Source organism: Candidatus Collinsella stercoripullorum (genome assembly GCF_027669965.1).
Lineage (GTDB): Bacteria > Actinomycetota > Coriobacteriia > Coriobacteriales > Coriobacteriaceae > Collinsella > Collinsella stercoripullorum.
The window spans coordinates 1-57,671 of record NZ_JAQECM010000004.1 but is presented as its reverse complement, the minus strand read 5'-3'; the positions used below and the strand labels follow the sequence as shown (position 1 = coordinate 57,671).

Below are 57,671 nucleotides of genomic sequence, written 5' to 3'. Positions count from 1 at the left end.
GGAAAGGGGTCTGCTCAGATGAAGGGCGAGCAGATAGCGCCCCGTGCGCCCGTTTCCGTCGTAGAACGGATGGATGTACCCGAACAGGAAGTGACATAGGAGCGCGCTGTACGTCTCGGGTATCTCCTCACTCCTCGACAGCGCAAGCCACTGCGTCAGCATCTCCTCGATGCGCGACTCCGGGGACACGCCGACGTGGACAACCCTACCGAACCCGTTCTCCACCACGACCTGACCGCTCCGAAACAGGGAATCCCCCAACCGATCCTCTTCGGCAAGTGCGTCCATCACGACGGAATCGTAGATATCCCTGATATCCTGAAGCGTCTCAGGGGGCTCCGGCCCATCGGTGAGGCCAAGGTACAGCTTCGCGAACTCGAAGAACGGGGTGTGCCTGCCCTCGCCGCCCGTTGTGGGCATGGTGCTTTTCGCCTCCTCGAGCGCGCGCTCTATATCCCGGCGAGTGCTGTGAACGCCCTCGATCTCGTTGCTGTAAACCACTTCATCCAAGATGAGCGTACGAATATACGCGCCGAGAGCCGCAGTCGGGAGACTGCGCCATAGCTTGGAGACACGGCGTTCACGGCGGAGCACCCGCTCATTCAGCAACGAGAGCTCCCGTGGAACGGCAAGGAACAGCTCGCCTGCATCCAGCTCGATGCCGGTGCGAAACGTCGACTCGCTTTCCAGCCGGCTTATCGCCAGCTCCCGATGATGCGCATACCTGTCGGAGCTGGCATCGGCATGGAAGATCTTCTCGAGCGTCGGATACGCCATAGAGTCCCCCTTATGAGCGGTTTCTTCCGATAGCGCTTCAGATTCATATTCTATCGGAAAAAAATCGAGATTTCTTTCCGATAGCTTATATCATTCACAACCTATCGGAAAAGAATCTCGGATTCTTTCCGATAGCTTCGAATCGCAGCGCCGAACGGAAAACGGCGTGCGCAGGCACCCGGCCCACCGCCAGGCCACGGCAGGCAGCGGCAGCCACCGCGAAAGCGGGTAACTTGGGACCGGGCACCCGGTTGCCGCCGCTTACCGCACGGTCACCGTCCCCGCTCCACCGCCGCCCGGCACCCGCCGCGGGCGGGGCCGCGGCTAGTCGTCGTCCCCGCTGGGGCCGAGCTGCTCCAGGATCCGCAGCGCGGCGGCGACCACGCCCGAGTTGTTCTCGCCCGCGTCCACGCCGCGGCCGAGCCCCGAGCCCGCTCCGGCGCCGGCACGGCAGGGGACCGTGAACTTGCGCGTCTTGGGGTAGTTGATCGCCCCCAGGCTCGTGCGCAGCTCGAACGCCACCGTCTTGGGCACGTCGACCCCCTGGTACACCAGGCGCCCCTGCGCGAGCGACACGCTCTCCAGGCCCAGGCGCTCCGCGCGGATGCGGATGCGCGCGCGGTCGAACAGGTTCAGCGCCGCCAGCGGCAGCTCGCCGTACGCCTCCTCGCAGGCGCGCTGCTCCTCGTCCACCGCCGCCAGCTGGTCGGCCGCCGCGAGCTTGCGGTACACGAGCACGCGGCGGTCCACCGCGGGCAGGTACTCCTCGGAGAGGAAGAAGTCCGCCGGCAGGTTGATGGCGACGCCCGGCTGCTCGAGGTCCTCCCCCGCCTCGCCGCGCGCCTCCGCGACGGCCTGGCCGAGCATCTGGGTGAACAGGTCGAAGCCCACGTTCGACAGGTTGCCGTGCTGCTCGGCGCCCACGAGCGAGCCCGCTCCGCGGATCTCCAGGTCGCGCATGGCGATGCGCATGCCGCTGCCGAGCTCCTGGAACTCGGACAGGGCGGTCAGGCGCTCGGTCGCCTCCTCGGTGAGGGGCACCTCCCCCGGGAACATGAAGTACGCGTACGCCTGCGTGGCGGAGCGCCCCACGCGCCCCTTGAGCTGGTAGAGCTGCGCCAAGCCGAGGCGCTGGGAGTCCTCGATGATGAGCGTGTTGGTCCGCGGGTTGTCGATGCCGCTCTCGATGATGGTGGTCGCCACGAGCACGTCGATCTTCCCGCTCGAGAACTGCACCATCACGTCCTCGACCTCGCGCGGGCTCATCTTGCCGTGCGCCACACCCACGCGCGCCTCGGGGACCACGTCGTGCACGCGCTCGACGGCGTCGTCGATGGTCTTCACGCGGTTCGACACGTAGTACACCTGCCCGTGGCGGTCGAGCTCCAGCCGGATCGCGGCGGAGACGACGTCCGGGTCGTACTCGCCCACATGCACCGCCACCGGGCGGCGGCCCGTGGGCGGGGTGGTGATGAGGCTCATGTCGCGCACGCCCGAGATGGCCATCTGCATGGTGCGCGGGATGGGCGTCGCGGACAGCGTCAGCACGTCGATCTGCTCGCGCAGGTTCTTGAGCTGCTCCTTGTGCTGCACGCCGAAGCGCTGCTCCTCGTCGATGATGACGAGGCCCAGGTCGTGCGGGTTCACATCGGCCGACAGCAGGCGGTGTGTGCCCACGAGCACGTCGACGCGCCCCTCGGCGAACGCGGCGAGCGCGCGCTTCTGCTGCGCGGGGGTGCGGAAGCGCGACAGCACCTCGACCTCGACGCCGAACGGCGCGAACCGCTCGAAGAAGGTCTCGAAGTGCTGCTGGGCGAGGATGGTGGTGGGGCACAGCACCATCACCTGGCGCCCGCCGTCCACGCACTTGAAGGCCGCGCGCAGCGCCACCTCGGTCTTGCCGAAGCCGACGTCGCCGCACAGCAGCCGATCCATGGGTTTGGGAGCCTCCATGTCGGCCTTGATGTCGGCGATGGCGTCGAGCTGGTCGCGCGTCGGCTCGTAGGGGAAGCTCTCCTCCATCTCGATCTGCTCGGGCGTGTCCGGCCCGAAGGCGAACCCCGTGATGGAGCTGCGGCGCGTGTAGAGGTCCACGAGATCGAACGCGAGCTTCTTGGCGCTCTTGCGCGCCTTGTTGGTGGCGCGGGTCCAGTCGGCGGTGTTCAGGCGCGTGAGGCGCGGGTTCTCCCCATCGGGGCCCACGTAGCGCGTGATGCGGTCGACCTGCTCCAGGGGGACGTACAGCTTGTCGCCGCCGGCGTACTCCAGAAGGAAGTAGTCGCGCTCGCGCCCGGCGACCTCCTGGCGGACGATCTCGGCGAACAGGGCGATGCCGTGCGTGGCGTGGACCACGTAGTCGCCCGGCTTGAAGGGGAAGGTCACCTCCGTGATGTCCACGCGACGGCGCGCGCGGGCGCGCTTGGCGTCCATGCGCGCGTTGAGGTCGGTGAGCGAGAACACGGCGAGGTGCGCCTCGGGCACCACCACGCCCGAGGGGATCGGCACGTCGACGAAGGTCACGCGGCCGCGGGTGATCGTGGGGACGGCGATCGCGCCGCCCTCCTCGAGGCCGCGCGCGTTCAGGCGGTCGATGTCGCGCTTGAGCAGGGCGACCTCCACGCGCGCGTCCCCCGCCACGGCGCCCGCGTTCTCAGGCGCCGCCTGCAGCGACTCCTCGAAGGGGATGGACGCGTCGGTGAACGACAGCTCCATGGACTCGCGCGCGCCGCGGTCCGGGATGGCGAAGACGCAGGCGTAGCGGTTGCTCACCACCTCCTGCACGCGCGAGATGAACCGGTTGTCGGAGCCCGCGAGCGAGGGCTGCTCGATCTTCAGCTCGGCGGTCACCGCGCCGCCCGCGCGGATGATGGACACGTAGTTCAGGCGCTGCTGCCGGCCGAAGTCGAGCTGCTGGGGACGCACGTAGAGGCCGTCGAGGCGGGACACCTTCGCCTCGCCCGCACGGCGCTCCAGGTCCTCGTAGGCGCGGGCGCAGTCGTCGAACAGGCTGCGGGGCTCGAAGAGCACCACGAGGGTGTCGGGGCTCACGTGGGCGAGCGGGCTGCCCGTCGATTCGTACATGAGCGGCATGAAGCGGTCGAGCTCGGGCGTGACGATGCGCGCCTTCACCATCTCGAGCATGGCGGCGAGCTCGGTGTCGTTCTGCGCGGGGGTGTAGAGCGCGGCGGAGATGCGGCGGACGGCGTCGTCGGTCAGCGCGAGCTCGCGGACGGGGAAGATCTCGACCGATTCGTCGTCGCCGATGGTCTGCCCGGTGGAGGCCACCATGCGGCGGATCCGGTCGATCTCGTCGCCGAAGAACTCGATGCGCACCGGCGCGGTCGCCTGCGCGGGGTAGACGTCGACCGTGTCGCCGTGCACGCGGAACAGCCCCGGGGCGTCGGCGGCGTCGGCGTTGGTGTACCCCATGCCGATGAGCCGCGCCGGCACCTCCTCGAACGGCACCCCCTCGCCGACGGAGAACACGGTCGAGGCCCAGTAACGGCTCTCGCGCGGCGGGACGCAGCGCAGCAGGGCGCGGGCGGACGAGACCACGATGCACACCTCGCCGCGCGCGAGGCGGCCGAGCGCGGCACAGCGGGCGGCGACCACGGCGTCGTCCGGCTGGGTGTCCTTCCAGGGGTAGTCGGCGCGCTCGGGGAAGCGCGCCACATGGGCGGCGCCGACATAGGCGGCCAGCGAGCGCGCGGCGCGGTCGGCGGCGTCCTCCCCCGAGACGATGTAGACCGTGGGGCGCGGGGCGCGCGCGAACTGCGCGGCGAGCATGAGCGTGCGGCCGGATTGCGACACGGCCAGCGTGGCGTCCTCCCCCGCCGTCAGCGCGGACTCGACGGTCTGGAAGGCGTCGGAGGTATGGAGCTGCGCGGCAATGCGGTGTATGAGCATGCATGTCTCCCGTCCGTGGGAAAAAAGTGACAGGCACCTTTTTCCCACGCCTGGTGATGCGAATCGTCTATCGCCCGCTATCGTACCTCACGAGGCTCCGGCGGACATCGCGCCCGGCCTCATTCCACATCAGGCGCGGCCGGTCGCGGCCAGATGGTAGCGGCGCTCGTAGCGGCGGGCGAACAGCAGCAGCAGCGCCACGGCCACCACCGAGAACGGCACGCCCGCCAGGCCGATCCAGTTGTAGGCGGCGCCGGTGTTCAGCACCATCTGCCCCACCTGGGCCCCGATCGCGTTCCCGCCGTTGAAGGCGATCTGCACGCACGCGCCGCCCAGAAGCTCGCCCCCGCCCTGGCCGACCTCGACCATGAGGATCTGCTGGGGGCTGGACACGAAGAACAGGCCGACGGAGACGACGAACATCAGCGCGGCGCACAGCACCGAGCCGCGGCCGAACAGGAAGACAAGCAGCAGCGCGACGCCCGCGAGGCTCTGGCCCGCCGCCGCGGCGACGCCGGGGCTCTTGAGGTCCGCGGCCCGCCCGCCGAGCGTGGAGCCCACGACCATGCCCGCACCTGCGAGCACCAGAAGCATCGGGACCGCAGCCTCGGCGAACCCGCCCATATGCTGCAGCCAGGGGGAGACGTAGCTCCACCAGCAGAAGATCCCCGTGTTGCCGAGCAGCACGGCGGCAAGGATGAGCCAGGGGCCGGGCGCCTTGAGGAAGGCGAACTGACCGGCGAGCCCCGCGTCGGGGATGGCGTCGAGCGCGGGCACGAACCGCCAGATGAGGACGGCGGCGAGCACGGCCCAGGCGGTCGCGAACACGAAGGGCGCGTGCCACGAGAAGGCGGTGGCGAGCAGGGTGCCCGCAGGCACGCCCACCATGTTCGCCACGGTCTGCCCGAGCACCATGGTCGCCACCGCCTGGCCCTCGCGGCCGGGGTCGGCGAGCATCTTGGATGCCAGGGTCGCGGTGCCGAAGAACGCCCCGTGCGGCAGGCCGGCGATGAAGCGGCCGGCGAGCAGCATCGCCGGATCGCCCGACAGCGCCGACACCGCGTTGCCCACGGCGCAGATGGCCATGAACCCGATGATGAGCGTGCGCGGCGGGACGCGGCGGCCCACGACGAGCATCGTCGCGCCGGCGCACACGCCCACCGCGTACGCCGTGATGAAGTTGCCGGCCCAGGCGACGCTCACGTCGACGCCCTGGGCGACGACGGGCAGGATGCCCATCATCACGAACTCGGCGAACCCCAGGACGAACGCCCCCATGGCGAGTGCGATCAGGCTCTTCTTCACAGGCCGACCCTTTCTCCGCAGCCGGGCCCGGCGCAGGCGCGCCGCGGGCCCTCCCCCGACACGGGCCGACGGCACCCCGAGGAGGCGCCGTCGGCCCGAGAACTTGAAACCAAGCGATAGTAGCACCGCGCCCGGCGCATGGGCCGGACGCGCGCGCGTTCATGAAAAGTTTGCCCCCCTGCGCGCGCCGGCGCCCGAGGGGCCGCGTCGCCGGGGGCCGCAACGCCCCCTACACGCACCGGCGCCCGGACCGCCTTCTCGGCGGCCGCGGCCCCTACGCCATCGAGATCCGCCAGGTGGCGAAGGCGCACAGCGCGCCGAGCGCGCACACCACGAGGGCGCCGGACAGGTCGGCGAGCATGCCGCCGAGGCGGCGCTCGGCCTTCCACGCCGTGAGCTCGCCGTTGACGCGGCCCCAGATGCGCCACAGCACGAGCGCGCACCCGACCACGCCAACGGCGTTCTGCAGCATCAGCTCGCCGCAGATGAGGCCGATGAGGTTCGCGGCGGCGTACCCGCCGTCCCCCGCGAGGTAGTGCTCGCGCACGAACTTGAGCAGCCAGGCGATGAGCGGCTGGCACATGGCCGAGATGAACGACACGGTGAGCGTGGGGTTCTGCGCCATGGCCTCGCGCAGGCCGTCCATGGTCCCGCCGCCGGCCAGCCATACGTACCCGATCATCGCCACGGGCACCACCACGAGGACGACCTGCACGGTCGTGAAGATCTTGCCCGTGCGGCGCTCGTACTTGGACTGGGGGCGCGCACGGCGCTCGGAGCGCGGCTCCGTCGCCTTCGCCACCGCCGTCACCTCGCGGTCGGCATCGAGCTTCGTCCCGCGTGCAGCCGCCTGAGCCCGACTCGTCTTCGCCATGGTGTCCCCTTTCGCGGGCGGTCCTTCGTCGTCTTGGGAAGATTCCCGTTCATTCTGCCAGATGCACGCCGTCCGTGACGCGCCCATCTGGCAGGGTGAACGGGATTCGCCCCTCGTTCCGCACGCGCCCGCAGCGGGCAAGCGCCGCGAGCGCGCGCGGAGGGGCGGAAAGGCGCCGGGGGATGCCGATCCGGTCATCCCCTGCGCGCCCTTCCGCGCAAAGGCTTAGTGCAGCTCGGGCCAGTACCCCTTGTTGGCCTCGATCAGGTCGTCGAGGATGAGCTTGGCGACCTTGGCGGACGGCACGGTCGCGGACAGCGACAGCGCCTGCCACAGCTTCTGGTAGCTGTGCTCGACCCAGGCCTGGACGACGAGCTTCTCGACGGAGACCTGCTGCTCGAGCATGCCCTTCTGCCACTGCGGCACCTGGCCCTGGCAGATCTTCTCATAGCCGTTCTTGCCCACGATGCAGGGCACCTCGACCATGGCGGTCGGGTCGAAGTTCGACACCGCGCCGTCGTTAGGGACGATGAGCAGGAAGCGCTCCATCGTGTTCTCCGCCAGCGCGCAGGCGAGGTCGACGATGTAGGTCGCGTGCGCGTCGGCCTCGAAGCCGCAGCCCTCGGCGGTGCCCTTCTCGATCACCTCGCGGCAGGCCCCGAACACGCGCTTCTCGCGGCCGTCCATTACCTCGTTGGCGCGGGTGTAGTTCGGGTCGCTCGTCTCCACCACATAATCGGGGAAGATGTAGTACTTGAGGTAGGTGTTGGGGATGGTGTCGGGGTCGAGGGCGTAGACGTCCTTGGCCTTGCCGAAGGTGTGGATCCAGGACTCGTCGATGTGCTGCTCCTGGCCCGGCTCATGGGTGATGCCGTCGAGGTAGCCGTTCTTGGCCATGTGCTTTTTGATCTCGGGCATAAGGTCGTTTCCGTCCTTATCGTAGATCTTGGTGAACCAGCCGTAGTGGTTCAGGCCGTAGTAGCTGTACTGCAGCTCGCGACGGTCCTTGATGCCGCACATGACGGCCATCTTGTCCATGAGGTCGATGGGCATGTCGCAGATGTTGATGATCTTGGAGTTCGGGCGCAGCACGCGGCAGGCCTCGGCGACGATGGCCGCCGGGTTGGAGTAGTTGAGCATCCACGCGTCGGGGCTCCACTTCTCCATGTAGTCAAGGATCTCGATGACGCCGCCGATGGAGCGCATGCCGTAGGCGATGCCGCCGGGGCCGCAGGTCTCCTGGCCGAGCACGCCGTACTTCAGCGGGATCTTCTCATCCTTCTCGCGCATGGCGTACTTGCCGACGCGGATGTGGGCGAGCACGAAGTCGATGCCGGTGAAGGCGGTCTCGGGATCGGTGGTGTAGTTGAACTCGATCTCGGGGGCGTTCTCGCGGAAGTAGATCTCGCAGGCCTTCGCCACGATCTCCTGGCGCTCGGCGTCGTTGTCGTAGAAGGTGATCTTGTTCACCGGGAAGCGGTCGTGCTCCTCGAGCAGCATGAGCGCGATGCCCGGCGTGAAGGTGGAGCCGCCGCCGGCGATGGTGACTGCATACGACTTCTTGGACATAGTGTCAGTCCTCCTTGGGTTCCGGTCGCTCGAAATGCCGTTGCTCGTCGATGCGACCGATTCGACGGGCCGGTTGCTTGCGTTGGGAGCGGACGGGACGGCCGGGGTTTTGCAGTTGACCGTCCCGTCCGACGGAGGGGCACGGGCCCCGGTTACAGGAGCTTCTCGAACTCGTCGCGGACCTTGGGCACCTTGAGGCCGATGATGACCTGGACGGACTTGCCCTTCTTCATGCATCCGCTCGTGCCGATGCTCTTGAAGTCGGCGTCCTCACCCACGCGGGTCTCGTCGATCACGTTGACGCGCAGGCGGGTCACGCAGTTGGTCACGTCGACGATGTTGTCGGAGCCGCCCAGCAGCTCCAGGCACGCGGCGGCGGTCACGGCATAGGGGTTCTCCTCGGCGACCGCGGTGTCACCGGCGGCCAGCGCCTCGGCGGCACCACCCTGCTTGGCGGCGCGGTACTCGGCCTTGCTGCGGAACTTGATCTCCTCCTCGTCGTCCTCGCGACCGGGGGTCTTGAAGTCGAACTTCAGGATGAGCGTACGGAACACGATGAACCAGATGCCGGTGAAGACCAGACCGACGACAAGGCCCATGAGGTAGGTCGTCCAGTGGTTGGCCCACAGAGGGATGAGGTTCAGCGAGCTGATCTCGATGAGGCCGCCGGAGAACACGCCCACCACGCCGACCGCGTTCATGGCCGTCGCCAGGGTCGCCGCGAGCACGCAGTGGACGATAAACAGCGCGGGTGCGATGAACAGGAACGTGAACTCGATGGGCTCGGTGACGCCGCAGAAGATGGCGGTGAGGGTGATCGGGATCAGCAGGCCCAGCAGCTCCTGGCGCTTCTCGGGCTTCGCGGTGGCGTAGAAGGCCAGCGCGATGCCGGGGCAGCCGAACATCTTGGACCACGTGGAGCACGTGAAGGCGGCATACGGAGCAAGCTCGGTAAGCGGCGCGGAGGAAGCGGCGATCTCGGGCAGCTGCTTGGCGAAGGCGGCGTAGATACCGCCGTTCACCACGGCGTTGTCATAGTAGAACGGGCTGTACAGCAGGTGGTGCAGGCCGAACGGGATGAGCGCGCGCTCCAGGAAGGCGAAGATCCACACACCGGGCAGGCCGACCGTGGCCACGAACCCCTGGAAGGCGCGGATGCCGTCCTGAACGTGCGGCCACACCAGGCAGGCGACGAGCGCGGTGGGCAGCATCACGAAGAACGCGATCATGTAGACGAACGTGGATCCCGAGAAGACGCCGAGCCATTCGGGCAACTCGAAATCGAAGAACTTGTTGTGCAGCGCGATGACGATACCGGAGATGGCGAGCGCGCCGATCATGCCCATATCGAGCGTCTTGATGCTCGCGACCATGGCAAGACCCGAGGAACCGCCGACCTCAGCGGAGAAGTCGACGCCGAAGGTCGGCCCCCACTGGGAGAGCATCGTGGAGACGAAATAGTTGAAGGTGAGGTAGGCCACGAGCACTTCCATGCAGCAGCGCGCGTTCTGCTTGTTGGCCAGACCGATGGGCAGCGAGACCGCGAACAGCAGCGGGAGCTGGTTGAACACCGTCCAACCGCCCTGCAGGATCACGTTCCAAACGCCGTACCACAACGTATCGGGAGCCGCCAGTGAGCCGAAGATGACCTCGGTGGTGAACAGCGTGCCGAGGCCGATCACCACGCCAGCGAACGCGAAGAGAAGCACCGGCGTGAACATCGCTCCGCCGAACTTCTGGATCTTTTGCATCATGAGCGGGCTTCCTCCTTTCCTGTACGAGTCGTCCGGACAGGCGAACCCGGACGTCTTCCTCTGACGATAACCTGCATCCCCCCTGCTCAGACACGCAGCCGGCTATAACGTGCCAAACATGTTCGTACAAGTTATGGCCATAGTATGCTTTTCTTGTTCGTACAAGTCTAGGCTCAACGGGGAACGCCCCGCGAACGGTCGGATTTCTCCGGTGAGCGTTTATCTTGTTCGTACAAGTTTGGTAGGTATTCGCGCTGCTCGATAGGGGCGCATCGCCGACGAGGGAGCGACGAACGGGGGCTCCGCCCGTTCATTTTCCAGATCATGGTAGAAAAACACCGTTTGGGGGAGGGTCGCTCGGCGCGCCGTCCCGACACATGCTGACGTCTTGTCTGCTTTGGATGATATGTCCGCTACAGACGCGCCGGTTCTCGATCCGGTACGCCCTCGGCGGCCCGATTCTGCCGTCCGGGAAGCCGGTTCGCGCCCGGGAAGCGGGAAAACCGCCTCCGACCGACGGATGCCCCTCCCCCAAACGGCGATTCTCTGCCTTGCTCGGAAAAACGAACGTACAGTCTCCGGAGATCCGGCGGAAACGACCCGGAGCTACCCCGCCTGACGCCGCAGCGCGGTCTCGTGATAGGCGAAGAAGCCCGGGCGCTGGCGCGACACGGTGTATTCGATCATGACGCCGTCCGCGTCGAAGGTATGCGACCGCATGACGCCCACGGCGTTGAACTCGCCGAGGTCGATGTACTTGTAGTCGCTCTCCGTCGCCGCCTCCACGGTTATGGTGCGCTTGCTCGTCCCGATCTTCATGCCGAGCTCGCCTTCCAGGTAGGCGTAGACCGAGTCGGAGATGATATCGAGCGTGAGCCCGGGCACCTCCTCGGACAGGTAGAAGCTCTCATCGGTCGAGATGCGCATGCCGTCCGCGCGGCGCGCGCGCATGATATGGGTGAGGCTGCTCCCCACGGCGAAACCCGTCATCTCCGCGAGCTCGTCGTCGGCGACGATCTCCTCGAGCAGCACGGCATCGGTATGGGGTGTGAACTTCAGACGGGCGGCGAGCTCGTTGAACGTCTCCAGGCCGTTGTAGCCGCTGATATCGTGCAGAACGGGGTTACGGATCACGCGGACGCCCTTACCCTGCTGGGACTGGACGTACCCGTCCTCCGCGAGCATGCGCAGCGCACGGCGCACGGAGCTGCGCGAGCATCCGAACCGGACGGTGAGCTCAGCCTCAGAGGGCAGGAACGATTGGTACGCGAAGGTCCCGTCCTCGATGTTCCCCTTGAGGGCGCGATAGATATCCTGAAATACAGACTTGGGCATGAATCCACCTATTCGAACAACTTGTTCTCCCCAGTATACCCCGTCGGCATATCGAACCGATCGCCCACCCTGCGGAACCAGTTGCGAAACGGCGCCTTCAACCCGATCGAACATGCAGCGGCAGCACGCCCCGGCATGATCGGGCCCCTGCAGACGACGCGCCGCCGAATCGGCAGGACGGCATGAGCCGGAGCGCCGCCGAATCGTCAGGGCGGCGCGAGCCGGAGCGCCGCCGACTCGGTGAAGCCCCTGGGCGGATGAGCCCTTTTCCGTTTCCCGGAAAGCGGCCGGACGAGTCGTCCGGGCACACCTATGCGGACTCGGCCCGCACGCTGGGGCAGATGTCCGCAAGCGGGCACTCCCCGCACCGCGGCCGGCGCGCGTCGCAAATCTCCCTGCCCAGCATGATCCACTGATGGTTGACGTCGTTCCAGTACTCGCGCGGCAGGATCTTGAGCAGATCCCGCTCGGTCTTAAGCGGCTCCTTCTCATGCGTCTTGGGCGAGAGCTTGAGCCGGTGCGCGATGCGGTTCACATGCGTGTCGACCGCGATGCCCTCCACGATGCCGTACCCGACGTTCAGCACGATGTTGGCGGTCTTGCGCCCGACGCCCGGAAGCTTCACGAGCTCCTTCATATCCGCGGGGACCTGCCCGCCGTAGTCCGCCGCGATCATCTGGGCGCACTCGACGCAGTGCTTCGCCTTGGTCTTGTAGAACCCCAGGGACTTGATGACCTCGGCGATCTCGGCCGGGGTCGCCCCCGCCATGGCCTCCGGCGTGGGCCAGCGGCGGAAGAGCTCCGGCGTCACCTTGTTCACCTGGGCATCCGTGGTCTGCGCGGACAGCAGGACCGAGATGACCAACCTGAACGGGTTCTCGTGGTCCAGGAAGCACTCGACCGGGCCGTAGCGCTCGTTCAGGCGCCGGCACACCTCGATCGCGCGCTCGCGCTTCGCGGCATTCGTCTCTCGTGGCATTATGCGTCCTCCCCGTTCAGATCATCTGCCGACCCGTCGCGGTCGGCGCCATCGACCTCCGCGCCGCCTCCCCGTGCGCCGGAAGCGGTTCCAGCGGATGCCGCACCCTCGGCCCCCGCGTGATGCCCGCGCGCGTCGTCAGGTGACGAGCCGTCCGCGCCGCCCGCTTCCCCGATGCCGAAAGCGTCGGCCGGCAACGGCAACGGGCCCTCGTCCAGCGCATCGACCTGCAGGGGCGCCGCGCCCTCGCCGAGGATGCGGGCGAGCTCGTCCTCGTCCCCCATCGCGGTCACGGAGCGCAGGCGCCGCTCGATCGCACGGGTGCGCGTGGTCATGAGGGTCTCCACCGTGTTCCCAGCGCGGTTGATCTGGTCGTAGGCCTTCTGCAGCGCGGCCTGGTACCGCGGGAGCTCGGCCTTGACCGCCGAGAGGACCTTCTGGATCTCGTCCGCCCGGCGCTGGAAGGCGAAGCTCTGGTAGCTCATCTGCAGGCTGCTCAGGATCGCCGCCATGGTGGACGGCCCCGCGACGCTCACCTGGTGGTCGCGCTGCAGGCCCTCGACGAGCCCCGGCATGTCCACCACCTCGGCGTACAGGCCCTCGAACGGCAGGAACATGATGGCGAAGTTCGTGGTCTGCGGTACCGAGAGGTACTTCTCGGAGATGTCCCTCGCCTCCGCCCTGATGCGCTGCTCGAGCTGCCTTCGCGCGGCGGCGACCGCATCGGCGTCCCCCGTGTCGATTGCGGCGCGCAGGTGCTCGTAGGCGTCCCCGGGGAACTTGGCGTCGATGGGCAGGAGGACCGGCTCGCCGCCCTCGACGGGGATCCTCACCGCGTACTCGACGCGCTCCGAGCTCCCCGGCTTGGTGACCGCGTTCTGCACGTACTGCTCGGGAGCGAGGATATCGGCCAGGATCGCGCCCAGCTGGACCTCGCCCAGGATGCCGCGCGTCTTGACGTTGCCGAGGACGCGCTTGAGGTCCCCCACGCCCGCGGCGATCCCCTGCATGTCGCCGAGGCCCTTGTAGACCGCCTCGAGCTGGTCGCTCACCTGCTTGAACGACTGCGACAGACGGCTGTCCAGGGTGCGCTGGAGCTTCTCGTCGACGGTGGCGCGCATGCGGTCGAGCTGCCGCTCGTTATCGGAGCGGATCGCCCCCAGCTGGCGCTCCACCGCGGTGCGCACCTCTCCCAGGCGCACGTCGGAGACCTCGCGGCTCTGCTCGAGCTGGGCGGCGAGCTCCCGGCGCAGCTCGTCCATCTTGGCGGAGGCGCGGCCGAACTCGCGGCCGAGCGCCTCGTGCCGCTCGCGGTCGAGCGCCGCCGCCCCGGACGCGTGCTGGGTCAGCGCCGCCACGGAGGCGCCCATCCGGGAGAGCGCCCCGCCGAGCGCATCGAGCGATGCGGAGGCGCGCGCCAGCTCCTCGCGCGCCTCGCGCAGCTCCGCCCCGTGCTCGCGCTGAGCGCGCAGGAGCCTGAGCATGAGCAGGAGGGCGGCGACGGAGCACCCTGCAGCGAGGGCGGCGATCGCGATGGCTGTCGTCAGCATGAGCTCCATGTGGCCCCTTCCGTACCGTTCGTCACGACGGCGCCGTCCACGGGGACGGCGCTCGGCGGCGCGCCGGGTCGCGCCGGACAGGACCCGCCGGTTTCCCTCGGTCCGGACCCGCCGGCCGTCGCACGCGCCCATGGCCGCCATTATAGTATGAAGCCCGACGCCATCCCCTGCAGCCAGCCGTGCACGCGCTCCCACATGGCGGCGAGAAGACCGGCGACCTCCTCGGGGGACGCCCCGCTCAGGATGCAGGTCAGCACGTAGGATGCCAGGAACGCAGCGACCAGGACGACCGGGACCAGCGCGGCGACGCCGAGGGCCCTCAGCGCGCCCAGCCGCCGGCGACGGCGCGCGCGGCGCCTTCCGTAGGCGATCTCCTCGCGGTACGCCTCGCGCCCGATCTCCCCGGCATCGTACCCGGAGCGCGCGGGGGACGCAGGCGATGGCACACGGGCCTCATCGACCGCGCCCGCCCCGCCGCCGAACGGCCCCCGCCGGACACGCGGGCGGCGCCGGAGCCCGAAGCCCGACGGCTCGTCCAGATCGTCGCCGAAGACGCGCATGAGGGAGGAGGGGCGCGGCGACCCCGCCGCGAGGCGGTCCCCCGGCGGACGCGAGAAGCGGTCCGGCGCGTGCTGGGCGGACTCGATAAACAGGTTCATGGTGCAAGCCTCCGTTCAGGGGCGTGCACGAAAGAGGGTGGGTCCATTCTGAAGGGCCGCCCCGCACCCGTCAAGGTCGGTGCGCGGCCGCGTGCCCCGCCGCGCGCTACGCGGCTCGCTGCGCGTCGAGCACGCGGCGGATCAGCTCGTCCGCCTCGAAATCGAACAGGCCGTCCGCCGGCAGCTGCGCGATGACGGCGCCCTCGGCCTCCGGATGCCCCCGGCGCGCGAGCTCGCCGCGCACATAGGCGGCGGGGTCGGCCAGGTGCGCCCGGGGATCGGCCGTGACCTGCCACAGGTCCGTCGCGTAGAGCCACCAGGCGCGGGCGAGGTGGTCGACCACCGCACGGGCGCACGGCGCCACCGCGGCGGCGACGGGATCGGTCAGGTCGCTCGCGACCGTGGTGCCCACCTGGACGCCGAAGCACTGGGCCCCCGCGCACGCGGTCCCCATGAAGCGGGCCCGCTCCCAGATGTCGATCAGTCGCTCCTCGTGGAGCGGCACGAGCCCCACCTGGGCGAGGTCCTCGACCGTGAGCGGCAGGAGGGCGCCCGCCTCCGCCCCCGTCCCGTCGACCGCGCCGACCATGACGGCGCCCTCGCACGCCATGAGGTCGCTCACCACCGTGAGGCCGAGTGCCATGCGGTCAACCACCTCGACGCCCGCGGGGAACATGTAGCGCTCCCGCAGATACCGCGCGACGGCGGGTCCGAACCCGTCGTCGCCGCGAAACCCGTTGCCCACGCAGATGATCGAGACCCTCATAGCTCGCCCCTTCGTAATGCTGCCAATATGGACAAATGTACGAAGGCAGGCGGGCGGGCGCAAGAACGGGGGACGTCCTTTCGCCCCACCGGTCGCCAGACGTCGGCAGCTGACGGGAACGCGGGGGTCCGGGTGCCCGCCTCACCGGCATCCGACGGGGACGCGGGGGTCCAGGTGCCCGACGCGCCGGCATCCGACGGGGCACGGGCCCCGACGCCGGGGGCCCGACGCGGCCACGGGCCCAGACGTGCCGGCATCCGACGCGGCCACGAGCCCAGACGCGCCAGCACCCGGCGGCGATCCGAACCCCGCCGCACCGACAACCCGTGGCGTCACAGGACGCCTCCGAACTCGCCGCGCCTCCGCGCCCGCCGCGTCCCCGAACCCGCCGCGTAACAGGAAACGGCCGCCCGCGGATGCGGACGGCCGTCGACAGCGAGGTGGGAACGGCGCCTAGTAGTTGACGACGTGCTCCTCGAAGTAGCTCTGCGGGTGGTTGCACACGGGGCACAGCTGCGGGGCGGTGGGGCCGACGTGCAGGTGGCCGCAGTTGCCGCACTTCCACACCTTGACGCCCTCGCGGGTGAAGACCTCGCCCTTCTCCACGCGCTCGGCGAGCTTGAGATAGCGCTCCTCGTGAGCCTTCTCGACGGCGCCGACGCCGCGGAACTTGGCGGCGATCTCCTTGAAGCCCTCCTCGTCCGCGGTCTTGGCGAACTCGTCGTACATGGTGGTCCACTCGTAGTTCTCACCGGCGGCGGCGTCCTTCAGGTTGGTGAGGGTGTCGGGCACCTCGCCGCCGTGCAGGTACTTGAACCAGAGCTTCGCATGCTCGGACTCGTTCAGGGCGGTCTCCATGAAGATGTTGGAGATCTGGACGTAGCCGTCCTTCTTGGCCTTGGAGGAGTAGTAGCGGTACTTGGTGTGGGCCTGGGACTCGCCGGCGAAGGCGGTCTCGAGGTTCTTCTTGGTCTGGGAGTTCTCGAAGTCCATTGGTGTTCCTCCTTGCGTGTCGTAGCCACCGGGCGTTCGCGCTCGGTGGCCTTATTGTAAATGATTCCTAATAAGAAACCATCTACCCTACCGGTTCTATACCCAACTCCACCGTCGCTACATACCGCGTCACCCATGGCAAACGGCAGACGGTCTCCACGCAGGCGCCTCGGCGGGATGCGCGGGCCTTCCACGCGGACGCTCAAGCGGGATGTCCGAGACGGGGCCGCCGGGCAGGCCGGCAGCGCTCCTCGCAGCGCGAAGCATCTGCGTGCGCGCATACCGTTGTTTACCGGAGGGCCGGCGGCTCCCCGCGCGGAGCGCCCGTATCAGGCGATCGACCAGGTCCCGTCGGCTTCGCGCGCGAACCCCTCCCGCACGAGATCAGCCAGGATGGACGAGACGGTCTCGGCGGGCACCGCATCGCGGCCCGCAGCGCGCTCGAGGCCGTCAACCCCGTCGCGGACCTCCTCGAGCGTGAGCCCCGCCGCGCCGGCGGACTGGGCATCGAGCAGCATGCGCACGATATGGGCGCGCTTCTGACGGCGCGATCCCTCGAAGCGCGACTGGCGCGTGTACGAGCTGGACCGACGCGACGGGTTCGGCACGGCACGCTTCAGCCACGCGCCGTAATCCAGCATGGCGTAATACCAGGACCGGGGCGTGTCGTCGGCGTCCTGCGGGACGGCGAACGGGGAGGGCTCGGCGTCGGCTACCCCCTCCCCCCGCGCGGCTCCGGGAGCATCCGGGCACGTGGCGCGGACGAGCGGCGTCAGCTCGCGGTCGGAGACGCCCGGGACGTCCGGGAAGAGATGATGCAGCATCACGGCGCGCACGTTGGTCTCGAGGTAGACCCCGGGGAGGTCGAAGGCGAAGGCCCGGATGCCCTGCGCGGTGGCGGGCCCGATTCCCGGCAGCGCCTTGAGCTCGTCGGCGTCCTGCGGGAACACGCCGTCGCGATCGCGCGTCACCGCCTCGGCGGCGGCCTTCAAGGCGAGCGCCCTGCGGTTGTAGCCCATCCCCTGCCATGCGGCCAGCACCTCGGAAGTCGGTGCGGCCGCGAGCGACTCGACGGTCGGGAAGCGCTCCAGCCACTCCGGCCATCGCGTGAGCACGCGGGCGACCTGGGTCTGCTGCAGCATCACCTCGGACAGCCAGATCCCGTACGGGTCGCGCGTGCGGCGCCACGGGAGGTCCCGGTAGCGTTCTGCCCCCTCGCGGCGCACCAGCATGCGGAACTGCTCGATATCGGGCACATGGGCTCCTTGTCGACGGAAGACGGGGCGCTCGCCCCGCACGGGATCGAAATAACGGCTAGGCGGTCTTCCCGCACCCTTCGCACGATACGTAGGACGTGAAGGCCGAGCGGTCCGCGAACTTCGGGTCGACCGCGGGCGCGCGCCTGCAGTTGACGACGTCATCCAGCGTGACCGAGTCCAGATAGCTGTTGACGAGCGCCTGGGTTCCCGCCCAGATGGGGTGATAGCAGCACTCCGGCTGACGGTAGCACGCCCCCTCCGGCGTCATGCAGTCGTTCATGATGAGCGGCCCTTGGACCGCCTCGACGATCTGCCTGATGGTCACCTGCGCCGGATCGACCTTGAGCCGCATGCCGCCGCGGACGCCGCGCAGGCTCTCGATGATGCCCGCTTGGACGAGCCCGTGCTGGATGGAGCGCGCGAAGGAATAGGGGACGCCCACCTCCTCGGCGGCGGTCCGGACGGACAGCAGGCTCCCCGGATCCTTCGCCAGCATGGAGAGCATGCGGAGCGCGTAATCGGTCTTCCTGGAGATGTCCATCTCTACTCCTTGCGCATACCGTTCGCCGCCGTCCGCACCGGGAGGCGATCGCGGGAACACCGCAGGATAGGGCATACACACAAGCCGCCCGTCTGCGAGAAACGTGAGCATAACTATACACCCGCGGGGCGCGTCCATACGCATGCCATGCGCGCTCACGAGTATTGCCCATTCGCGGATACCGGGACGTGCGGGGCTTGCCCATACGGGAATGTCGGGGCCGCGGAGCTGCGAACGCGGTCCCGGGCATGCCGCGGGCCAGCCAGGCGTGAAGCATCCGGTTTACCCGGGCGGCCAGCTTGGCAACGAAACGAATCCTCGATCTGGTTCGATTAACTATATACCCAGACAACTGGTGCTCTACATGTGAATGAGAAAATGACCCCCCCCCGATGGAAACCGAGGCATGAAAAAGTATTCCATCGAGGCGGGCGGCGGCAAGACAAGGCGCGACGTGCTCCGCCTAAAGATCGAGCATGTACCTCGATCCAATGAAGTACTGGCGACCGATATAGACCGGTCGGTCATCCTGATCGAGCGCGTACGTCGCTATGTACAGCAACGGCTCACCCTTTGAAACCTGCAGCAAGCCGGCCTTAGAGCTTGATGCCCCAACAGACTGTATGAGTACGCGCGAGTTCTTAACCGGTCGACGACCGTACAGCTCGTTCATAAGCTGATAGATCGATTCACTTTCAAGCCGCACGATCGCCAGCTCCTTGTTTTGGCTGTAGGGCAAATACATGTTCTCCTCAAAGATAGGAATGTCGCTCGCCGTGCGAACACGTTTGATGTGCAAGACGAGCTCTCCTTCCGAAAGACCGAAAAAATCGCTCTCATCAGGCTTCGGCAGCACGATCTCCCGCTTCACCAAACGGGCTCCGGACTCTCGCCCGTTGTGGCGACAGATATCCGTGAAGCTTTCAGGAAGCCCGCCCTGCAAAAGGCGACGCCGCATGCGCGGGGCACAGACAAAGGTGCCGAGCCCACGGCGCTTAACAAGATAGCCCTCCGTGCTCAAGTCCTCAATTGCGCGCCGCACGGTGATGCGGCTCACGTTGTACTTCTCGGAAAGCTCTGACTCGGTAGGGATCTTCTCGTTCGGCTTATAGACGCCGTCCTCGATTAAGGCCTTTATGTCATCGAAAATCTGTCGATAAAGCGGCGTTTCAGTCTGGCGCACGTTTTGCTCCTCGTTCCGCACACTCCGCGCCAATAGACGCTGTTCAAGGAACTTGGCACAGCTTTGGCGTTTCTGCTGCCTGTTTCTGGGTAAAGGGTACTATACATCTATAACTTATTTGCTAGTAATAATCAATTAAAACGATATCATTGGAATAAACCCCCTTAACAGAGCGGCTGGACCCCCGGGAAAGGACCCTGAAGACCCCGGGCAGAGGGCTCGAACTCCCAAATTCGAGCCTCCATCAAGCAACCCAACGAGCCCTTGAGCCATGACGGACATCAGGCCGTGGCGCTGAGCCCCTCGCGAGGCGCCCGTCCCGCTCCCCGCACTCGACCGTTCACGCCAGCGCGCCACGCCGACTGATACTAAAAAACGAGGAAGGGACGTCAACGGCGCCCCTTCCTCGCTCATACCGCATAGCCCGAAGTGGATTTCGGTCTAGGCCGCAGCCTCGGTGATGCCCAAGCGAAGGAGCTCCGCATCGAGCAGGTCGATGTCCTCCCGCTCAAGCTGCCATTCGAACGTAGCGCAATTCTCCTCCGCTTCGCGAACGTTGCGAACGCCCGTGAGCGCTGTGGTGACGAAGCTCTTTTGGGTACTCCAGTTGATCGCAATCTGAGCGAGCGGCTTTCCGTACTTCTCGGAGACCCTGTCCATTGTCTTCAGGAATTCCTGAATCTTCGAGAACATCGGCTCATGGTAGAACGGGTAGAAGGTGTTGCGGAAATCGTTCTCCGCAAAGTTCGGCTTCTCGCGAATCGAGCCGGTCAGGATACCCGAGCCCAGCGATCCCCACGTCATGACGTCGATGTCATGCTCCTCGCACCATTTGAGCTGGTCGATAGCAGACTGGTTGACCATGGAGAACGGCAGCTGGACGATATCGATGTCGGCATATTCGGAAGCCTGGGCAATATAGTCGGTGTCGACATTGCACAGGCCGATCATCTTGACCTTGCCCGCCTCCTTGAGGCCCTGGACATAGCTCATCGTATCCTTGATGGGCGTGCCGAAATCATCGGGCCAGTGCATGAGGTAGATATCGAAGTAATCCGTACCGAGGCGACGAACCGAATCCGCGAACTCGCGCTCGATGGACTCCGGTGTGCTCTTGTGGACGCCCTTACCGTCCTCGATATACGACCCGAACTTGGTGGCGAGAACGATCTTGTCTCGGTCGAGGCCCTGCATGGCCTTGCCGACAACCTCCTCGGAATGGCCGGACCCGTAGATAGGGGCCGTATCGATCAGGTTGACGCCGCCCTCGAGCATCGCACGAATGGCACGAATCGACTCGGCATCATCGACCTCTCCATAGCTCGCTCCCAGGGAGTTGGCACCGCCGATGGCCCATGTGCCCACCGTGATGGCGGAAATATCGACCCCGGACTTCTTCATAGTCTTGTAGCGCATGATTACTTCTCCTCCTGGCAAATCACACTGATACGGAACATGCCCGGCTCGCAAGCGCGCTCAAAGGCGTGCTGGATCTCGTCGAGCGGAATCTTCTCCTCGACCAGCTCGGAGAAGTTGGCGACCCCCATGTTGATGAGGTTGGCCGCCTCTTTGAAATCGACATAGTCCGCGCCATAGGTGCCGACGATCACCATGCGGCGGTAGTGGACCGTGTTGGGATCGAGCTCCCACTTGGGCGCCGGATAGCCCGCAGCGAAGATGAGCAGGCGGCCGCGCTTCTCCTTGAGCATGTCGATGGCCTGCGCGTATGCGCCGGAAGCGGCAACGGCAACGATGACGCCGTCGGCGCCCTTGCCGCCCGTGAGCTCCTTGACCTTCTCGACCGGATCGCACGCGGAGACGTCGATGGCCTCAAGCCCCAGCCTGCGGGCGGCCTCGAGCTTCTTGGGCATCATCTCGGTGATGAGCACGCGGCAACCGTGTGCCTTGGCAACGAGGGCGTTCAGGATTCCCATGGTGCCCGCGCCGATAACCACGACCGTATCCCCGAAGTCGCAGCCGAAGCGACGGAACCCGGCGCAGCAGGTGCCCAAAGGCTCGAGGAGGGCGGCGGTAGAGGGGTCGATGCCCTCATCGATCTTGTAGCAGGCGACCTCGTTGACAATCGTGCGCTCAGCGCAGCCCGCATTCCCGAAATAGCCGTCGGGATTGGGATGATCGGCCCCCATGAGGTGAGGGCACTCGCTTGTGCGGCCCTCGCGGCTGGGAATGGTATACGGATCGTAGTGATAACCACTCGCCACGTAATCGCCAACCTGCACGCTCGAGACCTCGGAGCCCACTTCCTCGACGATGCCGGCCCACTCGTGACCGAACACAAGCGGAAGAGGACGGTTGGTGCGGGCGCCGTTGAAGACACCGTACTCAGACGTGCAGATGTTGTCCGCAAGGATTCGCACGAGGACCTCATGGCTTCCAACCTCGGGAAGCTCTCGGTCGACGAGCTCCGCTTTGCCTGCCGCACGAAGAACCGCAGTTTTAACTAGCATGTCTACTCCATTTCTCATTATCTATCGGGGCCTACCTCGCATCGGCGACGCGCACGCGACGCAGGCACGCTGCTATCGAACCCGAATATCGCGCGCGTGCTTCACCACAAGGTCGAGCACCAGCCAGTCCGAATCCTTGAGGCCGCACGTCCTGCACGCGAACGAGCGGATCGCCTCATCGTCCTCGAGGGCCTCGTTCTGCTCTTCCGCCAAGCGGAGCAACCCGTATGCGATACCGCGCGCAAGGTAGAGCGGCACGATGCCGTGCTCCACGCACATAAGGGCAGGACCGACGAAACGGTTTTCCCGAGAGAGCTTCTCGGCCGTGCCCGCCATCACGCGGTCGACGGGATCCTTCACGTCGGCGTCGAGCTTGGCCATGATGAACGCGACCCATTCCGCATCCTCCTCCTCATCGAAGGAGTACTCCTGAAGAATCGCCGCGTGTGCCTCGTCGAACGCCCCCGTGATGTTTGAGCGGATCCACGGGTCCCGGTAGCAGTCGCAGATGTAGCGCAGTCCCTGGTGAACGCCCATGAACGCCGACATCGCATGAAGCATGTTGCCGCAATAGACCTTGCGATAGATATGGCCTTGGGCGCCGTGGACATACGAGACGTGCTCCACTGCGATGCGCGGCCCCACCCACGCATCGGCATCGATCTCAAGGCCGGGGTTGGCGGACACCACGACCTGCCAGGGATTTGCCCCCGGCTCGCTCGGCATGCCCGCGGCGAGCACCATGACCTGGCACACACCGACCATCCGGTCGAAATAGGCGCGCTCGTCAACCGTCAGCTCCGCCTCGATATACCCGCGGACCTTTGCGGGCGCACCCAGCGCGTTGACGCACAGCAAGATGTTGAGCGGGCGCTCGCAACCGGCCTCGCAGCGGCAGCGGATCGCTCGGGCCATCGCATGGGAGATGCTTTCGAAGGCACCTTCGTACACGCAGCAGGCGGCGATATCCACCTTGTCGCTGAGCAGCTCAACGATGTCCTCGTCATCGGTGGCATCCACGATATCGAACGCATCGATACGCGTCGTCTCATCGATGGCGTGCCCGTCGGTCACACGGGCATCGTAATAACCCTGGGCTTTGAGCTGGCGCATACCCTCGACGTACCTGTCGTACAGATGCAGCTTCCAGCCCTCGTTTGCAAAAAGGAGTCCCACGACACCGCGGCCGATCTTTCCAGCGCCGAGGATCGCGATTTCCTTAATCATGCTGTCGACCCCCATTCCCATGGACTAGCCGATGATGCCGAGCAGGGACAGGACCACGCCGATGGCGAGGATGCCAAACAACATCGGGACCATACCGACCTTCTTGCTGCGCAGCAGCGCATAGCAGATCAGCACGAGCGCCAGGGGCAGCATCTTGGGCATGACGCCATCCAGCAGGGCCTGAAGCGCCGTGGGATCGGTGTCGCCGGCACCGCCGAAGGTGATCGGGGTGGTCAGGGCGACGTTGGTCGCCGTCATGGCGCCGATGGCAGCCAGACCGATAACGCTTGCGGCATAGGAGATCTTCTCCATGATGCCCGAGGACGCTGCCTCGTCCAAGAACCTCGTGCCCATGGTGTAGCCCATCTTGAGCGTCCACCAGCGGGCGATGACCTGAGGAATATTGAAGATCAGGAAGAACAGCACCGGGCCGGCGAAACTGCCCTGCATGCACAGGTCGATCGCGACCGAAACCGCGACAACGCGCAGCGTCGAATGGAAGATGGTGTCACCCACTGCGGAAAGCGGTCCCATGAGCGCCGTCTTCACGCCGGTGATGGTCGAGGTGTCGAAATCCTCGCTTTGGGCGTTCCGCTCCTCCAGGGCAAGCGTCACGCCCATGGGAAGACCGCTTACATACGGAGTGACGTTGAAGTACTCGTTCATATGACGCTCGTAAGCATCGACGAGCTTCTTGTCGTCATCCTTATAGATCTTCTTGAGCGCCGGGATCATGGCATTGGTGTATCCGCTGTGCATCTGGCCGGGATAGTCGTTCATGCCGTTCAGATGGATGGCGCGACGGAAAACGTTGGCAAGATCCTTGTTGGAAAGAGCGCCGCCCCGCTTCTCGTTAGAACTCATTGTCGTCCTCCATATCTACCGTCGAAAGGCTGGCGTTCTTCTCACCGCGCGCATTGATGATGAGCAGCACGGCGGCAGTGGCGAGAAGCGTCACCGCGATGGTGGGCATGCCAAGGTAGGCCGTGAAGATGAAGCCCACGAAGAACCACGGGGCGAGCTGCTTGTCCATCACCATGGTGAGCAGCAAGCCGAAGCCGACCGCGGGAAGGAGGTTGCCGGCCGCGTTGAGCGCGTTGATGACATTGGTGGGAATAGCCGCCACGGCCGCCTCCATAGCGGTGCTCCCGAAGAAGACGGCAGCGAAACCGATGAGGAAGTACAGGCCGAAGGTACCGATCCAGCTGCCCGCCCAGAACAGGGCTCGCGCGGCCCCATCGTTTCCGTGAGAGAGCTGAGACTTCATGGCCTCGGCGAAGATGTTGTTGATGAACTTGCACAGCACGTACGCGAAGCCGCCGATAAGGGCCAGCGGAACCGCGAACGTCGTGCCGATGCCGGCGCCCGCACCTGTCAGGATGGCGAACGCGGTGGAGATGCCGGCGGCCGTACCGCCATCGGGAGAAACAGCCGCACCGATGGGGAACGAGCCCAGAAAGACGATCTCGAGCGTCGCACCGATGATCGTGCCTGTAGCAACGTCGCCGAGCACCAGGCCGACCAGCGCTCCCTCGACGATAGGCCTATTGAGCATGCAGTAGCCGAAGAAGTAATCCATCTTGCACAGGCCTACCACCAGGCCAGCAAGCAATGCCGAAACAAACACTAGTATTCACGTCCCTTCAAGGTGGTTAGTGAACTTGTGAGCACCGCGTACGGATGCTCGAAGTACGAAGATTTCGTCATCTCAAGCGCGCAGTCCCCTGAATAGCCCCCTGCTTTCAGCTGTTTCAGGATCTCTACCGGATTGAGACTACCCGCCTGGTCACCCCATCCCACATGGGCGGGGTCACATGGGTTGAGGTTGGTGAGGTGGACGTATCCGATATCGGAGCCGAACGCATCAAGCCAAGCCGCCAAGCTCTCACCGTTTCGCACGATAGTCCCGGTATCCAACGTGACCGTCAGGCTCGTCCTCCCCACCTCGTCCACAATGCCCGCAACGTCTTCGAGACTCGAAACGAGTCGATACGGACGGCGTACGAGGGGCTCGATTGAAACCGTCATGCCCGCGTCGGCCGCCATATCGCAAATCCGTCGCACAGCCAGCACAAGGGCCTCGCGGGCTTTCTGTCGGTCCGAGTCGAGCGGCGTCCAGCCGCCGTTGATCGAGATGCGCTTTGTGCCGAGCACCTGACCGAGCTTCACGATATTCCGGTAATAGCCGAGCGTGAGCCTCTGGGTTGCCCTGTCGAGCGACGCCAGATTGTATGCCTTGGGATTCGACTGTTCCGGAGTCAGCGTGCGTACCCGCAGACCCGATTCGGAACAGCTCGATGCCACCTCGTCGAGGTTGTACACATCCCATGCATCGATGTTGACGTGGTTATTGCAAAGCCAGAGATCGACATCGAGAGCGCCGACGGCCGAGACATCATGACAGAAGGTGGCAAACGACCAGTAACGCCAGATCTGATTGGTGGGAAGAAAACGGAGCATCGTGAACCCTCAACCAATAGGGGCTGCTAAGCCTTGTTCACGCAGCCAAAGACCTCCATGTAGTGCATGAGGGCCTTCTTGTAAGCTTCGGCGCCGATCTCGTTATACTGGCACGCGTTGATCTTCTTCTTGTCCGGATCGACATCGGGCGCATAGTCGGCGTCCATGACATCCTTGATGGCCAGGTTCGAAGCCTGGGAAAGGTCGGTCCAAAGATTGACCTTCTGGATGCCGCACTCGATGGCGTGCGCAATCAGATCGTCACCCGTACCGGACCCGCCGTGGAGCACGAGCGGGACGTCCACACTCGAAGCGATGGTCTGCAACAGCTCGTACTCAAGATGAGGCGTGCCCTTATAGGCACCGTGGGAGGTACCCACGGCCACCGCCAGGCAGTCGACGCCCGTCTCCTCCACGAACGACGCGGCCTCGTCGGGATGCGTCAGACCGGCATCGCGCGTCTCCTCGTACTCGTTGCCCTGACCGACGTGGCCAAGCTCAGCCTCGACCGAAACGCCCACCGCATGGGCAATCTTCACGATTTCCTTCGACTCGGCTACATTTTGCTCATACGGCAGCGTGGAACGGTCGACCATCACGGAGCTGAAGCCAGCACAGATGGCGCGGATCAGGTGCTCGAACGGGCCGCCGTGATCCAGATTGAGCGCAAAGGGCACGTTCGGATAGCGACGCTCGTAAAAGCGAGCAAGCTCACCCATCTCCTCGATACCGAAGACACCCGGGCAACCGAGAATAACCGGGGCGTTCATCTCGTCGGCCGCCTGCAGGCACGCCTCCATGGTGAACCGGCTGAATACGTTCGGAGCCGGAATGCCGTAATGGCCCTTCTTGGCCTCCTGCAAGAGCACATGCATCGGTTCCAACATTGCTTTGCCTCCCTTTCTCTGAAAGCATTTCATCGGCTTCTTGAAGGGAAAAGAGATAGGACTACCCATCGCCACGCGCTTTTGTTTTCACACGCGGTTTGCCTTCAAGAGTCCGCGAGCCGCTCGCGGACGCCGTTGTTGCATATCTACTTACTTGTAGATGGTCTTTTTCTCTGTGGGCACCTGCTGGATCCCCAGCTCAATACCGCGATCGGCGAGCTCGTGCAGCATCTCTTCCTCCTCGGGGAGCAGGAAGATCGCTTGATCGACCTGACGCGTACCCGGACGGTTCTTGATGCCGCCCAGATTGACGCTATTGATCTCAGGGATCGCATCGCAGATCTTCTTCGCATCCGCCACGCTGCCGGTCACGATGAACAGGTTGTACTTGTCCGTAACACCGCTCTTGATCGCCTTGATGCTATCCTCGATGCTCTTGATCACGAGCTTGATGCCCTGCGGCTTGGCGAGCCGCAACGTCGACATCTTGAGCTTATCTGTAGCCGCCTCATCATCAGCAACCAAAATGCAATCGGCGCCGATGCTCCGCGTCCACGAGAACGCGACCTGGCCGTGCAAAAGCCTGTGGTCGATACGGAATAGCTTAATCATGTCGCTCCCTCTCCCTACGTTCTAGAAGCTGTTGCCCTCGTCCTCTTCGTCGCCTCTGTCTAGCAACGTATCACATAGCACGATGTGCTCACGAGCCGCAGACACAATCCTGGGAAGAGATTCGACCAGCTCTTCAACTGGACACATGCTCATCTCGAGAAGCAATGCAAAGTTGATACCCGTTATCAAGTGAAACGGATACTCGGCGAGCAGCTGCATAAACTCGTTATTGACCGAGCCTCCAAGAACATCGGTGAGCACAAACAGCTCGGCTTTGGAGTAATCATGCTCGGATACGATGCGTCTGAACTCAACCTGGTAATCAACGTCCTTGTCAACGTACGCCGTGATGCACTCGATAGGACCGATATCGCCAGCAACCATATGCAGCGAGGACAAGATGCCTTCGGAGAACCCGCCGTGCGTCGCAACAATAATTCGCTTATCCATTCCTCTGCACCTCCCTTCATGCGTTGCCTTTTGATTCCACGATGCCAACCAGCCGACGAGGCACGCGTCCGCCTTTCTTGGTCGTCAATAGGTAATATACATCTGGTACGTTATATATGTCTGTGATAACTGTCAGTGGTAGTTTTTCGAGAGCGAACGGCAAGAGAGCGGCATACGAGCCGGGCATGAAAGATTGATTGAGGCGAAGCGCCCCTCTTGTACGTACCCGGTTGGCATTTCCCATCCATAGATGCCGCCACCAACCAGGTGCGATAGCGAGAAGAAAAGCGAAACAACATCTGTGTCGTCTCGTGATGATGAGATGGATATCCGGTCGCTTGAAACAGAATCGCCCCGAACAGTACTTCGATCGATTCGAAAGGCAAACAGGGCCAAACAGGTCCCCCGATAGACGATATGAGAAAGCCATCGGACGGGAAGCCTCCCCGCGGCATACAAGGTCGCGGGCTGGGCGGGAACAATGGCTGTGTATCGTCAACCTGCGGTGCCGCCGTACCGCACGCATGGGAGGAGGCTCCCCATGTCCCATGTTACCTCCATCGGCCTCGACGTCCACGCCCGCTCCGTCGCCGCCTGCGCGTTCAACCTCTACACGGGGGAGGCGGCCCGGAGGTCGTTCGGCGCCGACGCCGGCGAGATCGCCGCCTGGATCAAGGGGTTCGAGGACCCCAAGGCCGTCTACGAGAGCGGCCCGACGGGCTTCGCCCTCTGCCGCGAGCTCAGGGCGCTGGGGGTCGACTGCGTGGTCGGCGCCGTCTCGAAGATGCAGAGGCCGGCGGCCGACAGGCGCCGCAAGAACGACAGGCGCGACGCCGCCTTCCTGGCGCGCCTGCTCGCCGCGCGCAACGTCGTGGAGGTCTGGGTCCCGCCCCTCGAGGCCGAGTCCGCCCGCGACCTGTCGCGGGCGCTGGACGACGCGCGCGAGGACCTCCGGCGCGCCCGGCAGCGCCTCTCCAAGTTCCTGCTCAGGCGCGGGCACGCCTTCGACGAGGTCGACGCGCTCGGGCGGAGGAAGGGGGCATGGACCAGGGCCTTCTGGAGATGGGCCGAGGGGCTGCGCCCGAACGACGCCGCGGCCGCCTCCGCGTTCGACCACTACGCCGCCTGCGTCCGCTGCGCCGAGTCGGACAAGCGCGCCCTCGAGAGGCGGGTGCTCTCCGAGGCCCGGTCCGACCGGTGGCGCGCCGTCGTCGGCGCGCTCTCGTGCATCAAGGGGATCGACGCCGTCACCGCCTTCTGCCTGGCCACCGAGGCCGGGTGCTTCTCCCGGTTCGCCACGGCGGGCGCCTACGCCTCCTGGCTCGGCCTCACGCCCTCCGAGCACTCGAGCGGCGAGAGGGAGGCGAGGGGCGGCATCACCAAGACCGGCAACGCCGCCTCCAGGCGCGCGCTCGTCGAGGCCGCCTGGCACTACGCGTCGTGCTCCCCGAGGCCCAAGGCGGCCCCCGCCGGGTACGAGGTGGCCCCGCAGGTCAAGGGCAGGGCGGACGACGCCACCGCCCGGCTGGCGCGCCGCCACGGGGCGCTGAGGGCCGCCGGGAAGCGCCCGTGCGTCGCCAACGTCGCCGTCGCCCGCGAGCTCGCCTGCTGGGTCTGGGAGATCGGCAGGCGCGCCGAGGGCACGCTCGGGTAGCGCCCGGGAACATACGCCTCCCCGCCGGGAGGGCCCGCGCTTCGACGCATCGCCGGGGCCGGCTCACGGCTCTTTTTATGGGCAGCCGGACGGCCGCGCCCGAGGACACAGACTCCAAGGTTTTTCGAGACGACGGCCCCGGACGGAGAATCGAAATGCGGTAGCGCGCGGCGACATATCGAACCGCATGCCGCGCCATCGAGCCCGCGGATATTAGCTTGCCAGGCGAGCGACGACTAACGAGCATCCGCGCGGGCCCGACCGGCTGGAATGAGAGCGGGTCCCGGAAGGAATCCCGGGACCCGCGACGTCATGCCTCTTGACAATGGCTTTCTCATATTAGCAAAACAGCCTACTCGGTTTCCCGAATAGGCTGTTCTTTGCGATGGCGGGAAGTACGGGGCTCGAACCCGCGACCTCCGACGTGACAGGCCGGCGCTCTAACCAAACTGAGCTAACTCCCCAGGCAGCTGTTCGAATTGCTTCGCTGCTGCGAGAGCTAGTATACACAGAGACGCTTCGCGTGCGCAAGAACTTTTTTGAAAAAGTTTTCGGCCCCCCCTGCGGGGTACGGGGGCGGCCCCCTGCGGGGTACGGGGCCGGCCCCCTGCAGGACACACGGTCGCGCCCCGCGAGCGCAAGGGATCACGCCCCCTGCGAGCACGGGGCCCACCCGATCTCCGCAGCTTTTGGCGGTTCTGCGGTGTACGCCCCCCGCGGGCACGGCACCCCCCCCGCAGGAGCACGCCCGCGCCCCGATCGCCCCGAACGGAAAAGCCGGCCCACCCGAGCCGGCTCGAAGGTCAAAACGGATCCGGTGCCCCCGGGAGCGCCCACGGACGCCGCCCGGTCTCGCAACCCCTACAGGTCGATGATCTCCACGGACAGGACGCTGCCCTCGGCGACGAGCATCCGGGCCATCGTGGCCCCGCGCCCGCCACGGGGGTACGTGGGCGAGCCGGGGTTCACCAGCCATCCGCCGCCCAGCCGCACCGCGCGCGCCCGATGCGTGTGGCCGCAGACCGCCACGTCGACGCCGCGGGAGGGCAGCTCCTCGCGGTAGTGCGCCACGGCGAACCGGAGCCCCTCGAACGTGAAGCCCGCGAGCGCTTGGACCTCGGGGCCGTAATCGTAGTACCAGTCGTTGTTGCCCAGCACGGCGCGCAGCGGCGCGATCGTCGCGAGCTCGTGGTAATCGGCCTCGGATGTGATGTCGCCCGCGTGGATGATGAGGTCGGCGCCCTCAAGGGCACCGAGAAGCGCGTCGGACAGGTGCCCGTGCGTATCCGAGATGATGTCGATGCGCTTCGCGTCGCGGAGGTTCATGGGCCTCCCCTAGAGGTTGAGGGCCTTCTTGAGCGGCACGACCCGCCTGCGCGACACCGGGATCCGGTCGTCGACGCCCGTGACCCCGAGCTGGATGGCCCCCGAAGCCGCCGTCTCGACGTCCTCGACGCAGGCGAGGTTCACGATGTAGCGGCGGTGCACGCGGAAGAAGCCGAAATCGCCCAGCTTCGACTCGAACTGCGCGAGCGAGGTCGTGGACAGGTAGCGGTCGTCCTCCGTGAAGATGCAGGAGTAATCGTCCTTGGCCATGATGTAGCGGATCTGGTCGACCGGGATCAGGACCTTGCGGCCGCCTTTCTCCACGGGGATGCGCTCGATGGGCGCCTTGCTCTCGGCCACCGGCTTCACCCGCGCGAGCACCTTGGTGATCGCCTGGTCGAGCCGCGCCTCCTCGACGGGCTTGAGGAGGTAGTCGACGGCGTCCACCTCGAACGCCTCGACCGCGTGGTCGCTGTACGCGGTGACGAAGACCACCGCGGGAGGGTTCTTGAGCTTGCGGAGCGCCTCGGCGAGCTGGATGCCCGACGCCCCCGGCATGGAGATGTCCAGGAACACGACGTCGACACGGCCCTCCATCAGCATCTCGATGGCGGAGCGAACGCTCGACGCCTCGGTGATCGAGCCCATCTTGCCCGTCTGCTCCAAAAGGAAGCGCAGCTCGGAGCGTGCAGGCGCCTCATCGTCGACGATCATCGCACGTAGCATAGGCGTGACAATCCTTCCCGTAGGTCCATGCATGGCGGCGCGGCGGGTTCCTCGCCGGCGCACGCCTGCCGTCTATTCTACATCTCTCTCGGCCAGAATGCTGTTTTCCAAATCCAGCTTGAGCCGAATGGAGGTGCCGCCGCCCGGCTCGGACTCGACCGAGATGGACGAGCGGGGGCCGTAGAACCGCTCGATGCGCTCGGAGATGTTGCGCATGGCGACCCCCGCGCCACCGCCGGAGGGCGCCGAGCGGTCCGCCGCCGCGCGCTCCGCGGGCGTGTCGGAGCCCGTGGAGAACAGCCGCGCCGCGGTCCGCTCGTCCATGCCGGCGCCGTCGTCGGCCACCTCGATGAGCACGAAGCCCTGCTCCGGCACCGAGACCGACACCTCGATGGTGAGCGGCCCCTCGTCGGTCATGCCGTGGCGCACGGCGTTCTCCACGAGCGGCTGGATGATGAAGGCCGGGACCGGGAGGTCCTGCGCGTCCGGGGCGATCTCGAAGCGCTCACGGATGCGGTCCTCGCCGAAGCGGGCCTTCTCGAACACCAGGTAGCGGCTCGTCTGCGCCACCTCGCGCGAGACCGGGATCAGCGAGCCGGAGTTCTCGAGCGTGGCCCGGTAGAAGGAGGAGAACTCCCGCAGCAGCTCGCGGGCGCGCAGCGGCTCGGTGCGCGTGAGCGACGCGATGGTGTTCAGGGTGTTGAACAGGAAGTGCGGGTTGATCTGCGCCTGCAGGGCGCGCAGCTCCGCCCGGGCGGTGAGCTCGTCTTGCAGCTCGAGCTCGTGGATGGCGAGCTGCGTGGACAGCAGCTCGGCGAAGCCGGAGGCGAGCGCGTACTGCGTGCGGTTCACGTCATGGCTGCGCCGGTAGTAGAACTTGAGGGTCCCCACGGCCTTGTCGCGCACCTTGAGCGGGACGATGATGCCCGCCGGGATCGCCCGGTGCTCGGTGCGCTCGCTGCGCACGTCGACCATGTGCGTGAAGGACTGGGCGACCCCGTGGTCGAGCACGTAGCGCGTAGCGGGCGTGTGGATGGGGGATCCGGGCGGGAAGTCGACCTCGAGCTCGCCCACGCAGGCGAGCACGTGCTCCTCGTCGGTCACGGCGATCGCCATGGCGCGCGTCTCGGGCAGCAGGCGCCGGCAGATCGCCTCCGCGCTCTCGCGGTCGAGGCCGGACTTGATGATGTCGAGCATCTCGGACGCCGTCGAGAGCGCCTGCTCGGTGTACTGGGAGCGCAGCGAGTCGGGGTTCAGGCACAGGTAGATGAAGGCGACGAGGAACACGAACAGCAGCGCGCAGGCGATCACCGCCGACGCCGGGTCGAAGCCCTCGGCGAGCGCGTACACGCAGTAGCCGACGAAGCCGAGCGCGCAGACGATGGCGAACAGGCGGAACCCCGGCAGGGCCCCGGTGCGCGACACGATGCGGCCGCTCAGGTTCTTCAGTTTTCTCGGCATGTGGCTTCCTCCAACATCTCGGACAGCTCCTCATCGTTCCACAGGCCGTCCATGATGCTGGGCCAGAAACTCTGGAATCGGATGTACTTGGACTTGTTCTCATCGGCGTAGCGCTCGGCGAGCTCGCGCCCGTGGCGCCAGATGCGCCCGTACCCCACGCGCTCCGAGGTGAGCATCATGCGGGCGAACGCCGTCTTGCGCACGCGCTCGTCGAGCTCGCTGGAGAACCAAGGGCCGGGATAGGGCATGAGCGACGCCGGGGTGACCGGCTCGAGGTCGTGCTGGCGCGCGGCGAAGGCGAGCTTGGCGCGCTCGTAGTACCAGCGGTAGACGTTCTGCATGAAGCGCGGCGCACGGTGGACGCTCGGCGGCGGCAGGTGGCGCACCACCCACTCGTTGTCGAACCACACGTCCAGCCCGTGCATGCGCATGTTGAACAGGTAGTCGAGGTCCTCGCCGCGCGTGATCCAGGGATCGAAGGCGACGCGCATGTAGGCGCGCGCGTGCAGGGCGAACAGGCCGCCGCACACGTAGTTCGACCGCGAGATGCGCGTGCCGGAGAGCGCCCGGCGCATCCAGCGGTTGAACTCGATGCGCTTGGTCCACCAGCGGTGCGTGGCATCGGCCTTCGAGGTGTCCGCCAGAGGCGAGCCCTCGCGGTCGTAGAAGTAGCCGCTCTTGGCGAGGATCGGCAGCCCTTGGCGCGTCTGCTGGCCCAGAGCGTACAGGGCCTTCTTCATGAAATCCGGACCGAGCACGATCTCGTCGTCGTCCAGGAAGATCGCGCAGTCGTGGGCGAGGATGCTCGCGGCGGCGAGGCCCATGTTGCGGATGGCCCCGTATCCGCGCAGGGACACCGGCTCGCCCGGGGCGCGCGGGGCAATCCGGTCCACGCGGTCGCGGATGCGGACGGCCTCGCGCTCGGTGAGGACCGTGACGGTGAGGGCGGGATGGGAGCGGGCGATGGCGCGGACCCGCTCGCGCGCGGCGTCCGCGCTCGAAGGAGGGCTCACCACGAGCACGATGACGCGGCAGACGTCGCGCACCTGCTCGAGCGAGGCCAGGCAGGCATCGAGCTCGGGCTTGGGCGCGTTCAGGTCGGTGCTGTGGTCGTAGGCGCCCGGCGCCTGGGCGTCCACGGCGTCCGCAGCCCAATAGGAGGGGATCACGATCGCAGGATTCATACACGCCCCTTTCCCCCACGTGCGCTCGCCCACGGTGCGGGGTCCCGCGCGATCCCCGACCGTCTCAGTTGGTTGTACCCACCTCGGCGAGCTCACGCTGCACGAAGCGCGTACGGGCCAGCGAACGGTACAGGGGGTACCCCAGCACATACATGATAACCGCTTCGCCCGCGCCGGTGGTCACCAGACCGAACAGGTACATGAGCGGCCAGGCGCCGTCGAGCGAGATCGACGTGAAGGGGATGGTGTAGAAGCCCACCCCCGTGAGGAGGATGGGCAGGTAGGCGGGCACGATGAGGGCGTTGGCGAGCACCGGGCCGGCGAGCGCCGCGAGCGGATGGCGGCGCATCCTCCAGGTGAACAGCGCGCCCAGGAAGGTCGCAAGCGAGCCGAAGGCCACGTCGAGCAGGCCGAGCGCACCCGTGCCGGACAGCGCGATGTTGGCCACGTTCGCGATGACGCAGCCGAGGGTGAGGCCGGGCACGGCGGCGGGGGTCACGAGCGCCAGCGCGCACAGCGCCTCGGAGACCCGGAACTGGACGGGGCCCCAGGCGAGGTTGCCCAGGAAGAGCATGGTCACGAGCGTGCACGCCGCGTAAGCCGCGGCGATCACGCCCGCGCGGGCGATGTAGGTGGATTTCATCTGGTACGGTCACCTTCTAGAGAATCGGAGGGCTTTACTGGTCGCAGCAAAGCCCTCCGTACAAGGCGCGGTGTCCATGGGCGGCGCCCGCCCTTACGCGACGCCCCTCATGCGGGAGAGCTTTACTAGCATGACAAGGCCCACAACCAAGAGGATCCCGATGGAAAGCACTCCTAAAGAAGGATTCCCCGTGAGCGATGTCACGACAGATACTAGCAGAGTTCCCATCACCGACGCGTAGCGACCGAAGATATCGAAGAAACCGTAATACTCGTTGGCGCGCTCCTTGGGGATGAGCTTGCCGAAGTAGCTGCGCGAAAGCGCCTGGATGCCGCCCTGGAACAGGCCGACGGCGATGGCCAGGACCCAGAACTCCGCGGCGGTCTGCAGGAAGAAGGCGGCGAACAGCACGATGCAGACGTAGGCGACGACCGCGATGATGATCATGCGCAGGGTGCCGAAGCGTCCGGCGAGCCGGCCGTAGGCGATCGCCGAGGGGAAGGCCACGAACTGCGTGACGAGCAGGGCGAGGATGAGCTGGGTGGAGTCGATGCCGAGCGAGGTGCCGTAGGTGGTGGACATGGAGATGACGGTGTGCACGCCGTCGATGTAGAAGAAGAAGGCGAGCATGTAGAGGAGCAGGGCGCGGTCGCCGGCGATGCGGCGCAGGGTCGCGGCGAGCCCCCGGAAGGTGCGCGCGACCTCGGACGTCATGGTCTCGCCCGGCGCGAGCTCCTTGCCGAAGCGCTGGCGGTAGGTGCGCAGCAGCGGGATCGTGAAGGCGAGCCACCAGGCCCCGGTGATGACGAAGGACAGGCGCGTGGCGAGCATCATGTCGAGCCCCAGCGCCGAGGGGCCGAGCATGATGAGGGCGATGCAGACGATGAAGGGCGCGCAGGAGCCGATGTAGCCCCACGCGTAGCCCGAGCTCGACACGTTGTCCATGCGCTCATCGGTGGTGACGTCGGGCAGCATGGCGTCGTAGAACGTCATGGAGGAGTTGAGCCCGATCGTGCACAGCACGTAGACGATGAGGAAGGGCATAGCCCCCATGGGTATGGCCTGGGCCAGGCACAAAACGAGGCCGGTCAGGAAGAACCCCAGGAAGAACTTGATCTTGTTGCCCGCGAAATCCGCGAGCGAGCCCAGGATGGGCATCAGCAGGGCGACCACGAGGGACGCGACGGTCTGGGCGTTCGCCCATGCGGTCACGAGCTCCGCCGAGGACGCCCCGGTGTTGATGGCGTCGAAGTAGATGGGCACCACGGAGGTGTTGAGCAGCACGAGCGCCGAGTTGCCGACGTCGTACATGACCCAGTTGCGCTCCATCGCGGTGTATCTCATCGCATTCCCCTCCCAGTCGGTTCATCCCGACTATGGTACGGCAGCGAAGACCCCCTGACGGTCAGGATTCCGTAAAGCGCGGGGAGGCCGCATGCGGGGCGCCGCCGCGGGAGGGCGGAGCGCGGGGTGGTCGGGACGGTCAGTCCTCGCCGTCGCACTCCTCGTCGTCGCCCAGGACGCGCCCGGAGTAGTTGACGTGCCCGGTGACCGCCTCCATGGCGCCGACCTCCACGAACAGCGCCGCCGTCCGCGCGTAGTCGTCGAGCGCGCGGTCGAACACCTCGGGGAAGCTCTCCTGCGAGCGCTCCTTGGTGAAGGGGTTCTCCCACGTCCGATGGGCGAGGTTCGCCGTCGCCGCGGGGGCCTCGTCGGTCACGGGGTGCGCGAGCGCCGCGAGCAGGGAGTAGTCGGACACCAGGCCCTCGAGGGCGCCGATCACCCGGGAGGCAGGGGAACCCGCGGGCTCGATGAGGCGGTAGACGAGGCGCATGTCCGCCACCGCCCCGCCGTACTCGGCCGCCCCGACCTCGAGCCCGTAGACGCTGCGCGCCACGAAGCTCATGAGCGCCCCGGCGACGCGGTCGACGCGGTCGGTGGTGACGAGCAGGTCCGCCGGCGGGAGCTCGGCGCACGTGGCGCCCGAGCGCCCGCGCTGCAGCATGAGCACATCGAGGTCGCTCTCGATGACGGCGTGGACCTTGCCCCCGGCACGGGCGAGGTCCTCGTCCATACGCTGGATGCCCCACTGCTGGTCGTAGACGAACGGGTGGGCGTTGCGGTCGAGCACGTAATGGGACAGCAGGCCGAGGACGAACGCGCGGCCGACCGCCGCGTCCCGCTTGGGGAGGCGCCCCACGCCCTCGCGCAGGGCGACGAACGCGCGGGACATCCGTGCGGAGTGCATGCGGCCGCCAAGCGCCATGCAGGCGCGGAAGGCGGGCGTGCGCACGCGGAAGAAGAAGGGGTCCGGCCCCTGGTTGGCGATCAGGAAGGCGATGCGCTCCTCCTCGGTGACGACGAGGCCGTCGGGCAGGAGCCCGGCGCTCCGCTCCCCGAACAGGCGATGCGTGATCAACGCGGGCATAGGGGTCCTTTCGGGACGGTGCCGGCGGGATGCCCCGCCGACGGTGCAGGTATCGGGGGTATTATTCCCCGCCGGCCCCGTCGCATACCCCCATGGGGGAATCGGCCGCGCCGGCATCCCGGAACGCCGGGCGGGGCGGGCGCCCCGACGGACCGCGGCGGGCGTCCCCGCTCAGATCGCCTCGAGGGACGAGACGCGCAGTTCGTAGTACCCGCTTCCGTCAACATCGAGGGTACCGGTCACGCGGACGGACGCCCCCTGCATCCCCGGGTAGTCATCGGGGCGCAGCGGCTCGTCCCCGCCCTCGTCCACGAGCGCGATGTTGAGCAGCTGGTCGAAGGCCCGCGCGGAATCCGGGTCCGCGGCGACATAGGGGCTCTGGAAGATCACCGCGAGGATGTCCCCGTCCCATGCCGAGGTGGGATCGGTCACCGTCACGCCCGTGAGCGTACCCACCACCTCGATGGAATCCCCCACGCGGAAGGCCGTTTCCGAGGTGCGCCCGTCGCGCGCGGGGTCGACGGCGGAGTCGACGGCGGGATCCCCGGCGTCCGTCGCCGATCCGTCGGAGGCGGGCTCATCCGCCTGCACGGACCCCTCGAGCACCGAGATCCAGTACTCGGTGGCATCGAGCACCTCATCCGGGCCGTTTCCCTGACCGATGCGGTACGCCTGGGCATCCGAGGTGAAGCCCACGAGCCTGGACGCGTCCATCTCGGTCCGGCCGGTCGCCTGGCCGACCCATCGGTCGATCTCCTCGTGGTAGGCCGCGTCCCCCACATCCTCGCCGTCGACGCAGAACCGCACCCAGGTGCCCTCTCCTTCGGTCCCATCCGATTCGATTGTGAACCGCTCGACCTCGAGCTCGTCGCCGGAGGCGGGGCAGCCGATATAGGAGGCTCCCTGGGTGTAGAACCCCTCGTCGGTCACCCTGGTCGCCTGTATGTCGTACATGACGGGCGTCGCGCCCGAGCCCCGGTACAGGAAGATCGATCCGTTGCCCGAGTACGGCTCGCCCTCGTAGACGCATTCGATCGAGCCGCCCTCGTAGCGCCACACCTCGATCTGGTACGCGGGGTCGGAGCTCGCGTCGGACAGGTCCCCGTCGCAGTAGGCGACCACGAGCTCCTCCACGCCGTCATCCTCGAAGTCGACCAGCTGGACCGCGGCGGTGCCCGTGAGCGCGCTCATCCCGTCCGTCCAGTCGACCATTTCCGCCTCGCCGTACTGCGCCTGCAGCCCGCGCACGTAGGCGAGGAAGAGGCTGTAGGCGCTCTGCCGGGCGGTCGCCCCGTCCTCCTCGACGGCATCCCCGCCGTCCGCGGACGGCTCGAACTCGGCCTGGTCGCGGGCGCCCTCGTCCTCGGTCACCTCGATCAGCGCGCTGTGCGCCCGGTCCCCGTCCGGGTCGACGACGATGAAGGTGTAGCGGCCCTCGGAGAGGTCGAGCGCATCGAGGGTGAACGAGGCCTCGTCGACGTGCCAGACGGTCGCCGCGCCCTCCTCGTCAACGACCCTCAGGTCGTAGTCCTCGAGCGGGTCGCCATCGTCCCCGCGCAGCACGACGGTCGCCGTCGGCGTGAGCGCGACGGCCTCCTTGGAGGAATACGCGACGACGTCCGACCCTCCCCTGCCGCGGCTGCAGGTCCACAGGCCCACCCCCGCCGCGACGAGCACGGCGACCGCGACGGCGACGAGCGCGATGACGGGTCCGCGGCGGCGGGGCGGCCGATGGGTCGGAGCGACCCGCGCGGGGCCGGCGTCGCCGGCGGTCCAACCAGGATGCGGCTCGCCCACACCCGCAGTGCCGGCGTCGCCCGCGCCCCCGGGACCTCCGGGGCCCGTCCCCTCGCCGGAGGCCGGGCCGGCAGACGCCGTGCCGACGGTCCCCGCGCCGGCCGCGGACGCATCGCCGATGCCCGCGGACCCAGCGGATTCCGGATCCACCCGGTCATCGACCTGCGGGCCTCCCCCGTCGACTCGGGACCCGTCCCCGACGGGAGCCTTCAGCGGCGCCCCGCACCGCGAGCAGAATCGCGCACCCTCCCGGTTCTCGTACCCGCACATCGAACAGTACATCGCAGCCTCCTCGCCCCTCATACCTGCCCCCGGTTATACCAGAAGGGGAAGGGGGTCGGTCATATCGGTCGGCGACGGGCGGAGACTGCGGAAGCGACGGGTGCGGGGGCGGGAGTGCGGGAGCGGGGGCACGGGCGCGACGGCCCGCGATCCACGAGAGCGTCCGTCGGCCTGCAGAAGACGGAAATTCGTCGGTGCAGGGCCGGATCAGGCGAGGCCCAAGCGCCCCTTCACCTCGGCGGCCCGACGCCGGGAGACCGGCACCGTCGCCTCAACGCAGGAGAAGCGCAGGCCCATCGACCCTCCGCGCTCCACCACCACATCGTGGATCTCGTCCATGTTTACCAGGTAGCTTCGGTGCACGCGCATGAATCCGTCCCCTGCCAGGCGCCGCTCGAGCGACGAGATCGACTCGCTGACGAGATAGGCCCCGCCGGCGCAGAAGGCGCTCGCGTAATCGGCCCTCGCCTCGATATAGCACACGTCGGACACGGGGATGAAGGCGTGCTGCCCATTGCGCTCCACGGCGAGGCGCCGCACCTTCCCTACGGGCGCCGCCTCGCCTCTCCGCACCCCCATGAGCGCGGACACCTTGTCGAGCGCTCGCACAAGACGGCTCTCCTCGACGGGCTTGAGCACGTAGTCCACCGCATCGAGCTCGAACGCCTCCGCCGCGTACTCGGAGAAGGCCGTGACGAACACCACCGCGGGCGGATGCCGCAGGTTCTTGAGGGTCTCGGCGAGCCGGATCCCGCTCGTGCCGGGCATCTGGATGTCGAGGAACAGCACGTCGGGACGGTCCGAGAGCAGCCTCTCCACCGCCTCGGCACCGTTGCCCGCCTCACTGACCGCGCCGATGCGCCCGTCGCGCTCCAGCAGGTAGCGCAGCTCCGCGCGGATGGGCGGCTCGTCATCAACGATCAGCGCGCTCCACAGGTTGCTTCCCATCTCTGTCTCCCCTCTTTGTTCGGCGATACGTTCGGGCGGCGGCGCGGTTGCCTGCGGCGGGCACCCGGGTTCGCAGCGGTACGAGGACTCTCGGCGGGCACCCGGATCCGCGGCGGGCATCCGGGCCCGGGACGGAAGCGCGGGTTGCCGGGGCCCGCGCCCGCGTCGCACGGCGATGCGGTCAGCATGCGACCGCCACGGGCTCATGCGGCGTGCCGCGCAGCTCGACGGTGACCCGTGTCCCTACCCCCACGACCGATTCCACGCGGATGCCGGACCCCTCGCCGAAGAACACGTGGATGCGCATGAGCACGTTCGACAGGGCGAGGCCGCACCCGCGTTTGACCGAGCCGTCGGCGGTCAGGGTCTCGGGCCCGGCCGCGGGGAACTCGCGCGGTTCGAACAGATGCGCCAGCACCTCGTCCCCCATGCCGATGCCGTCGTCCTCCACGGTCACCGCGACCCCGTCGGCGAGAGCGTGCGAGGATACCACGATGGAGAGCGGCTCGACCTCGCGCATGGCGTGCTTGATGCAGTTCTCGAGCAGCGGCTGCAGGATGAAGGGCGGGACGCGCCGCCCGAGCACCGACTCGTCGACGTTCAGGCGCACGCGCAGGCGGTCGGCGCCGTAGCGCGCCTGCATGAGGTTGATGTAGCGCACGCCCTGTTCCACCTCATGCTCCAACGTGGTCAGCGACTCGGAGTCCGACAGCGTCTGACGGTAGTAGTTCGAGAAGTCGATGAGCAGGGACCGGGCTTTCTCGGGCTCGGTTCGCACGAGCGACACGATGGTGCCGATGGTGTTGAACAGGAAATGCGGGTCGACCTGCGACTGCAGGGCGCGCAGCTCGACGCGGGCGGTGAGCTCGTCCAAGCGCTCCAGCTCGAAGCTCGCGAGCTGCGAGGAAATGAGGTCGGCGAACCCGGTGGCGAGTGCGGTCTGCCGCATGTCGATGTTGCCGTAGCGGGGATAGTACAGCTCGAGGGTGCCTGTGCAGCTGTCGCGCACGGCAATGGGCGCCACGATGCCCGCATGCAGGCGCGGGAAGTAGTGCATGTCGTCGGCGACCTCGCCGTCGCGCGAGAAGACGCTCATGACGCCGCTCTCGATGACGCGCTTGGTGGTCTCCAGGCTGACGGGCGTGCCGACCGGACATCGGTCCGACCCCTCGCCCCAGCAGGCGATGACCTGTCTGCCGTCGGTGACGAGGATCGTGGACGCGAGCGTCTCGGGCAGGATGATCTGGCAGGTGCTGAGCATCGCATCGGGCGTCATGCCGTGACGCGTGTGGGTGAAGATCTTGGATGCGATGGAGAGGGTCCGGTCCGTGGCGCTCGAGGTGAGGTCGTCAGGCACCACGAAGACGTACGAGAAGAAGAAGCACAGAAGGACCAGGCCGGCGATGGTGATCACCGCGGGCACCGGATTGGGGTTCGCCACGAGGTCCCACACGAGCAGCGCGAGCAGCATGGGCACGCAGAGGGCCAGAAGGACGGTCATCGCCGTCCTGCTCGAACGCAAGATCCTCGTCGCATTGCGCCGGCGCGACCACTCTATGGGATGGGGGATCCTGATCACGTGCACCTCCGTCTCGCGTCTCGGGACCGCGCCCTCTATCCTATCTCGTTACCGGGTAGGTGTGGATGGACGACGTGGATGCGACCCCCTCTCCTTCAGGTTCGACGGACGCACCGGGCTTTCGCGGAACCGCCCCCGAGTGGGCCGTCGAGAGCCGAAGGCGGGCCCGGCCACCTGCTGCCGAGCCCGCCCTGGAGGGAGAGGGGCCTGCGCCCCCGGCGTTTCGCTACGCAGAGAACCTGTTGCGGTCGCCGAAGGTGCCGGACACCACGACGGTGCCGTCCTTCATGATGACGTCCATGTTCTCGGGGGTGAGGTCGTGGATGTCCTTTGCCGGGTCGCCGTCGACGATCAGCAGGTCGGCGCACTTCCCGACCTCAAGCGAGCCGGTCTCGTCCTCGCAGTGGGCCATCTTGGCGCCGTTGATGGTAGCGCAGGTGATGGTCTCGAGCGGGGAGATGCCCACCTTGTCGACGAAGTCGTACATCTCGTCGATGGTGACGTAGCCGTAGGGGGTCACGAACGAGAAGGAGTCGGAGCCGATCGTGAAGATCACGCCGCGCTTCTTGGCCTCGCGCAGGCAGTCGTAGTTGCGCTGCAGCTCCTGCTCGACGAGGGTGCCCTCGTACTTGTCGTGGATCTCGGGCACGTAGACCGGCGGGTAAGTGGAGTACCAGGTGGGAAGGAAGCCGATGGTGGGCGTGAAGAAGGTGCCCTGCTCGGCCATGAGGTCCATGGTGCGCTCGTCGATATCGAAGCCGTGGATCAGCTGCTCGCAGCCGAAGCGGACCGAATCGTAGGCAGCGGAGTGCGAGTTGTAGCAGTGGCTCCACACCGGGATGCCGACCATCTTCGCCTCATCGACCACGGCCTTGATCTCCTCGGCGCAATAATGCTGGTCGCGCCCGGAGTCCCAGCGCCAGATGCCGCCGCCGGTCGCCCAGATCTTGATGGCGTCTGGATTCTCGCGCAGGCGACGACGCACGGCGCGGCGCAGGTCCCAAGGCCCGTCGACCTGGTCGCCCCAGGGATGGGATTCCTTGTTCTCGAGCTGGCTGCAGTGGTGCGAGTCGCCGTGGCCGGCGGTGCGGCAGAAGCCCAGGCCGGTCGCGTAGATGCGGGGACCGGGGAACACGCCGTTGTTGACGCAGTCGCGGACGTGGATGCCGAAGCGGCCGATCTCACACACGGTGGTGAGGCCGTGGGTGAGGCAGTCGTACGCCTGCTTGACGGCGACGGCCTGTTTCTCCAGCAGCGGCTGCATGACCCAGTCGGTGTCATCGTCGGTGAGGTTGCCCGAGAAGTGCAGGTGGGTGTCGATCAGACCGGGCATGACGGTCTTGTCGGCGGCGTCGATGACCTCGAAGCCCTCCGGGGCGTCCTCGTGGGCGCCGGCGTAGGCGATCTTGCCGTCCTCGACGAGCACGAGCGAGTTCTCGACCGGGGTCCCGCCCAGTCCGTCTACGAGCTTGCCGCCCACGATCGCGTAGTTCTTGCCCATTGTTCCTCCTTTTCCCGGGGGCGGATTCCCTCCGCCCCCGCATGCTGCGGACTCCCCGGCGGGGCGTCTCGCATCGTACCTAAGGAAACCGAAACCGATCCGGAGCAGCCGACCGCGGCGCCCGCGCGACGCATCCGCCTCACGGGGCCCGATGCCGCACCCCGCCCCGGAGACGGCCGGGAGCGCCCACGGGGACGCCTCCGGCCCTGAGGGGACGTCCGCCTACGAGGCGCGCCGCGCCCTGGTGACGAGCATCAGGACCGCCCCGACGACCAGCCAGCCGATCACGATGGCCCACTCGACCGCGTTGAGCGATGCGGGGCTGAACGGCAGCACCAGCAGACCGATGATCACGCACCCTGCCAAGCAGGCGAGCACGATGCCGAGCTTTCCGCCGGGCACCTTGTAGGGACGCGGGAGCTCGGGCTCGGTGAAACGCATGCGCAGGCACGCGAAGGCCACCATAGTGCAGGAGAAGATGAACGCGAGGGCGCTCACGTTGGTCAGCGGGATGAGCATGTTCTTGCCCAAAAACGGCCCGATGACGGTGATGATCGCGAGCACCGCGCAGGCGAGGCGCGGGGCACCGGACTCGGGATCCACCTCCGCGAACTTGTCCGGGAGCTGTCCCTTGCGGCCCATGGCGAGCATGATGCGGCTCGTGGCGCCATAGAAAGAGTTCATGGGACCCATGGGGCCGAGCGTCGCGATGCAGAGCATGACCACGTAGAGGATCATGTTGATATCTTTGAGGCACGCCAGTGCCGGGACCGGGGACTCCACGAACTCGTGCCACGGCAGGATGGTTCCGAACGAGTAGATGCACACGATGTAGAAGCCGCCGGCAGCGAGGAGCGCAAGCGAGATGATCTTGCCGAACTTGTTCCAGTTCAGACCCTCCGCCGCCTCCTCGGCCTGCTGGGGGATGGTGTCGAAGCCCGCGTAGAAGAACGGGGTGAGCACCAGCACCGAGACGACGCCCGCGAACAGGTTGCCCGCGGAGGTGGCGGGCTCGCTTCCGCCCGCATCGGCTACCTGGGAGAACACTGGCATGGCGTTGTCCGGAGAGCCGGTGACGATGGAGATACCCATGGCGAGCAGCATGCCGCACAGCAGGGCCTTGGTGAGGAACGCCTGCAGCTTGGCCGCGGACTGGGCACCGCGGAAATTCAGGTAGATCACGTAGGCCGCGAAGCCGAGCGCGATGACGGTCGGGATGAGGTAGACGTCGGCGCCCATGATGGTGTAAAGCTTGACGGCGCGCAGCCATTCGAGCCCCGGCAGGCTCCCGAACATGTCCGACACGAGCGTCGAGATGGCGATGGCCTCCCATGGGCACAAGATCCCGTTGCCCAGGGCGAGCAGCCAACCGGTGACGTAGGACGGGATGCGCCCGAAGCTGCGGTCGACGTACTCCACGATACCCCCGGAGATGGGGATGGCCGCGGTGAGCTCGCCGAACACGGCGCCGATGGGCACGAGGAAGATGGCTCCCAGAAGGAACGCGATCATCGCGGGGACGGGGCCTCCGCCCACGACCATCCAGTCGCCCACCTGCAGCACCCAGCCGGTACCGATAATGGCGCCGAAGCCGATGGTGAAGAAGTTCCACAGGGAGAGCGTCTTCTTCATGCCGCCCTCGCCCGGGCTCCCCGTTGCTTTCGTTTCCGCCATGTTCACCCCTCCTTTCATTGGTCGATTCCGCGCACGCCACGCGTGCGCCCGGTGTCTCGCGAACCTGCGCGCGGAGCTGCGAGACGTCACGTGACTTACCATACGGGCGACACGATGGCATGTGACCGTCGATTCGACCTGAGGGCGCGCGCGAAAACGAACGGCGGCGATTTGCCGACGAGCGGACGGGCGGCGGATGGCGGATGGCGGACGGGCACACCTTGTGGGGGCATGGTCGGCTCCGCGCGGCGCCCGCCCAATCCGCCCCGGATGGACGCCGCAGACGGGGGTCGGGGACCCCGGGCGCGGCGATGCGGGCGCGGACCCCGGACCGCCCGTCGACGGGACCGCGATGCGCGCGGCAGGATGCAGGCACGACGCGCTACTATAGAGGTCATCGCGCATCCGGGGCGATGCGCACGGCTCATCCGAGGGAGGTGCCCATGGGATACGGAGATCCGCAGCGTTCCCGCCGCGCGAGCGGAGACGCGCGTCCCGCCCCCGACCGGGCGCGGCCCTCGTCCCAGCCGGCATCCCCCGCCGGACCGGGCGGACGCAGCGTCCGCCTCGCCCCGGCTCGGTCCTCCTCGCCCCGACCTCAGCACGAGGAGGGGCGCACGGACGCCGGGCGCCGCCGCGATACGGGCTCTCCCGCACCCTCCCGCACCCGCCGACAGCCGGCGCCGCACCGTCCTTCGAACCGGCGGCAACCCGGTCGGCAGCCCGGTCTCATCTCCACGGTGATCGGCGCCATAGCAGATACCGTCGCCGGCCGCCCCATGCCGGACAGGCCGCCGAGCGCGTCGCGCACCCGCGGTCGCCGGCCCGGCTCCCAGCAGCTCCACAGCACCTTCCGATCGGGGTCCGCCGCCCCGACGGACAGCTCCCTGCGCTCGCGTCGCAGCGTCGACGGACTCCGCAGGCCGCAGGAGCGCGCGGGCGGGCGCCGTGCGGGCGGTTCGGTCATCGGGCGCCCCCTGCATGGAGGCACGCGCCGACGCCCGTACGGCCGCGGGCACGGGTACGCGCGGGGCCGCGCCCGCGTCGAGGCCCCGCTGTCGCCGGTGCGGATCGCCGCCTTTTCCATCCTGCTCTGCCTCGTCCTCGTCTTCGCGACGGCGATCCCGCTGAAATCGACCGCCGGGATCGCCCCGGAGGACGAGGCGCCGCTGCTCGACATCCCCCTGCTCTCCCCCACGGCCTTCCCCGTCTCGACCCCCGTCTCCGAATGGGCCGAGGGAGAGATGCCCCACCTGTACCAGACCGATGCCGCCTGGTCCACCGAACCCTACGGCGGCGGGACCGTCGCGGCGAACGCCTGCGGGCCCACGGCGATGACCATGCTCTACGTCTACTTCACCGGCAGCGACCTCATGGATCCCGGCAGCATGGCCGCCTGGGCGGATGCCAACAACTACGCGCCGACCGGCGCCACCGAATGGTCCTACATGACCGAAGGCGCAGCGGCGTTCGGGTTCTACGCCGAGATGGTCGACCCCACCCGCAGCATCGTCGAGGGAGCCCTGCAGGATGGCAACCCCGTCGTCTGCGTGGTCGGGCCCGGGGATTTCACCAACCTCGGCCACTACATCATCCTGAAAAGCATCGACGACCGCGCGATGGTCGACGTCTACGACCCCAACAGCCCCGAGAACAGCGCCCGCAAGTGGCCGCTCGTCCGGGTCCTCAACCAGACCGAGGTCGCCTGGGTCTACTCGGGGTAGGCGCCTCGCCCGGGCCGCCTGGTTCTATTCGGGGCAAGCGCCCCGCCCATCCCCCTTGGGAACATGACGGACGGTCGCCCTCACGGCCGACCCCAGCGGAAGCCCTCCGGGTGCCCTGGCCGGACGAACCCCGGCGGCCGGGGAACCTCCACACCCCTTGACCGGACGGCTCGCAGCAGCCGGGGAGCCCCGGGCCCTTTGAGCGAACAGCTCGCATCAGCCGGTGAGCCCCGGGCCCTTTGACCGGACGAACCGCGGCACCCAGGGAAGCGTAAGCACGGCGCGAGACACACAAAACCATGTCGCATCTGACACCGGCCCTCCCTGTAGAGGGGGCCGGTGTCAGATGCGACATGCTTCGCCCCGATGCGGCGGCGGCAATGGGCGGGACGCGTCGGCCCGGGGCCGCACCCCCGGCCGGGAGCCCCGGATACGGCAAACCCCGACGGCCGCGCGAGGCGGCCGCCGGGGAAAGGAGAGGAAAGCGGGTTTGGCGGCGCGGGCCCGGGCAGGGACCGCGCCGGGGGCGCCGCCCCGGCCGGAAGGGTGCGGGGGCGGCGCGGAAAGGGGCCCTAGGCGTAGATGCGCGTGCCGGACAGGCCGGCCATGGTCTCGGCGGCCTTCTCGAGGGCGCCGATGATGCACACGCGGCCCTTGCGGGAGCGGGCGAACTTGATGGCGGCGCGGACCTTGGGCTCCATGGAGCCCTTGCCGAACTGGCCCTCGTCGGCGTAGCGCTCGGCCTCGTCGGCGGAGATCTCCTCGAGGTCGCGCTGGTCGGGCTTGCCGAAGTTGATCGCCACGTGGTCCACGGCGGTCAGCAGGAACAGGACGTCGGCGTCGCAGTCCTCGGCGAGCAGCTCGCCGCCCATGTCCTTGTCGATGACGGCGGCCACGCCCCTGTAGCAGCCCTTGTCGGCGTAGTCGCGCACCACCGGGATGCCGCCGCCGCCGCAGGCGATGACGATGAACTCGTTGTCGAGCAGGTTGAGGATGGAGTCGGCCTCGACGATCTTCTTGGGGTCGGGGGAGGCCACGACGCGCCTCCAGCCGCGGCCGGAGTCCTCCACGAAGGTCATGTCGGGGTTCTCGGCCATGATCTCCCTGGCCTGCTCCTCGGTGTAGAACGGGCCGATGGGCTTGGTCGGGTTCCTGAACGCCGGGTCGTCCGGGTCGCACTCGATCTGGGTCACCACGGTGGCGGCGTGCCAGCGCTTGTAGCGGCGGTGCATCTCGCGGCCGATGCCCTGCTGCAGGTGGTACCCGATGTAGCCCTGGCTCATGGCGCCGCACTCGGGCAGGTCCATGGAGGGGGTGCCGATGGCGTCGTGGGCGGCGGCGAAGGCGTTCTGGATCATGCCGACCTGCGGGCCGTTGCCGTGGGTGATGATGATCTCGTTGCCCTGCTCGATGAGGCCGAGCAGCGCGTGGGCGGCGTGGTTGACGCGCTCGATCTGCTCGGCGGGCGTGTCGCCCAGGGCGTTGCCGCCGAGGGCGACGACGATGCGGTCGGGCTTGCCGAAGGGCTTGGACATGGTGTTCCCCTTTCTTTGGTAAGGAGCGCGACCGGGGGCCGCGTCATTTCCATTACCTGATTGAGTATACTCAGAAAGCTAACTTTTATTCATTTGGCTGAAGTAGTTCGGGTAAACGGTAGGTTTTTGGCCCCCAGCGTGAATCTTTGCCAAGATTAGTCATTCCCACAGGTAAATACACTTATCTAAACCATATATCAACCACAATAAACCCCGCTTCACATCGTATACCGCTTCTCGAGCTTCAAGATTTTTATGCATATGCATTCTATTTCATACACCGATGCGCCGGTTTGCTAAAGCGCGCGCTGCCCAAAGCCCGCAGTGCCCTTCCCCGAAGACGCGACGGCACCTCGGCTGCGAGGTCGACGGCGGCACCGCCGGCCACCCCTCCCGGAGCATCCGGTGCCGTCAGACCGGCCCGAGCCCCAAGGGAAGCCCGCAGCGCCCTCCCCCGAACGCGTGCACGGGACCGCACCGATACGGAACGAGGGGCGCACCCGGACCGACCGGATGCGTCCCTCGGCAACCTATCTCGATGCGCGCCGCGGCACGCCGCCCGCGCCTCGCCGCCCCGATCAGTCGAGGGGACGGATGAGGATGAACGGCGTGAGCTCGGTACCCTGCCCGGCGGGGTTGTCCGCGATCATCGCCTTGAGCTCGTCCTCCGACCACGGCAGGGACGACGACTTCCCCAGGATCTCGACGTTGATGTTGTTGGCGTCGACGACCATCATCCGCACGCCGAGCTCGCGCTCCACCTCGTCGCACACGCCGTCGGGGTCGGCGGGGATGCGCACGCCCATGTGCGCGTAGGTGTCGAACTCCGCCCCGTAGAAGCCGTCGAGCCCCGCGACCTCGCGACCCGTCATCTCGTAGAACACGCCCGTGCGCCCGAAGAGCTTCGCCACGCCCGCGCAGATCGCCGCCCACAGGACGCGCGCGGCCCCGCACTCGTTGATGGCGAACTGCATCTTCGCCGGGTGCTTCACCCCGAACGCATCCGGGGTCCGCTGGCGAACGGCGCGAGGAACCGCGCGAGCAGCCCGGGCTTCACATCCTCCTCGTAGACCACGCGGCCCTGGCACAGCGCCACGACCTTCTCGCTGGAACTCAAAAGGTCGCCGGGCTGCCACACGGGCAGGACGTACTCGCGGATCAGGTCGAGATAGCTCTCCCCGATCTCCACGAACCGCGTATGGATCGCATGCCGCGCGTAGCGCCGCCCGCCGACCTCCACCTCGACGGGATGGCCCTCGTTCATCGTGAGCTCCATGGTATGGACTCCGTTCCTGCTGCTTTCCCGGCAGCGCATCTCCCACACCCATTGATTAACCCACTTGGAGCGAACTTTATGTCAAGCTCCGGAAACCCGATGGCAACATCCCCGGCGCACGCGAGCGCCGCGGCCCGCATACGACGGCGGACCGCGGCGCTCGCGATCGGGTGCTCTTCGGTTGTGTCGCGCGGCGCCCCGGCGTTCCCGACGGGGCGCCGGCGGCTCGTGCGCTCTAGTAGGCCAGGTGCATACCCGGCGCACGCAGCTCGGACAGGCGCTTCGCGTAGGCGGCGCGCACCTCGGGCTCGTATGCCAGATGCACCGAACCCTCCCCCGTGACGTTTTTCAGCAGCCAGGAGGTGAAATCGGGATTGAGGGGCAGGATCGGGCCGATGATCCAGGTGGCGATCAGGTTGTTCACGCGGAAGCCCTCGAAGGAGCTGTGCTCGTCAAGGCCCCAGCCGACCTCGTCCTTCAGGAAGTACGAGCGCCTGTTGTCGCCCTCGATCTGCGTGAACTGGATCTTGAAGCCCACGACGTCGATGGGCTCGGAGCCGTCTGCGGCATCGAACTCGCCCACCTGTACGCAGAGGTAGCGGGAGGCCATGTCGCGATGCGCCACGGCATCGATGATCCCGAGTCCGGCGACCGAACGGCCCCGCGCGTCGACGATCTCGCGGCCGAGCACCTCGGGCGCGTTGCCGGTGAACAGCATGAAGACGCCCTCGTCCACGAGCTGCGCCAGGCGGTCGCGGTACGGGCGCAGGCGCTCGATGACCGTCTCCTGCTGCTTCTCGGTCATGCCGCACATGACGATGAGGTCGGGGCGCTCGGTGGCGAAGTAGGGCACCGCGCCGTGGGAGGTCTCGACGAAGGTCGCATCCGGCAGGCAGGCGCGCAGGTACATGACGTTCCCGTTATCGCCCGCCTGGTTGCCGTACTCGGGGAACAGGACCTCGATCACCGGCTTGCGGGGCGCGGGGGCGCACGCGGAGGCGCGAGGGGGCTTCCCGTCAACAGCGTCCCCGCTCCCGGACCCTGCGGGCTCCCGGTCCGAAAGACACACGGCGTCCTCGCCCGAGGCGTGCGCGGCGCCCCGGCCCGCCTCGATGCGCGCGATGAGGCGGCTGCGGCTCTTCTCGACATCCGCGCCGTTGAAGATGTCGTACGCCCAGAACACGGAGTCGGCGAGCGACAGGTCCACGGCGTCGGCCGCCTCCTGAGGGGTCTTGACCATGACGAGGCGCGCCGGGTCGACCCCCGCCAGGCGGAGGCGGACCAGCAGGTCCTCGCTCGTCACGCCCTGGACGACGACCTGCTTGATCGCAGGGTCGGTCAGGTACTCGAAATCGGACTGGTAGTACCAGCCGATGTACTCGGTGGTGGTGGGGCTCTCCGCCTTGTGCGCGTCCGCGAGCATGAGGATCACGATCTTATCGCCCGGCTCCCGCCGGATGGTGTCGAGCGCCACCGAGGTCGCGGTGCTGTTCTCGCCCTTCGACGCCAGGGCGACGAGGCGCTTCCCGCCGACCTCCTGCTCCGCGTACCGGGCCGCGGTGACGTTGATCCCGCGCTCGAGCGAGGCGGCGATGGCCTCGGGCGCGAGCCCCATCTCGCGCGCCACGACGGTCGCGGCGAACAGGTTGTAGAGGTTCGTGATGGAGTACACCCCGAACCGGTAGGTGTACGTCGGCGCACCCGGCGCCGCGTTCTCGCGCACCGTGAAGGTGTGCGCCGCGCGGTCGACCGAGACCACCTCGTACGCGGGGTCGGGGTTGGCGAAGCCGCACGAGGTGCAGTGCGCGCGCCCGAGGTGCCGCAGGTGGCAGTAGTCGTACTCGAGCCTGCCGCCGCACTCCGGGCACGCCGTGAGGTCGCAGGCGATGCCCTGGGGCTCCGGGGTGTCCTCGGCGAGCCTCCCGATGGAGAAGTAGACGCGGTTGCGGTTCTGCGGGGCGAGCCGGCAGCTGATGAGGTCGTCCGCGTTCAGGATCAGCTTCGTGTCGGGCGAGATGTGCTCGCTCATGACCGAGAAGATGAAGTCGGGGTTCGCGTTGCGCGAGAAGGAATCGCGGTACAGGTTGGTGACCAGCAGGATATCCGGCGTGACATGGGGCAGCACGCGGCGGAACGACAGCTCGTCGAGCTCCATGACGGCCGTATCGACGCGCTGGTGCCCGGCGAGGGAGGCGTTCTTGATGAGCGTGCTCTCCACGCCGGCGATCACGTTGCCGCCCGCGCGGTTGTCCACGTGGCGCACGCCGTTGTCCGTCAGCAGGTCGTTCAGCAGGTTGTTGGTGGTCGTCTTGCCGTTGGTCCCCGAGACGAAGACGATCCGCCGGGGCTTCTCGATATGCGCGAGGAAGACCGGGTCGATGCGCTCGGCGATCACGCCGGGCATCTGCCCCGCGTTGCGGCGCATCAGCTTGAGGCCGGCGGCAGCGGCCTTGGACGCCGCCAGGGCGAGGTGGAAGCGAGGGCCCCCATGCCCCCGGGTACCGTCGTTCACTACAGCTTTCCCTTCTGCAGGCAAACAGTGCCCCTGGATTATACGGCAGGCCCCGACACCCCAAGACACCTCCACCCTTTCAGCGGGGGCTCACCATAAGTCCGAGCGCTCGGACCGGCCCCGGCGACCGCGACGGGTGCCGGACCGGACCCTCTTCCCGCCCCCGAAGTGCAGCCAGCCGCGGCGGTGGAAGAACAGCACCTCGAGCGCGGCCACGAGCGCGCAGACGGCGATCACCAGCACATAGCCCCACGGCACGCGCGTCATCCCCATGTTGGGGAAGTTCATCCCGTACCAGCTCGTGATGAAGGTGAGCGGCATGAAGATGGTCGCGATGACCGTGAGCCACTGCATGACGCTGTTCTGCCGGATGTCTATCCCCTCCTGATAGAGGCTGTGGAGCTGCAGGCTGTGATCCTGCAGGGACTCGAGACGGGCCGAGAGGCGGTCGAGCTGCCTGCCGAGCGCGCGGAAGCGCTGGCGGTCGGCCTCCCCGACCAGGTCGTCGCCCTCGTCCGCCAGCTCGGACGCCATGTCGGACATTCCCTGGTAGAGCGCGTCGAGCCCCAGGAGACGCCGAGAGTCGGACATGAGGAGCGCGCGGTCGATGCGGCCGCGCCCCTCGAGCAGCCGTTCCTCGAGCAGCTCGAAATCGCGTCGCACCTCTGAGAGCATCGCCGGGTGGTCCCGCACCGTCCGGTGCATGAGCTCGCACAGGACGCTCGCCGCATGCGGAACGGGGACGGACTCCTCCGCGAGGTCCCCGAGCGCGCGCATGCACGCCTCGGGTTTGCCGACCAGGCTGAGGCTGTCGCGCCCGAGCACGAACAGGACGCGCGCCTGCGCGAGACCGCCCCGCTCGGGAGCGGGTAGGGCGAGCAGGCCCACGACGCCCTCCGGCGCGCGCTCGGCGAAGGGCACCGACGCATGGGGCAGCTGGCGCAGCACCTCGCGCACGACCCGGTCCCCCGCGGGTGGTATGAACTCGGACTCGTCCATCACCTGGATCGGAAACGGTCCCGCGTCCGCCGCGCAACCCCGGCCCGGATCCGCCGCCGCGGCGCGGACGATCCGGCCATCCTTGAGCTGAAACGTCTTCATAGATCCCTCCTGCACCTTATCGGAGGTTGTACCCGAAAGCGCCCTGCTGCGACCGGGGCGCACGGGAGCAGGGACCCCAAAGCGCCCCTGCGACCGGGGCGAGCGGCAGCAGGGCGCGTCGCCGTCCTCGGTTTCCGCCGACCCCCTGCGGCCGGGGCGGTCCCGGCTACTCGCCGGCCATCCTCCCCGCTGACCCGAAGCCGCCCGCGTCCTGGGCGGACGCCGCCGCGGCAGACGGGGCGGCGGATCGGGGGCGCCGCGGATGGGCCGCGACACCCGGCGGCACCCCATCAGGAAGCGGCGTCCCCGGGGTCGAATCCGTATTTCTCCATCTGCTGCACGACGACCCGCGCCCGGGAGTCGGCGGCCTGCGGGTCCGCTGCGAACAGCTCCGGGGCGTTCGGGAACCCCGCCATCAGGGCGCACTCGTAATCGCTCATGTCGGATGGGTCGCACCCGAGATACCCGGGAGCCGCCTGCCCGATGCCGGTGTAGCCGGAGCCGAAATACGACGAGTTCACATACAGCTCGAGGATCTCGCGTTTGCTGTAGCGCGCTTCGAGGTCGAACGCCATGAAGACCTCGGCCACCTTGCGCTCGAAATGCTTGTCCTGCGTGAAGAACAGGTTCTTGGCCACCTGCTGCGTGATGGTGCTCCCCCCTTCGCGCAGGCTCAGCGTGCGCAGGTCGTTGAACGCAGCGCGGCAGATGGCGATGGGGTCGATGCCGCCGTGCTCGTAGAACCTATGGTCCTCCACGGCGACCACCGCATCGAGGTACGTCTGCGGCAGCTCGTCCAGCTCGGTGTACGTATCGGTCGCCCGCAGCTCCTCCACGGTCTGGGAGATCGGCCGGTCGGCGAGGGCTTCGCGGTACATCCCGTAGCCGCGCCAGACGGTCAGCGCGCACATCGCGATGACCGCGACCAGCGCGATGACGAGCACCCGTCTGATGATGCGCGCGAGTGTTTTCATCGTCCGCCCTCCTCGCCCGTCATTATCCCAAAGGGATGCGCGAGGATGCGCGCACGGTGCCTTATGTTTCGCTAACGGTTTTGCAAGGTTGCGCCATACGGACGGCGTCGCGTCATCCGGGGCGGGAAGACCCCCTCGGTCCGGCGGCGTCGCGTCATTCTCGCGCCCCACCCGGTAGGGCCGAGCTGCTCGACCCTCCGCATGGCGTCCTCGCACCGTCCGCGTCACCCGCTCAGCGGCGCCGCACCCTCCGGGCATGCCCCACCCTGCCGTACGGCGTCGTCCTCACCCCCACCCGGCGGCGTCGCGTCGTTCGCGTTTCCCGAGCTGGCAGAAAATCACCGTTTGGGGGAAGGGAGAGGCGCGGACCTGGCGCGGGCATCGCCTGGTGAGGCAGTCGTTATGACCGTATCTTTCGTTTTGGCTGTTTTCGATGATGCGTTTTCCGGGTCGAAGAGCCGATGGGGAAAGGCCGGCGATCCGTCGAGCATGCGCCGACGCCCCGTTTCCGTCGAATCGCGGGTGCGACCCTCCCCCAAACGGCGATTCTCTACCAGCACGGGGAAAACGAACGAACCTGCGCCCTCGCACGCTCGCTGGGGAACGCTCGCGCGTTCCCGCAGCCTCGCGACCTCACCGGTTCAAGTCCCCGCGAGGGGCCCGCGAAATGAAAAGGCCCCGTCACCGGGGCCTTCAACATTCTATGGTGCGGGCGAAAGGACTTGAACCTTCACGGGGTTGCCCCCATATGGACCTGAACCATACGCGTCTGCCAATTCCGCCACGCCCGCGTGCTGTTCAATCTTAGCAAAACGAATCGCAAGTGCAAGAAGTTTTTGAACGAATTTTTCTTCCCGCGGAGAACGGCACTCGCTACTTATCGGATGTCAGATGGATGGCGAACCCACCGATCTCGCGCTTGAAGTACACCAGGCGCGTCGAGCCGTCCGGGTTGAGGGCGCGGGACTCCTCGTTGATCTCGAAACCGCGCGCGGCGAACCAGCGCTCGGCTGCGACCATGTCGTCGACATGGAAGCCGATATGACCGCAGGTACCGCGGCCGCATCCCTTCATGGTCTCGACGAGGGTATCCGAGAAGACGGAGACCGGCGTATCACGGGCAGACAGCCCCATGAGGAGCGAGAACTCCTCGGCGATCCGCGCCGCCTCCTCCGGGGTCTCAGCGTTGACACCTACATGGGCGATGTACATTCCAAACAGCTCGACAGGGTTCTCGCTGGTTTCCGCCATGACGGCTCCTCTCGATCGCGATGGTGCGGAACGGCTCCGCGCCTGTATTGTACTGTGCGCCGCCTACCGCGCCATGGTCTCCAGGATAAACCGCTCCGCGTCGGCGCGGCCGCGACCGGTCAGGAACGGCACGCCGCTCACGTACTCGCACGTGACGCCGACCGGCGCGATCGTCGTGGCGATCAGCAGGTCGGCATCCGCGCACTCCCGCGGCGTGTCGTCGATCGCGCAGCGGACCAGCTCGTAGGAGCCCGCGTATCCATGCGCGTCGAGCAGCTCGCCCACGCGCAGCGCCACCATCGCCGAGGTGGCGACGCCCGTCCCGCAGGCGACCACGATCTTCTTCATACGGGCCTCCCAGCCTCCAGGTCCCCGCACCGCCCCGCTTCGGGCACGGCGCCGTCTTCCCCCATCATACGTGCCGCACAGCGCGGGCGACAGGCCCTTGTGCTCTGCACATCGATACCATTTGCGCGATAATGTCGTTTCGCTCGAACACCGCCGTCGCTCGCCGCGCACCCGCAACGCCGCACCGCACCGTCTCCGGGAGGATCCATGGACCCGATCAGAATCCTGACCATCGTCACCATCGCGATGTTCGCCGTGCTCGCCGTCATCACGGTCTTCATCTCCATCCAGAAGCGCACCATGTTCGCCAAGCTGGGGCAGCTCCTGGAGGACGGAAAGTACGACGAGTTCTTCCGCCTTATCGATTCGCGGATCGCGCGGCTGGTCTACCCGGACTACAACCGCAGCTACTTCAAGCTCAACGCCCACATGATCAAGGGCGATTGGAAAGAGGCGGAGAAGCTGCTCGACGACCTGCTCGCACGCAAGGTGAGCGACGAGCAGCGCGCCGACCTCGTCATCAAGGCGTTCAACATCTACATCAGCCTGAGCCGGGGCAAGAAGGCCAAGCGGATGCTGGACGAGATCGAGAGGCTCGACAGCGCGAAGTACGGCGACTCCCAGCAGGACTGCCGCATGATGTACGACATCGCGATCCTCAAGCAGTACAACTACATCGACCGGATGGAGCAGGCCCTCGACCGCCTGCACGGCCCGGCGCGCGGGCGCATCGAGTACCTGCTCGCGCTCCAGTATCAGAACAAGGGCGACATGGCGAAGCGCAACGAGTACCTCGCGCGCTCGACGAAGGCCATGCGCGAGGCGTCCGAGGACCGGAGCTAGCCGCGGGCCGCAGGGCCGGCGGGACGGCGTCGGCCCGCGCCCGCACCCGCGCGCTGCGCGATCAGGCAGACGGCGAGCACGACGGGGAACACCGCGCCGGCGAGGATCCCCGCCCCGAGGTTGCCGCCCGCGGCATCGGACACCATGCCCACGAGGGTGGGTCCGGCGGAGCATCCCAGGTCCCCCGCCAACGCGAGCAGCGCGAACATCGCCGTCCCCCCGCGCCGCAGGGCCGCCGAGGCCCGGCTGAACGTACCCGGCCACAGAACGCCGACCGAGAACCCGCACAGCCCGCATCCGACCAAGCTGAGCGCCGGCAAGGGCGACAGGCTCGTCAGCAGGTAGGAGGCCGCGCACAGAAGGGTGCTCGCGAGCATCGTGCGGCCGAGGTCCCAGCGGCTGCCGATCTTCGCGTACAGAAGACGTGCGGTACCCATGAGCAGGGCGAACATCATCGGGCCGGCGAGGTCGCCCATGGTCTTGCCCACCTGCAGCCCGCGTTCGGCGAACGCGGAGGCCCACTGGCTCACGGACTGCTCGCTCGCGCCGGCGCACAGCATCATGACGACGAGCACCCAGAACACCCGGCTGCCGAGCAGCTCGCCCACGGACATCCCCGCATCCCCCTCGTCCAAGGGCTTGGCGATGGGGGTGCGCAGCAGCACCAGGGCGTTGGCGAGCGGCAGGACCGCCCACGCGCAGGCGAGCAGACGCCAGCTGGAGACGCCCACGTACGCGAAGAACACCGTGGACAGCAGCACCACGCCCACACTGCCCCAGCAGTAGAAGGAATGGAGCAGGCTCATGGCGCTCGCCTTGTCGTCGGTCGGGCACGCCTCGACGATGGGACTCACGAGCACCTCGATGATCCCGCCGCCGATCGCGTAGACCACCACCGCGGCGAGGATGCCCGCGAACGGGTCGACCGACTGGGGCAGGACGGTGAGCAGCACCAGCCCGACGGCGGTCAGGATATGCGCGGCGACGATGGACGCGCGGTAGCCGATCACGTCGACGAACCGCGCCGACAGCAGGTCGACCGTCAGCTGGACCGCGAAGTTGACCGTGATGAGCAGGGTGATCTGGGAGAGGGGTATCCCGAACTCGCTCTGGAAGGTGACAAACAGCAGCGGCACGAAGTTGTTGACGACCGCTTGGACGATATACGCGACGAAGCAGGAGACGAGCGTCGTCCTATACGTGAATCCCATAGCTCCCCCGATGCGGGGCGCGCGATACGGCCCCGTTCGCTCCCATAGAATCCGGGCAACTATACAGCAAGGGGCGACCCACTGTCGAGTTGTTCGAACAAGGAAACGCGAAGGGCCCCGCTGCCGGGGC

The 57,671-nt window shown here is 67.1% G+C and carries 48 protein-coding genes and 2 tRNA genes (1 of these 50 running past the window's edge); 3 read left to right on the top strand and 47 right to left on the bottom strand.

Going from position 1 to position 57,671, the window contains the following annotated elements; translation table 11 throughout:
• The 24 genes from PHA29_RS02040 to PHA29_RS01925 form a co-directional block, all read right to left on the bottom strand.
• Positions 1 to 777 carry the 5' portion of a Fic family protein gene (locus PHA29_RS02040; RefSeq protein WP_270847807.1) on the bottom strand. 468 nt of this gene lie to the left of the window's left edge, so only the first 777 of its 1,245 coding nucleotides appear in the window; the start codon lies at positions 775 to 777; its stop codon lies beyond the left edge, outside the window.
• Between the two features lie 324 nt (positions 778 to 1,101).
• Positions 1,102 to 4,683 carry a transcription-repair coupling factor gene (gene mfd / locus PHA29_RS02035; protein WP_270847806.1) on the bottom strand — a complete coding sequence of 1,194 codons (3,582 nt, stop codon included), beginning with the start codon at positions 4,681 to 4,683 and terminating at the stop codon, positions 1,102 to 1,104.
• A 129-nt stretch (positions 4,684 to 4,812) separates the two neighbouring features.
• The gene (locus PHA29_RS02030) at positions 4,813 to 5,988 is read right to left on the bottom strand and encodes an MFS transporter (protein WP_270847805.1); all 1,176 of its coding nucleotides are present in this window, start codon (positions 5,986 to 5,988) and stop codon (positions 4,813 to 4,815) included.
• A gap of 274 nt (positions 5,989 to 6,262) precedes the next feature.
• A complete protein-coding gene (locus PHA29_RS02025) occupies positions 6,263 to 6,862 on the bottom strand; it encodes a hypothetical protein (protein WP_270403952.1) in 600 nt (199 codons plus the stop codon).
• Between the two features lie 225 nt (positions 6,863 to 7,087).
• Positions 7,088 to 8,431 (bottom strand): 6-phospho-alpha-glucosidase, encoded by a 1,344-nt coding sequence (locus tag PHA29_RS02020; RefSeq protein WP_270574242.1) that lies wholly within the window; start codon positions 8,429 to 8,431, stop codon positions 7,088 to 7,090.
• Between the two features lie 152 nt (positions 8,432 to 8,583).
• Positions 8,584 to 10,185 (bottom strand): alpha-glucoside-specific PTS transporter subunit IIBC, encoded by a 1,602-nt coding sequence (locus PHA29_RS02015; protein ID WP_270847804.1) that lies wholly within the window; start codon positions 10,183 to 10,185, stop codon positions 8,584 to 8,586.
• 606 nt (positions 10,186 to 10,791) lie between these two features.
• A complete protein-coding gene (locus PHA29_RS02010; protein ID WP_270847789.1) occupies positions 10,792 to 11,520 on the bottom strand; it encodes a UTRA domain-containing protein in 729 nt (242 codons plus the stop codon).
• Between the two features lie 310 nt (positions 11,521 to 11,830).
• Positions 11,831 to 12,499, bottom strand: coding sequence for an endonuclease III (gene nth, locus PHA29_RS02005; RefSeq protein WP_270403945.1), 669 nt, complete (start codon positions 12,497 to 12,499; stop codon positions 11,831 to 11,833).
• Entirely contained in the window at positions 12,499 to 14,058 is a 1,560-nt protein-coding gene (gene rmuC / locus PHA29_RS02000) for a DNA recombination protein RmuC (protein ID WP_270847788.1), read from the bottom strand. The genes nth and rmuC overlap by 1 nt, the downstream gene beginning before the upstream one ends.
• 140 nt (positions 14,059 to 14,198) lie before the next feature.
• Positions 14,199 to 14,717, bottom strand: coding sequence for a hypothetical protein (locus tag PHA29_RS01995; RefSeq protein ID WP_270847786.1), 519 nt, complete (start codon positions 14,715 to 14,717; stop codon positions 14,199 to 14,201).
• Between the two features lie 106 nt (positions 14,718 to 14,823).
• On the bottom strand, positions 14,824 to 15,483 hold the full coding sequence (locus PHA29_RS01990) for a hydrogenase maturation protease (protein WP_270847784.1): 660 nt from the start codon (positions 15,481 to 15,483) through the stop codon (positions 14,824 to 14,826).
• A gap of 453 nt (positions 15,484 to 15,936) precedes the next feature.
• Entirely contained in the window at positions 15,937 to 16,476 is a 540-nt protein-coding gene (rbr, locus tag PHA29_RS01985; protein WP_270403941.1) for a rubrerythrin, read from the bottom strand.
• A 329-nt stretch (positions 16,477 to 16,805) separates the two neighbouring features.
• Complete coding sequence (locus PHA29_RS01980) at positions 16,806 to 17,708, bottom strand: HhH-GPD family protein (RefSeq protein WP_270847857.1); 903 nt, start codon at positions 17,706 to 17,708, stop codon at positions 16,806 to 16,808.
• Positions 17,709 to 17,790: 82 nt separating this feature from the next.
• Positions 17,791 to 18,276: an RrF2 family transcriptional regulator gene (locus PHA29_RS01975; protein ID WP_270574561.1), complete on the bottom strand. Its 486-nt coding sequence runs from the start codon at positions 18,274 to 18,276 to the stop codon at positions 17,791 to 17,793.
• 463 nt (positions 18,277 to 18,739) lie between these two features.
• Entirely contained in the window at positions 18,740 to 19,459 is a 720-nt protein-coding gene (locus PHA29_RS01970; protein WP_270847782.1) for a GntR family transcriptional regulator, read from the bottom strand.
• Positions 19,460 to 19,900: 441 nt separating this feature from the next.
• Positions 19,901 to 20,875 (bottom strand): aldo/keto reductase, encoded by a 975-nt coding sequence (locus PHA29_RS01965; RefSeq protein ID WP_270847780.1) that lies wholly within the window; start codon positions 20,873 to 20,875, stop codon positions 19,901 to 19,903.
• 2 nt (positions 20,876 to 20,877) lie between these two features.
• Entirely contained in the window at positions 20,878 to 21,927 is a 1,050-nt protein-coding gene (locus PHA29_RS01960; protein WP_270847779.1) for a zinc-dependent alcohol dehydrogenase, read from the bottom strand.
• A 72-nt stretch (positions 21,928 to 21,999) separates the two neighbouring features.
• A complete protein-coding gene (locus PHA29_RS01955) occupies positions 22,000 to 23,175 on the bottom strand; it encodes a mannitol dehydrogenase family protein (RefSeq protein WP_270847778.1) in 1,176 nt (391 codons plus the stop codon).
• Positions 23,176 to 23,178: 3 nt separating this feature from the next.
• The gene (locus PHA29_RS01950) at positions 23,179 to 24,018 is read right to left on the bottom strand and encodes a PTS system mannose/fructose/sorbose family transporter subunit IID (protein ID WP_270847777.1); all 840 of its coding nucleotides are present in this window, start codon (positions 24,016 to 24,018) and stop codon (positions 23,179 to 23,181) included.
• Entirely contained in the window at positions 24,008 to 24,781 is a 774-nt protein-coding gene (locus PHA29_RS01945; RefSeq protein WP_270847775.1) for a PTS mannose/fructose/sorbose/N-acetylgalactosamine transporter subunit IIC, read from the bottom strand. Before PHA29_RS01945 ends, PHA29_RS01950 begins: the two co-directional genes overlap by 11 nt.
• Entirely contained in the window at positions 24,781 to 25,614 is an 834-nt protein-coding gene (locus tag PHA29_RS01940) for a sugar phosphate isomerase/epimerase family protein (RefSeq protein WP_066828588.1), read from the bottom strand. The genes PHA29_RS01945 and PHA29_RS01940 overlap by 1 nt, the downstream gene beginning before the upstream one ends.
• 26 nt (positions 25,615 to 25,640) lie before the next feature.
• Entirely contained in the window at positions 25,641 to 26,501 is an 861-nt protein-coding gene (locus PHA29_RS01935) for a class II fructose-bisphosphate aldolase (protein ID WP_270847773.1), read from the bottom strand.
• A 150-nt stretch (positions 26,502 to 26,651) separates the two neighbouring features.
• A complete protein-coding gene (locus PHA29_RS01930; RefSeq protein WP_270847771.1) occupies positions 26,652 to 27,113 on the bottom strand; it encodes a PTS sugar transporter subunit IIB in 462 nt (153 codons plus the stop codon).
• 21 nt (positions 27,114 to 27,134) lie between these two features.
• A complete protein-coding gene (locus PHA29_RS01925) occupies positions 27,135 to 27,563 on the bottom strand; it encodes a PTS sugar transporter subunit IIA (protein ID WP_066828592.1) in 429 nt (142 codons plus the stop codon).
• Positions 27,564 to 28,104: 541 nt separating this feature from the next.
• On the opposite strand from PHA29_RS01925, the gene PHA29_RS01920 reads away from it, so the two are divergent.
• A complete protein-coding gene (locus tag PHA29_RS01920) occupies positions 28,105 to 29,217 on the top strand; it encodes an IS110 family RNA-guided transposase (RefSeq protein WP_270847770.1) in 1,113 nt (370 codons plus the stop codon).
• Between the two features lie 386 nt (positions 29,218 to 29,603).
• On the opposite strand, the gene PHA29_RS01915 is transcribed toward PHA29_RS01920, so the two are convergent.
• From PHA29_RS01915 to PHA29_RS01855, 13 genes are all read right to left on the bottom strand, one after another.
• Positions 29,604 to 29,681 (bottom strand) — tRNA-Asp (locus tag PHA29_RS01915).
• A gap of 397 nt (positions 29,682 to 30,078) precedes the next feature.
• Positions 30,079 to 30,543 (bottom strand): metallophosphoesterase family protein, encoded by a 465-nt coding sequence (locus PHA29_RS01910; protein ID WP_270403938.1) that lies wholly within the window; start codon positions 30,541 to 30,543, stop codon positions 30,079 to 30,081.
• A gap of 9 nt (positions 30,544 to 30,552) precedes the next feature.
• Positions 30,553 to 31,269 (bottom strand): LytR/AlgR family response regulator transcription factor, encoded by a 717-nt coding sequence (locus PHA29_RS01905; protein ID WP_270403937.1) that lies wholly within the window; start codon positions 31,267 to 31,269, stop codon positions 30,553 to 30,555.
• A gap of 72 nt (positions 31,270 to 31,341) precedes the next feature.
• The gene (locus PHA29_RS01900; protein ID WP_270403936.1) at positions 31,342 to 32,730 is read right to left on the bottom strand and encodes a histidine kinase; all 1,389 of its coding nucleotides are present in this window, start codon (positions 32,728 to 32,730) and stop codon (positions 31,342 to 31,344) included.
• Positions 32,715 to 33,914, bottom strand: coding sequence for a glycosyltransferase (locus PHA29_RS01895; RefSeq protein ID WP_270847769.1), 1,200 nt, complete (start codon positions 33,912 to 33,914; stop codon positions 32,715 to 32,717). Before PHA29_RS01895 ends, PHA29_RS01900 begins: the two co-directional genes overlap by 16 nt.
• A 64-nt stretch (positions 33,915 to 33,978) precedes the next feature.
• Positions 33,979 to 34,557 (bottom strand): QueT transporter family protein, encoded by a 579-nt coding sequence (locus PHA29_RS01890; protein ID WP_270403934.1) that lies wholly within the window; start codon positions 34,555 to 34,557, stop codon positions 33,979 to 33,981.
• Positions 34,558 to 34,650: 93 nt separating this feature from the next.
• Positions 34,651 to 35,901 (bottom strand): MFS transporter, encoded by a 1,251-nt coding sequence (locus PHA29_RS01885; RefSeq protein WP_270847768.1) that lies wholly within the window; start codon positions 35,899 to 35,901, stop codon positions 34,651 to 34,653.
• 139 nt (positions 35,902 to 36,040) lie between these two features.
• Entirely contained in the window at positions 36,041 to 36,985 is a 945-nt protein-coding gene (locus PHA29_RS01880) for a zinc dependent phospholipase C family protein (protein ID WP_270847767.1), read from the bottom strand.
• A 171-nt stretch (positions 36,986 to 37,156) separates the two neighbouring features.
• Positions 37,157 to 39,064, bottom strand: coding sequence for a zinc ribbon domain-containing protein (locus tag PHA29_RS01875; RefSeq protein WP_270847766.1), 1,908 nt, complete (start codon positions 39,062 to 39,064; stop codon positions 37,157 to 37,159).
• Between the two features lie 207 nt (positions 39,065 to 39,271).
• The gene (locus tag PHA29_RS01870; protein ID WP_270847765.1) at positions 39,272 to 40,012 is read right to left on the bottom strand and encodes a LytR/AlgR family response regulator transcription factor; all 741 of its coding nucleotides are present in this window, start codon (positions 40,010 to 40,012) and stop codon (positions 39,272 to 39,274) included.
• Positions 40,013 to 40,193: 181 nt separating this feature from the next.
• Positions 40,194 to 41,513, bottom strand: a complete 1,320-nt coding sequence (locus tag PHA29_RS01865) for a sensor histidine kinase (RefSeq protein ID WP_270847764.1) — start codon at positions 41,511 to 41,513, stop codon at positions 40,194 to 40,196.
• A gap of 304 nt (positions 41,514 to 41,817) precedes the next feature.
• A complete protein-coding gene (locus PHA29_RS01860) occupies positions 41,818 to 43,092 on the bottom strand; it encodes a metal-dependent hydrolase family protein (protein WP_270847763.1) in 1,275 nt (424 codons plus the stop codon).
• Between the two features lie 222 nt (positions 43,093 to 43,314).
• Positions 43,315 to 44,766, bottom strand: a complete 1,452-nt coding sequence (locus tag PHA29_RS01855) for an APC family permease (RefSeq protein ID WP_270847760.1) — start codon at positions 44,764 to 44,766, stop codon at positions 43,315 to 43,317.
• A gap of 1,064 nt (positions 44,767 to 45,830) precedes the next feature.
• On the opposite strand from PHA29_RS01855, the gene PHA29_RS01850 reads away from it, so the two are divergent.
• Positions 45,831 to 46,490 (top strand): C39 family peptidase, encoded by a 660-nt coding sequence (locus PHA29_RS01850; protein ID WP_270847759.1) that lies wholly within the window; start codon positions 45,831 to 45,833, stop codon positions 46,488 to 46,490.
• Positions 46,491 to 47,062: 572 nt separating this feature from the next.
• Here the strand turns inward: PHA29_RS01850 and arcC are convergent.
• The 9 genes from arcC to PHA29_RS01805 form a co-directional block, all read right to left on the bottom strand.
• Positions 47,063 to 48,025, bottom strand: a complete 963-nt coding sequence (arcC, locus tag PHA29_RS01845; RefSeq protein WP_270847758.1) for a carbamate kinase — start codon at positions 48,023 to 48,025, stop codon at positions 47,063 to 47,065.
• A 578-nt stretch (positions 48,026 to 48,603) separates the two neighbouring features.
• Entirely contained in the window at positions 48,604 to 48,999 is a 396-nt protein-coding gene (locus PHA29_RS01840; RefSeq protein WP_270847757.1) for a hypothetical protein, read from the bottom strand.
• Between the two features lie 14 nt (positions 49,000 to 49,013).
• Positions 49,014 to 49,301, bottom strand: coding sequence for a hypothetical protein (locus PHA29_RS01835; RefSeq protein WP_270847756.1), 288 nt, complete (start codon positions 49,299 to 49,301; stop codon positions 49,014 to 49,016).
• A gap of 235 nt (positions 49,302 to 49,536) precedes the next feature.
• Complete coding sequence (locus PHA29_RS01830) at positions 49,537 to 51,813, bottom strand: MurT ligase domain-containing protein (RefSeq protein WP_270847754.1); 2,277 nt, start codon at positions 51,811 to 51,813, stop codon at positions 49,537 to 49,539.
• Between the two features lie 90 nt (positions 51,814 to 51,903).
• Positions 51,904 to 52,914 carry a CorA family divalent cation transporter gene (locus PHA29_RS01825; RefSeq protein WP_270847753.1) on the bottom strand — a complete coding sequence of 337 codons (1,011 nt, stop codon included), beginning with the start codon at positions 52,912 to 52,914 and terminating at the stop codon, positions 51,904 to 51,906.
• Positions 52,915 to 53,204: 290 nt separating this feature from the next.
• On the bottom strand, positions 53,205 to 53,888 hold the full coding sequence (locus PHA29_RS01820) for a biosynthetic peptidoglycan transglycosylase (protein ID WP_270403917.1): 684 nt from the start codon (positions 53,886 to 53,888) through the stop codon (positions 53,205 to 53,207).
• Between the two features lie 704 nt (positions 53,889 to 54,592).
• A tRNA-Leu gene (locus tag PHA29_RS01815) sits at positions 54,593 to 54,679 on the bottom strand.
• Between the two features lie 82 nt (positions 54,680 to 54,761).
• The gene (locus PHA29_RS01810; protein WP_270847751.1) at positions 54,762 to 55,139 is read right to left on the bottom strand and encodes a VOC family protein; all 378 of its coding nucleotides are present in this window, start codon (positions 55,137 to 55,139) and stop codon (positions 54,762 to 54,764) included.
• Between the two features lie 63 nt (positions 55,140 to 55,202).
• A complete protein-coding gene (locus PHA29_RS01805) occupies positions 55,203 to 55,487 on the bottom strand; it encodes a PTS sugar transporter subunit IIB (protein ID WP_270403914.1) in 285 nt (94 codons plus the stop codon).
• A gap of 207 nt (positions 55,488 to 55,694) precedes the next feature.
• On the opposite strand from PHA29_RS01805, the gene PHA29_RS01800 reads away from it, so the two are divergent.
• The gene (locus PHA29_RS01800; protein ID WP_270847749.1) at positions 55,695 to 56,330 is read left to right on the top strand and encodes a hypothetical protein; all 636 of its coding nucleotides are present in this window, start codon (positions 55,695 to 55,697) and stop codon (positions 56,328 to 56,330) included.
• On the opposite strand, the gene PHA29_RS01795 is transcribed toward PHA29_RS01800, so the two are convergent.
• Positions 56,327 to 57,541 carry an MFS transporter gene (locus tag PHA29_RS01795; RefSeq protein WP_270847747.1) on the bottom strand — a complete coding sequence of 405 codons (1,215 nt, stop codon included), beginning with the start codon at positions 57,539 to 57,541 and terminating at the stop codon, positions 56,327 to 56,329. The genes PHA29_RS01800 and PHA29_RS01795 overlap by 4 nt on opposite strands.
• Between the last annotated feature and the right edge of the window lie 130 nt (positions 57,542 to 57,671).

What these genes read in the sequence shown, in the direction of transcription:
- mfd (WP_270847806.1), bottom strand. Translation starts at nt 4,683, where the DNA reads ATGCTCATACACCGCATTGCCGCGCAGCTCCATACCTCCGACGCCTTC.
- PHA29_RS02025 (WP_270403952.1), bottom strand. Translation starts at nt 6,862, where the DNA reads ATGGCGAAGACGAGTCGGGCTCAGGCGGCTGCACGCGGGACGAAGCTC.
- PHA29_RS02020 (WP_270574242.1), bottom strand. Translation starts at nt 8,431, where the DNA reads ATGTCCAAGAAGTCGTATGCAGTCACCATCGCCGGCGGCGGCTCCACC.
- PHA29_RS02015 (WP_270847804.1), bottom strand. Translation starts at nt 10,185, where the DNA reads ATGATGCAAAAGATCCAGAAGTTCGGCGGAGCGATGTTCACGCCGGTG.
- PHA29_RS02010 (WP_270847789.1), bottom strand. Translation starts at nt 11,520, where the DNA reads ATGCCCAAGTCTGTATTTCAGGATATCTATCGCGCCCTCAAGGGGAAC.
- nth (WP_270403945.1), bottom strand. Translation starts at nt 12,499, where the DNA reads ATGCCACGAGAGACGAATGCCGCGAAGCGCGAGCGCGCGATCGAGGTG.
- rmuC (WP_270847788.1), bottom strand. Translation starts at nt 14,058, where the DNA reads ATGGAGCTCATGCTGACGACAGCCATCGCGATCGCCGCCCTCGCTGCA.
- PHA29_RS01995 (WP_270847786.1), bottom strand. Translation starts at nt 14,717, where the DNA reads ATGAACCTGTTTATCGAGTCCGCCCAGCACGCGCCGGACCGCTTCTCG.
- PHA29_RS01990 (WP_270847784.1), bottom strand. Translation starts at nt 15,483, where the DNA reads ATGAGGGTCTCGATCATCTGCGTGGGCAACGGGTTTCGCGGCGACGAC.
- rbr (WP_270403941.1), bottom strand. Translation starts at nt 16,476, where the DNA reads ATGGACTTCGAGAACTCCCAGACCAAGAAGAACCTCGAGACCGCCTTC.
- PHA29_RS01980 (WP_270847857.1), bottom strand. Translation starts at nt 17,708, where the DNA reads ATGCTGGTGCGCCGCGAGGGGGCAGAACGCTACCGGGACCTCCCGTGG.
- PHA29_RS01975 (WP_270574561.1), bottom strand. Translation starts at nt 18,276, where the DNA reads ATGGACATCTCCAGGAAGACCGATTACGCGCTCCGCATGCTCTCCATG.
- PHA29_RS01965 (WP_270847780.1), bottom strand. Translation starts at nt 20,875, where the DNA reads ATGCGCTACAAGACTATGAAGAAGTCCGGGGTCGATATTTCCGCCATC.
- PHA29_RS01960 (WP_270847779.1), bottom strand. Translation starts at nt 21,927, where the DNA reads ATGCTAGTTAAAACTGCGGTTCTTCGTGCGGCAGGCAAAGCGGAGCTC.
- PHA29_RS01955 (WP_270847778.1), bottom strand. Translation starts at nt 23,175, where the DNA reads ATGGGAATGGGGGTCGACAGCATGATTAAGGAAATCGCGATCCTCGGC.
- PHA29_RS01950 (WP_270847777.1), bottom strand. Translation starts at nt 24,018, where the DNA reads ATGAGTTCTAACGAGAAGCGGGGCGGCGCTCTTTCCAACAAGGATCTT.
- PHA29_RS01940 (WP_066828588.1), bottom strand. Translation starts at nt 25,614, where the DNA reads ATGCTCCGTTTTCTTCCCACCAATCAGATCTGGCGTTACTGGTCGTTT.
- PHA29_RS01935 (WP_270847773.1), bottom strand. Translation starts at nt 26,501, where the DNA reads ATGTTGGAACCGATGCATGTGCTCTTGCAGGAGGCCAAGAAGGGCCAT.
- PHA29_RS01930 (WP_270847771.1), bottom strand. Translation starts at nt 27,113, where the DNA reads ATGATTAAGCTATTCCGTATCGACCACAGGCTTTTGCACGGCCAGGTC.
- PHA29_RS01925 (WP_066828592.1), bottom strand. Translation starts at nt 27,563, where the DNA reads ATGGATAAGCGAATTATTGTTGCGACGCACGGCGGGTTCTCCGAAGGC.
- PHA29_RS01920 (WP_270847770.1), top strand. Translation starts at nt 28,105, where the DNA reads ATGTCCCATGTTACCTCCATCGGCCTCGACGTCCACGCCCGCTCCGTC.
- PHA29_RS01910 (WP_270403938.1), bottom strand. Translation starts at nt 30,543, where the DNA reads ATGAACCTCCGCGACGCGAAGCGCATCGACATCATCTCGGATACGCAC.
- PHA29_RS01905 (WP_270403937.1), bottom strand. Translation starts at nt 31,269, where the DNA reads ATGCTACGTGCGATGATCGTCGACGATGAGGCGCCTGCACGCTCCGAG.
- PHA29_RS01900 (WP_270403936.1), bottom strand. Translation starts at nt 32,730, where the DNA reads ATGCCGAGAAAACTGAAGAACCTGAGCGGCCGCATCGTGTCGCGCACC.
- PHA29_RS01895 (WP_270847769.1), bottom strand. Translation starts at nt 33,914, where the DNA reads ATGAATCCTGCGATCGTGATCCCCTCCTATTGGGCTGCGGACGCCGTG.
- PHA29_RS01890 (WP_270403934.1), bottom strand. Translation starts at nt 34,557, where the DNA reads ATGAAATCCACCTACATCGCCCGCGCGGGCGTGATCGCCGCGGCTTAC.
- PHA29_RS01885 (WP_270847768.1), bottom strand. Translation starts at nt 35,901, where the DNA reads ATGAGATACACCGCGATGGAGCGCAACTGGGTCATGTACGACGTCGGC.
- PHA29_RS01880 (WP_270847767.1), bottom strand. Translation starts at nt 36,985, where the DNA reads ATGCCCGCGTTGATCACGCATCGCCTGTTCGGGGAGCGGAGCGCCGGG.
- PHA29_RS01875 (WP_270847766.1), bottom strand. Translation starts at nt 39,064, where the DNA reads ATGTACTGTTCGATGTGCGGGTACGAGAACCGGGAGGGTGCGCGATTC.
- PHA29_RS01870 (WP_270847765.1), bottom strand. Translation starts at nt 40,012, where the DNA reads ATGGGAAGCAACCTGTGGAGCGCGCTGATCGTTGATGACGAGCCGCCC.
- PHA29_RS01865 (WP_270847764.1), bottom strand. Translation starts at nt 41,513, where the DNA reads ATGACCGTCCTTCTGGCCCTCTGCGTGCCCATGCTGCTCGCGCTGCTC.
- PHA29_RS01860 (WP_270847763.1), bottom strand. Translation starts at nt 43,092, where the DNA reads ATGGGCAAGAACTACGCGATCGTGGGCGGCAAGCTCGTAGACGGACTG.
- PHA29_RS01855 (WP_270847760.1), bottom strand. Translation starts at nt 44,766, where the DNA reads ATGGCGGAAACGAAAGCAACGGGGAGCCCGGGCGAGGGCGGCATGAAG.
- arcC (WP_270847758.1), bottom strand. Translation starts at nt 48,025, where the DNA reads ATGTCCAAGCCCTTCGGCAAGCCCGACCGCATCGTCGTCGCCCTCGGC.
- PHA29_RS01840 (WP_270847757.1), bottom strand. Translation starts at nt 48,999, where the DNA reads ATGCAGTTCGCCATCAACGAGTGCGGGGCCGCGCGCGTCCTGTGGGCG.
- PHA29_RS01835 (WP_270847756.1), bottom strand. Translation starts at nt 49,301, where the DNA reads ATGGAGCTCACGATGAACGAGGGCCATCCCGTCGAGGTGGAGGTCGGC.
- PHA29_RS01825 (WP_270847753.1), bottom strand. Translation starts at nt 52,914, where the DNA reads ATGAAGACGTTTCAGCTCAAGGATGGCCGGATCGTCCGCGCCGCGGCG.
- PHA29_RS01820 (WP_270403917.1), bottom strand. Translation starts at nt 53,888, where the DNA reads ATGAAAACACTCGCGCGCATCATCAGACGGGTGCTCGTCATCGCGCTG.
- PHA29_RS01810 (WP_270847751.1), bottom strand. Translation starts at nt 55,139, where the DNA reads ATGGCGGAAACCAGCGAGAACCCTGTCGAGCTGTTTGGAATGTACATC.
- PHA29_RS01805 (WP_270403914.1), bottom strand. Translation starts at nt 55,487, where the DNA reads ATGAAGAAGATCGTGGTCGCCTGCGGGACGGGCGTCGCCACCTCGGCG.
- PHA29_RS01800 (WP_270847749.1), top strand. Translation starts at nt 55,695, where the DNA reads ATGGACCCGATCAGAATCCTGACCATCGTCACCATCGCGATGTTCGCC.
- PHA29_RS01795 (WP_270847747.1), bottom strand. Translation starts at nt 57,541, where the DNA reads ATGGGATTCACGTATAGGACGACGCTCGTCTCCTGCTTCGTCGCGTAT.